We start from the raw sequence: 51,469 nt of genomic DNA, 5'->3' as shown, positions 1-51,469 counted from the left end.
ACCCAAAGCAGTCTTGAGCTGGCATCGTGAACATTACACAGCAAGCAGTTGAACAAACTGCACTACCGGAGGTAGCAAACCCGAAAGGGAATGTTACCTCCGGTTTCTTTCGTTTTCTGGTGTATAAGAGTCGAAGATTGCAGGTGCGTCGATTCAAACAGATTGTTCTAAGCTTGCACGCATGCCTTCTTCTGATATTCATGTCAGCGCTGTTGTAGTGAGAAATTCGCGGGGAGAAGTCCTTTGCGTGCGTAAGAAGGGCACTGCGCTATTTCAATTTCCGGGTGGCAAGCTCGAGTTTGCGGAGTCCTCGCTTGATGCGGTGATACGGGAAGTTAATGAAGAGCTGGGGATTTCGCTTGATGCTGCTCTCTTGGTTCCGATGGGAACATACCGTGCAGTTGCGGCTAACGAAGCCGGTAGCGATGTTGTTGCGGATCTTTTTTACTTTTCAGATTCGGTGGAGCCCGTGGCAGCTGCAGAAATTGCTGAGTGCGAATGGGTAAACCCGTCCGTGCCGAACGTTAAGTTGGCACCGCTTTTGAAAGATGAAGTGTTTCCGGAGTTGATTGCCAATCCTGTGCGTTCTGTAGCCGTATTTACAGGGGCGAGCAGTGGTCGCAACCATACCAATGCCTTTCTTGCTGATGCCCTAGGGGCGGGTCTAGCTGAGCAGGGCGTACGGATGATTTATGGTGGCGGCAAAGTCGGCCTTATGGGTGCTGCGGCGGATGCCTGTCTGGCCAACGGTGGCTGTGTAATCGGTGTGATTCCTCAGAATCTTGTCGATGGCGAAATTGCACATCCGGGTCTTTCGCACCTTGAGATTGTTGACACGATGTATCAGCGTAAGCAACGGATGAGTGACCTGGTCGATGCCTACGTGTGTTTGCCTGGCGGCGCTGGAACGTTAGACGAACTTTTTAATGCGTGGACAGCTCAACAGCTCGGGCTTCATCGCAAGCCCATTGCCCTTTTTGGTTCAAGTTTCTGGGCGCCTACGGTATCGATGCTCAAGCATATGGCAGACGAGGGATTTATTCGTCAAGATGATGTCGACACGCTTATTGTTGCCGACACCGTTGATGAACTTCTCGTCGCACTCAATTCTTGGGCTGCGCCGTGCCCCAAGTGGAATTAGTTTCTAAGTTGTATTGCAATAAGTACCGAGTAAAGCGATCTTTATTTGCATCTGCTGGGCTGAACGCTATACCGCAAACGGGTCGTGGTCCGGGTCGCTATTGAATTGAATCTCCAGGTCATGGGCGATCTTCTCCGCAAGCGAAGCGCCGAAGAAGTGGGAGACGAAGGCGACGGCCATATCTATCCCCGCTGCCACACCGGATGACGTCCAGCGATCACGGTCGTGCACCCACCGGGCAGAACTTTTCCAGTCGATGTTGTTGCCGAAAGAGGCGGCCCAATCAAACGCAAGTTTATTGCTGGTGGCGGCGTATCCCTCTAGCAAGCCAGCTGCGGCCAGAACCGCCGAACCTGTGCATATGGAACAGACAAGTGAGGCGCAACTCGCCATTTTGTAGATGCGGGCCAGGAAATCCGCATCTTTGACGAGAGCTCGCGTTCCCTGACCGCCCGGGATGATAACGGTGTCGCACACGAGGGAATCAAAGGTTGTGTCGGGGAGAATCTTCACACCTTGGGAGCTGGCTACCGGCGCCCCATCCGCGGATACAAACCTCACTTGAAGGTCAGGAACCTTAGCGAAGATTTCCGCGGGTCCAAAGACATCCAGCAGCTCAAACCCGTCGAACAGAATAAACGCTACGCGCTGTGGTCGTCCGTTATTCATGAGCCTGCCCCCGAACCTGCTGCATTTCTTCGTGCAATAAGAACTGATCGATCGCGATGGCAGTGGCCACGCCGGTGCCCATCGCCTGAGAAACCTGGTCGGGGGAGCTGGTGACGTTTCCTGCCGTCCACAGACCTGCGACGGACGTTTGGCCACGAGGTTGCCGTACTACCCAGCCGTTCTCGGATTCGCATCTGGCGGCTAGCAGCAGTTGATCATTGGGGTGAAAATCCGGTCCGGTAAAGCATGCCTCGAAGGCGCGGGTAGTGGAGGCGGAGCCGTCGGAAGAGGAGGGGTCGGAAGTGCTCACCAGAACTCCCGTGTCCGATGCTGGGTCGGGCTGTACGCCGGAGACGGGGGCGTCCATAAGAACAACACCACGCTTTTCAAACAGTGCGCGGTCGGCCTCGTCTAGGGAAAGCCCGTTGGTGAAGAACGTGACGCGGTCGGTCCATTTACGCATCAGGTGCACCATGTGCATCGTGAAGCCAGGGTTCTTTCCGCCAATGACGGCGAGGTCGCGTCCGCGCACCTCATAGCCGTGGCAGTAGGGGCAGTGGAAAACGCGGGATCCCCAGAGCTCAGTCAGGCCTGGTACGTCCGGCAGCTCGTCGGTGATGCCGGTTGCGACGAGAACCTGCCTGGCCAGAAGCTCCTGGCCGTCGGTGGTGGTGGCCTTCCAGGCGCTGTTCGCGCTCCCTACTTTGTCGAGCGCGGTGACTTCGCCGGGGATGACCTCGCCGCCGAAGGAAGCGAACTCGCTGCGACCTTGATCTAGCAGCTCCATGGGGTTAACCCCATCGCGACCCATGATCCCGTGCGCGTGGGCGCTGAAGCGGTTTCGGGGCTTGCCGCTGTCGACGATTGCTACGCGCCGTTGCGCGCGGGCTAGGGTGACGCCCGCCGCTGTGCCCGCGAACCCGCCGCCCACGATGAGTGCGTCGAGTGGTTTGGCCGTGTTGTTTTCCATGGTTCGAATCCTCTCTGGGGATTGCTGTACTTGGTCACCCAACCTACATGCTTGTTGTAGTGAGGGAAGGGGTTGTGGAAGTGATTCGCGACTGGAGAAAGATTGCGCGCCCGACCAGCGTCTAGCTGGTTCCGGGGAAACTTTATTGAAAACGTATTGACAACGCAGCAGGTGAGGGGCAGTATAGAAAGCGTCAAAGCAACCGACTGGCCCGCCCGACCAAGGGGAAGTGGCTCCATGGTTGCCCGGGATTAACAAGGAGTTCATCATGAGCTGCACCACTCACGCCGACCACGATCACAAGCACGGTTCGAACTGCGGCCACGTTGCCGTCCCGCACGGCGACCACGTCGATTATGTTCACGACGGTCACCTGCACCGCGAGCACCAGGGCCACTGGGACGAGTGCGAGACCGTCGAGCACCACGTCCACGAGGGTCACGAACACGAGCATGGCCCGAACTGCGGCCACGTTGCCGTCCCGCACGGCGACCACGTCGACTACATTCACGACGGTCACCGTCACGCGAAGCACGGCGACCATTGGGACGATCACTAAAGCTGCGGAGAAGAGTGACTTCCCAATAGTCACTCCGGTAACATAGGCCACCTGAAACGCCAGTGAAAGGAGCGTTGGGTGACGTACCCGCAAGGAAACGACGACCAGACTCGCATGTTCAACACTCAGGGCGGTGCTGGCAACGGTGGCTACGGTGGCTATGGCAACCAGGGCTACAACTCCGGCTACAACCAGCCACAGCAAGATTCCCGCGAAGGGCTGCTGGCCGGCCGATATGACGGCAAGAAGGTCGCGGTGAACCTCATCGTCCTCGCCGTCTTGGCTGCGGCCGTCACCTTCGCTGCGGTGTTCATCGCGGATCTCCTTGTGAGCTTCATCCCCGGTGAATCGTCCGCGGGCGTAGGACCCGCGGTGCTCACTGGCGTGGTAGCGGGCGTCATCGGTGTGCTTGCCGGACTGCTATACATCCCGGTCTCCGGTACGGGTAACGAGCACCTCTTCGGAATGGCGGTGATTGCCCTGGCGGCCGTCGCCGCGATCGCATGGGTCTTTGCAGGTGGGCTGCTGGACGGCGATTGGGGAACGCTCGTCACGCTCACGGGCATTGTCTGCACTGCCGCGATTGCGTATGTGGTGCCGTCCCGTATCGAATCGGCAGCCGTCTACGGCCCCCGCCGCTAAAATCTTTTTTCTCCAAACCTTCCAGCAGGGTAGTTACGACCCGGAAGTCTCAGATTAGTCCTTTTTGACGGAACTCCAGCGAAGGTTGGGGAATCGGGCGAAGCCTTGATCGTCGCTGATCAATGTTGCTTCCTCTGCGATCACCGTGGAAGCGATCCATGCGTCGGGGATATCGTTGCCACGGAGTTTATGCAGTTGAACCATCTCGTCAAAGATGTCCCACGATGCGTTTACCGGATGTAGAAGTACGGCGTTGGGGGAGGCGAGGATTGATTTGATTGCCTCCAAGGCCTGACCTGAGGTGAGGGGGGTTGAAAAGATCTTCGGGTTCGTCATGATTCGAATGAATCCGGTGGCAACGACGTCGAGGATTCCGACCGATTCACGCTGAGCAAGCGCGTTCTCGAGCCATTGTTTCGCCTCAGCGTGTCTAGGTGCAGTGAAGCTGAACGCGTTAATTAGTACGTTGACGTCAGGGACGATCATCGAGAACCTCCCATAGGGCATCTTTGTCGTCAATGTCTACGAGCATTGGGCCGCAATCAAATACTGGAAGTGTGACGGCAGTTGATTGGTGGGGGGTGCTGTCTACGTGCTCCAAAGCGGTTCGTATTACCTCTTCCACATAGGAGCTTAAAGTCAGGTCATTCAGCTTCGCTTGCCGCTTGGCGGCTTCGAGGAGTTTGGGGGGGAGGTTAATTGTGGTGCGCATAAACACAATAGTATCCGGCATCAAAGCATCAAACAAGAGGTGCATTGATGTAAATACCTGTTCAGGGCATGTGAATGTCAGATCTTGTGCTATTTGTTAGATGGCGGGCGGGGATAAGAAACCCCTGAAATTTCTTTATCAATGTGGAAATTCTCGTCGTTTTAGGCACTTTTCGGTTGACGCACCCCGGGGGTGGGTGCGTAAGTTTGCGGACTTACGAGCAATCGGCCGGCCACCCGGCTGGCCACGCGAAAGGAGTTTTCGTTTACATGAAGAAGTCCGTAAAGACCGCTTTTGCCCGTATTGGCATGGCTGCAGGCCTGGTTGCTGCCCCGGCGGCAGCCGCCACAGTCGCAGCCCCGGCCGCACAGGCTGCACCTGTTAGCGCCTGGGATCAGGTCGCACAGTGCGAGTCCGGCGGCAACTGGAAGATCAACACGGGCAACGGCTACTACGGCGGGCTGCAGTTCAGTGCTCAGACCTGGTCTGGCTTCGGTGGCACGAAGTACGCTCCGACGGCCAACCAGGCTACGAAGGCGCAGCAGATCGAAATCGCCGAGAAGGTCCTGGCCACCCAGGGCGCCGGTGCTTGGCCGAACTGCGGCAAGGTGCTGGGCTAGCTAGCTGGGATAACCAGCTGGGATAGCTTAAGCGTCCAGGTACTTTTCTGGAATATCCAGAGCCACCAGGTCCTCCCGGGACTTGGTGGATTTTTCTAGCGCGACTTTCACCACGTGGCGCATTTGGTCCTCGGGGTTGGGGATGCGGCGCTGCTCGGACATCAAAACAGTCAGGATCTCCGGCTGGTCCTTGAAGCAGTGCCACACCACCGCGTTGGCCAGCGATTCCAGCACCAGACCCCGCGGCTGCAGAGCCTGCTTCGGACGGTCGGCGCGCTTGCCGCCACCCCGCGGGCGCACGTGTAGATCCTGCTGGCCGATACCAACGACCGAACCATCCTTGTTGTAAATGATGGAGGTGTACGGCACGTTGCAGTAGCCGTCCTCGTCGACGGTGGTGGTGATCCAGTCGATCAGCTTGGGCGTGAGTTCCACGTCCATGTAGGCGCCACTGCGTCCGGGCGTGAGGAATTGGAAGGTGCCGGTGCGCGTCCAGGCCTCGTATTCAGTGCCGAGTCGGCGGGCAATGAGGGTGCCGAACAGCACATCCGTCATGGAAAACAGGGTGCCGCCGAAAGCTGCGCCGTGCATGTTTGCGTTCCACCAGCGCAGGTTCAGCACGATGCGTGCAAAGGCCCAGTCGTCCGAGACCTCGGTCATCTTAATGCCGGAAAACAGCAGTGGCGGCCAGAGGTTCATCATGCGTCGCATGCGGCTCGGCTTCTTAATCATTTTGTTCACGAAGCCGGGTACTGCCTTCATCTGTGCTTGGTAAATCTTCTTTAGAGGTTTCATGATGCGTTTATGGTATCGCGGACCGCCTACGGCAGGCAGGTATAAAAGTATTCTTTTCTTGTTGATGCCCCTACGCCCGCGCTGTACCGCACGGGTGTTCGAAACCTACCGTGGATTATCGCGGGAGGTTGCGGGGGTTGTCCGGCGGGGTTGCTAGCGTGATGGGCTATGAGCAAGAGGGTAAGTGGCCGTGTAGTCGGCGGCGCGCGTGTAGTCGGCGTGCGCGGTGTGGCAGCGCTGGTGCTGGGCGCAAGCCTGCTGCTCGGCGGGTGCGCCGAGGGTGCGGAGATTCTAGAGGGCGGAAGTTCGGCGTCCCAAAACTCGGAAGCGACAGTAGAACCGTCTACAGAAACAATTCCCGACCAGCCGGAACCACCGGCGGCGCCAGAACAGACAGAGCAGTCAGACCAACCGACTCAGCCCGCAGAGCAAGAAACGCCCGCAGTGCCGGAACGTTCACTGCACCAGCAGAACATGCTGGATCTGCTGGAGACGCTGGCGGTGAAGGGGCGCGCGCCGAAGACGGGATATAGCCGCAGTCAGTTCGGCCAGCGGTGGAAGGACATCGACCGCAACGGTTGCGACCAGCGCAATGATGTTCTGGCGCGCGACCTCACCAATGTCGAGGCGCCGAAGGGTTGCAAGGTGCTCAGTGGGGACCTGGATGACCCCTATACCGGCCGGCTGATCCATTTCGTTCGTGGGCAGAAGACCAGCCAGGCGGTGCAGATCGACCACGTGGTGGCGCTTGCTGATGCGTGGCAGAAGGGCGCGCAGCAGCTTACGCCGGAGCGGCGCGAGCAGTTCGCCAACGATCCGCTGAACCTCCTGGCTGTTGATGGACCTTCGAATATGCAGAAGGGCGCGGGCGATGCTGCGACGTGGCTGCCTGCGAATAAGTCCTTCCGCTGCACTTACGTCTCTATTCAGGTGCGGGTGAAGGCGGAGTATCAGTTGTGGGTGACACAGGCGGAGAAGGAAGCGATCCGGCGCGAGCTCGGCCGCTGTTAGAAGCGCAGATAGAGGGCCACTTCCACCGGTTGCACTTCCAAACTAGACTGCTTGGTCTATAATCGTTGAAACGATGCGCACCGGGCGGTGAATCCCCGGCGCACAAAAAGCACAAAGACGCGCTACCAAGCACTAGGTCGAAAGGGAGTTTCCATGGCCCACAACACAGACGCCATCCACGCAGGCTACGAGCCCGACGAGTTCATGGGCTCCATCAACGTACCGATCTACGCCTCCACCACGTTCGCACAGAACGCACCGAACGATCTGCGCGGCGGTTACGAGTACGGTCGGGTGGCGAACCCGACTGTCGATTCGCTGGCCCGCACGATTGCGGCGCTCGAGGGCGGCAAGCACGGCCGTATCTACTCTTCCGGTATGGCAGCGACCGACCACCTGCTGCGCGTGCTGTTGCGCCCCGGTGATCACCTGATCATGGGGCACGATGCTTACGGCGGCACGTATCGCCTGATCGCGACCGCTTTCAAGGATTGGAATGTGGACTTCACCGTCGTTGACACCACCGACGCAGAGGCCGTCCGTGCGGCGCTGACCCCGAAGACAAAGCTGGTGTGGCTCGAAACTCCGACGAACCCGCTGCTCGCTGTGTCCGACGTCGCCGCCATCGCCGAGGTGCTTGCCGATGAGTGTGGTAGTGACGCCCCTACGCGCCCGAAGTTGATCGTGGATAACACTTTCTGCAGCCCCTACCTGCAACGACCTCTGGATCAGGGCGCGGACGTGGTGCTGCACTCCACGACGAAGTACATCGGTGGACACTCCGATGTGGTCGGTGGTGCGATCGTCAGCAACGATGCGCAGCTGGATGAGGATCTGGACTTCCTGCTGGGCGGGGCAGGTCCGATTGCTTCGCCTTTTGATGCCTACCTCAACGCCCGTGGCTTGAAGACCCTGGGTGTGCGGATGGATCGCCACTGCTCGAACGCCCAAGCTATTGCGGAGTACCTGGACGGCCGCGACGAGGTCGCCACTGTCCTGTACCCCGGCCTGCCACAGCACCCGGGGCACGAGGTGGCTAAGCGCCAGTCCACCGGTAAGGGATTCGGCGGCATGATCTCCGTGCGTTTCCACTCCGAGGAGGCCGCGCTGAAGTTTTGCCAGTCCACCAAGCTGATCTGCTTGGCTGAATCCCTGGGCGGCGTGGAGTCTCTGCTGGAGCACCCGGCGACGATGACCCACCAGTCCGTGACCGGTTCTCAGTTGGAGGTTCCGCGCGACCTAGTGCGTATCTCCATCGGCATTGAGGATCTGGAGGATCTGCTCGCAGATGTCGCGCAGGCGCTGGAGCAGCTTTAAGATCTGGACTTATGAAGTCCTTTTCTTCTTCCAAGTCCTTGGCTGCACTGGCCACCGCAACTGCCCTGGTTGCCGACGCCGCGAGTGTAGCTCCGGCCCAGGCCGCAGCGTCGTCCGAGGGTAAGGGGTCCAGTACGGCTTCGATTACCCAGCCCGTCGACCCGGATGGCAATCCAAAGAATCCGCAGGCGAACAACGAGGGCTCGCTGGCTGGCAGCGTGGAATCCGCGAACCCGGGCGCGGAGTGGTTGTTGAAGGCCTTCCCGCTGGGCAGCACTGACCCTGCGGGTTCCCTGGGCAAAGATGCGCCGCCGATCGCAGGCATTCTGGCCTGGGTCGGCGGCATCGCGGGCGTATTCGCCCTGGGCGCTGCGGCGTTCGGTGCTTACCAGCACGCCGTTCAGCAGGGATGGATCAAGCCACTATAAATAGTGGCTTGTGCGCAGGGCGTTAGGCGGATTCGCCTTCGCCGCCCTTGTAACCCAACTGTTCGAGCAGCCCGTTCAGCTCCCCATCCTCCGCGTTGTAAATGTCGGCTTCGAGGATGATGCCCTTGTCCTTGTTGATGATGAAGAGCTTCTCGTGAGCCAGCTCTTTGAAGTGTCCGGCGTAGTTGTTCGGGTCGTTGCTTACGACAACCGGGTTCTGGCTATTGAATTCCTTTGACTTAGTGTCGACATACTCTTTGTCGTTGATGAGGTCGACTTGGTTGTATGCCCAACCGGTGCCCCGGACACCCGTGCAGCGAAGGCCGTCCATTTCGCGGGACGGGCGACTGCGGTCTCGGTAGCGGAGATTAAAGTGGCCGTTCTTGCAGCGGTTGACTAGATCGTTTAGCTTCGCGGGCATTGCGCCCTTGTAAGGCTCCTCGAGGGTGTTATCCGGGCCGCCGAAAGTGCCGGGCGCAGCAGGAGTGTCTGTAGCAGAGCTGGAGCTGCTGGAAGTGCTGCTAGACGAGCTAGTGTCCTCGCTAGACGGAGTGTCTTCGGTGCTTGTCTCCTCAGTGGTTTCCTCTGCACCCGTGGATTCCGTCGAGGAGCTGTCGGCGGTGTTCTTTGTTTCCTCGTCATCCTTCACGACAAAGAAGTAGCCACCGACTGCCAGCGCGACCACTACGACTAGGGCTGCGATGATGCCGATGATCTTGCCGGCACCGCCACCCGAATTCTGAGGCTGGCCGTAAGCTGTCGCCCCCGAGCCATACCCTGCTGCACCTGCGCCGTACCCACCCTGGTCGAAAGGGCTCTGGGGCTGCTGGCCGAAGCTGTTCTGCCCCGGCTCGCCATAACCGTCGAACTGGCTCGGCTGGCCAAAGCCGCCCTGCGGAGCCTGCTGGCCATAGCCACCCTGTTGGCCCGGTTGTGCGCCGGGGTATTGCGCGCCTTGCGGATTCTGGCCTGGGTTCTGCCCCTGCGCCGAATTCCACTGCGTGGTTTCGTCTGTCGGGTTGGAGCCGTTAAAAGGGTTGTCGCCCCCGTTGCTATCGCCCGGATTGGGAGTGTTTCCGTAAGGATTGTTGTTCGTCATGGTGGAGTGAAAGTCCTTCAAGTCTCAAGAAACGTCTTTGCTTTTTGCATGGCTCAGAAATTGTGAGCGCATTCGTGGGGTTGAATGCTGCCACGCGACTTGGTGTTCCGCTACGTGTTCAGTTGGGGTGATATAGGGGTGACAGATGGGGGGATGTGTCACCCCACTAAGGGGATTATTTTTCCGAGTAGCCCAGTTCGATGAGTGCCTGCTTCGCCTTTTCCTCATCGCCTAAGTGCAGGGTGGTTTCCATCAGGTAGCCCTTGGACTTGTTGAAGACGAACACGATCGGGGAGTACGTGTCCGGAATGTAGCCAGCGAAATTATCCGGGGCGTCGGACCAGATCTCGGCGTTGTGGTCCTTGGCGTACTTGATCTCGGTATCGGGAGCCTTGGAGTCCTTGATGAGCTTAATCTGCTTGTACTCCAGCGCTGTGTCCCAGACACCGGAGCACTGCATTCCCTGGACTCGTCGCTTATTTTCCCGGTTCAGCTCAAAGGTGCCGGACTTGCAGCCGTAGACCATATCCTTGAGCTTCGCCGGCATTGCGTCCGCGTATTCCTTGGTCAGCGAATCATCGGGGCCACCGATTCGACCGCGTTCCCGGGGCTGCTTCGAAGTAGAGGACTCGGAGGAAGAAGACTCGCTGCTGCTTTCCGAAGACTCCGAAGTCTCCTCGGAGGATTCACCCGACTTCTCCGCGCTGCTCGAGGAACCGGAGGCCTCGGTAGAGCCTCCCTCATCGTCCTTGTTCAGCAGGAAGTAACCACCGACGATAAGGCCAATCACCACGACAGCTGCAACGATGATGCCGACGATTGTTCCGGTGTTTCCGCCACCGCCGTTACCACCATTCATCGGCTGGCCATATGCGCCGTGAGGTTGCGAGTTGAAGGGGTTCTGGTCGAACCCTTGCTGGCCAAAACCTTGCTGGCCATAGCCTTGCTGACCGAGGCCCTGCTGGCCGTAGTTCTGCTGGCCGTACTTTTGCTGACCATAGCCTTGCTGGCCGTAGTTCTGTTGACCGTAGCCTTGCTGGCCGTAGTTCTGTTGACCGTAGCCTTGCTGGCCGTACTGCTGTCCCTGATTAGCGGCTCCGTCCGGGTCCTGACCTGGGGTCTGACCCGGGTTCTGACCCGGATTGAACGGGGAGCCACCATCACCGAAGTTGTTCGACATGTGAAATCCTTAGAGAAACGCCATAATCATTTATTAGGCCAAAGATTAATACATAGAATTGACCGCTGCAGTGCTCTAGGAATTTTTCGAAGCCAAGTCGGGAAGAACCTCCTTGTGGCGCCACCCCGGCCGCTACATTGGGACTCATGAGTACTAACGCTGCAGCAACCGAACCTTACCCATCGTCCGACTCCCGCGTAGCCGTTGTCACCGGCGCAAGTGCTGGCATTGGGGAAGCAACCGCCAAGCTCCTGGCCGCGGATGGCTGGCACGTCGTTGTGGCTGCTCGTCGTATGGAAAGGCTAGAGCAGGTCGCGCAAGAGATCGCCCAGGAGGGCGGTAAGGCTACGCCCCTTGCGCTCGATGTGACGGATGGGGCGTCAATAAATAGTTTCACCGCAGCCGTGGCCGAGCTGACGGGCTCCAAGGTGGATCTGCTGGTCAACAACGCAGGTGGCGCGCGTGGCCTCGACCTGGTGCTGGAAGCCGATCCGGAGGATTGGCGCTGGATGTTCGAAGCAAACGTGATGGGCACCCTGGAGGTCACCCGCGCGCTGTTCGATCAGCTACAGGTGGCGGAGGCGCCGCAGGTGATCAACGTGGTTTCCGTCGCAGGTCGCGGCGCTTACCGAGGGGGCGCCGGCTACAATGCGGCGAAGTTCGGGCAGACCGCACTGACCGATGTGATGCGCATGGAGTTCGCCGAATCTGGCGTGCGCGTCTGCCAGGTGGACCCGGGACGGGTGGCCACCGACTTCAGCCTCAATCGGTTCAAGGGCGATGCCGAGCGCGCGGCGGAGGTCTATGCAGACAAGCTAAGCCTGCAGGCCGAAGATATCGGTGAGACCATTCGTTGGGTCGCGGGGCGGCCACGCCACATGGACGTTGAGTCGATCATGATCCGCCCGCTCGACCAGGTGTAAGCCCGGCAACGCGCCGGGCACGAGCTGCTACTGGAAGGTGACGGCGGTGCCGGTCGCGCTGACCATCACCATGCCGCCCTGCCCCAGGGACTCGTAGTCGATGTCGACACCGACGATGCCGTGCGCGCCCATCTCCAGCGCGCGATCCACCATCTCCTTCAGAGCGGTCTCGCGAGCCTGCAGGATCTCGCCCTCGTATGCGGAGGAGCGGCCACCGGTGAGGTTACGGAAGCCCGCGCCGATGTCCTTGAACATGTTGATGCCCGCCACGGTCTCACCCGAAACGATGCGCAGGTACTGCGCGATGGTGTGGCCTTCGACGGAGTTAGTGGTAGTGACGATCATGGTGTTGCTGGCCTTTCTGCGATTTTTTCTTAATGACGCCCACAGTCCCAGCGTGCGCGCCTGTGCAACCGACTATAGAGGAACGCGCGGGGCTGGCGGCTGAAAAAAGGTCAGCTGGTGACGGGGTTGGTTGTGAAGTAGTTGTATAGACCTGGCGAAACGGGGTGCATGAGGTCCAGACGCATATTAACGATCGGCATTGGCTCTTTGGCTGTGGGAATGGTGGTCTCCACCGCATCGCGGGAACGTGCCTGGCCAAGGTAGTGGAAGTCGTGCCCTTCGGCGTCGTCCTTCTTTACAAACACTTCCAAGGTGTAATTCCCGGCAACAATTCGTTGCTCAATCTTGCTATCGAGGCGCCTGTTTGACTTCGTAAACCAGTTAATCACGGAGGGGCTGTCGAACTTGTCTTCGTACTTGGTGGAATCCGAAATGTCATCGGCCTTGTGATAAGTGATGAAGATTGGGCACGTCCCGGTTTCCTCGTTAGCTGCGTAGCCGTACATCGTGGAGTATTGGTTATTTTCCCAGTTCAGCATGCGGCACACATCCTTACGCGAATACTGCTTTCCAGGGAGCATGGAACCCTGCGATGCGTAGCGTTCGCGGTTGGTGCGCAGGCCAGTCTCGATGGCATCGTCAACATGGCGGGCGAAAAGGGGAGAGGAGTCGTAGGTCTTTCGCAACGTATCGCTGAGGGTGAAGATGTCGTTGCTAAAGGTGGCCAGGGGGAGATTGCCGTATTTCTTTTTCTCGTTAAGTGTGAAGAAGCTCAGATCCAGAATCCTGGAGACCGATTTCAAGGTCAGCGTGTCTAGCCCCTGTTCACTCCGTTGGGGAATGAAGCGATGTAGCAGTGAGCGGAAGTCTTCTACGGAAACCCGACTTTGCTCCAGCAATTGTTTAAGCAGCAGTAGCTCGTGAGGGCGCAGCCCGTTCAGCAATTCATTGTCGAGGAAAGTCAGGAATGCGCTTTCCTCCTTCGTTGGCACTTGAGTTTCCTTCTTCGACCGGACCAGAAAGTCCCAGTAGTTGGCTGTCCTGGACGTAGCAATGATTGGCGGCTGCACAGTGTCCTGGATCAGAAAATCGAGTCGCCAAGGCTGGCGCCCCAGTCGAAACTCCAAGTCGGCGAAAGACTTCTTCAGTTGGTGGAGCTTATCCAAACTGGCATTAGCCAGGCTTTCCAGAATCCGTTGTTCGGAGATCTTGTCAAAGCTGATGCTGCTAATCCCAGCGATTGACCCTGACTCGTCGGCATCCCGCAAACGCTTGCGAATGATGTCCTTGTTTAGTGAACTATCGCCAAAAAGAGCGATGGGCACGAGGAAGTTGTTTTTGTAGTTGCCAATGAAATCGATGACTCGCAAGTGATCCTTGCCTGCCGCCTTGCGCAGACCGCGGCCGAGCTGCTGGGTAAAAATGATGGCGGACTCGGTATTCCGCAGCATGACCACCTGGTTAACGGAGGGAATGTCAATGCCTTCGTTGAAAATATCGACGGTCAGTACATAGTCCAGCTCTCCGTCTTCCAGCTCCTTAATCACCGCATTGCGGGTCTGTGGCGAATCTTCACCGGTCAGCGCTTTGGTGCGCAGGCAATGGCCGAATACCGATTCTCCATTGAGCAATGCGGAAAGCTCTGTGGCCTCTTGCCGCGATGAGCAAAACATGAGCCCCGTGACCTTATCCGCCCGCCCGTAAGTCGTGAGCATGTCGAGTAGATGCTTTACCCGCTCGGTGGAGATCAGCTTGGATAGCGTGCTCGTTTCTTCAATAGTCCGCCCTTGGTCATCGATGTAATCCGTGACCCCGTAGTAGCTGAAAGGTGCGAGCATCTTCGACTCCAAGGCTTTTTGGAGCCGAATTTCGTAGGCCACGTTGTAATCGAAAAGTTCAAAGACGTTAAAGCCATCGGTACGCTCCGGCGTCGCCGTAAGCCCCAGAAGGAAAGCCGGCTGGAAGTGGTCCAGGGTGCGCAGATAGCTCTCTGCACCGGCTCGGTGGACCTCGTCGACAATGATGAAGTCAAAGGAATCGGGATCAAAGTCCCGCAGGTTATCCTCGCGCGAAAGGGACTGTACGCTGGCGAAAACATACTTGCGGTCCGGCTGTCGCGTGGAACCGACGAACTTGCCGAAGTCTTCCGGAGGAGCTTCCAGAACCCTTTGAAATTCCAGGATCGCCTTGTCCAGAATCTGTTCCCGGTGAACGATGAACAGCATTCTTTCCGGCTTGGCTTCCCGGACACTCAGCGCGGCGAGGATTGTCTTGCCCGTTCCCGTCGCGGAGATCACGACCGCGCGCCGGGCATTCGACTCGCGAATCTGTTTGATCTTTTCGAGGGCTTCCGACTGCATCGCGTTGGGCCTAATACGACCGACGGGGATGACCTCGTCTTTTTCCCCGAGTATCTCGTTCCTCTGCGGGATCGGTTTCCACGATTTCTCGTAGGCGTCGATCCATTCTGCGGTGAGTGGCTCGGAGCGTTCTTCCAATCGCGCGACGGCATTTCGAACTTGCAGGGCAATATCGCCATCCGGCATGGCCGAAAAGCGCACGTTCCATTCCGTGTTGCTAATTAGGGCGTTACGGGTCAGATTTGAGCTGCCAATGATCGCCGTTGTGCCATCGGCGTGCTCAAAGACGTAGCCCTTGCTGTGGAAAGCGTCGACCGAGTCTTTAAGTACCCTGACTTCGATGTTGGTGAGTTGTAGAAGCTCTTTAAACACTGCAGGTTCATTGAACTGCAGATATGTCGAGGTGACGATGCGACCCTGGCCCTGGAAATTCAGCAGGTCCTGCTTCAACAGTGCCAGTGCGGAGGAAGTGATGAAAGCAATCGAAAAATCAAAGCTCTTTGCGCGCTTTAGTTCGTGCTTGATGGCGCGCAGCATATCGTTGCTCTCGGTGTTAGCAATGAGCGCAGGATTGAAAACCTGGCCGGATTCAATACTTCGATCCAGATAGCCGAAGGCTGTATCCAGGCCTACCTTCGTATCGAAAACAGACACGATGCTTCCTCAAAAAGCTGGCTACTGGCCGAGCTCTCGGACAATTTTTTGGACCGCAGGAATGTCGGCGGGTGCCCAATCGAGCTCCGGAAGTTCGTTGACATCCATCCAGCGGATCTCTGCGTGTTCGGTGATCTGAGGGTCTGCTCCATTCAGGGTGCAGTAGAAGGTGCTGAGGACTACGGTTCCGAAGTCGTAGTTGTGCTCCGTCGTTTCGAGGTGGTCGCCCACAGTCGCGTCACACAGTAGCTCTTCTCGCAATTCCCGTCGGAGTGCTTCCACTGGGGTTTCACCCTGTTCGATCTTTCCGCCGGGGAATTCCCACGTCAGTGGAAGGGACATCGATTCGCTGCGTTGGGCTGCCAGGACCTTGCCATCGCGTACAAGCACGGCCCCGACTACGTTGATTCTCTTCATTTCGATACCTCCACAGCTTTGAATATTGTCGTAGCCTAGCAGGCATTCTTCTTTTCTGCCGCGCAGTCTTCCAGCTCCTCCAGAGGTCTAGCCTGTGGGCACAATCACCGTGGTCGCCAGCCCGCAATTCACCTCCGACGAACTCCCGTCGCCGACGTTGGAAGACCTGCCCCGTTAGTTCTGCGGGTTCGGGGGCGCGGGCTGATTCTTCTTGGGCATCAGCCCGACGTTCATCGGCGGGATCTTGTGGTTCGGATCGAACATCTGCGCCTCTAGCTCCGGAGCCAGAGTCTCCGCGAAGATGTTGTTGAAGTGGTGCGCATCGCGGTAGACCGCCATGTTGCCGATGATGGACGGGCACCAGTCCTCGCGGCACACCGCCGCGGTCAGATCCAGGAGGGTCACGTCCATGCCCTTGTAAGCATCGATAGAAGGATCCTCAGGCAGCAGGGAATCCCAAATGCTCTGGCCACACTCGGCGTTGATGGCCAGCACCTCATCGAAGTTCGGGCGACCGGGGTTAGCCAGGCCAGGGAAACCATCGTCTTCCGCAGCTTCGCCCTGCTTGCCTTCCATCATCTCCGCCACGCAGGTGCGCATGTCACGCGGTGCCCCGTTGGCGTTGGTCTGCCACGGGTTATCGCGCATCAGCCAGCTGTGGATGCCCTGGTCGGTAAAGCTCTGGACCAGATCCTTGTACTCCTGCGGCACCTGCTCCGGGCCCGCGCCACCGATTGTGGACGGTCGGGTGCCGGTCATGAAGATGCCCTCTGTCGGCGGGTGCTCCTTGATGTACTCCACGACCTTTTTCGACCAGCTGATGCAGGTGGGGTAGGGATCGCCGTTGACGCGCGGGATGTTGGCATTCACCGGGCAGCCCATCTTCAGGATCGGGATCATCTTCACGTGCCGGTTGCGGCCCACGATGTCCAGCGCCGGAATGTAGTGCTCGGAGTGCGAACCGCCGATGACGTACAGGGTCTTGTCAGAGTGGATGTCGCCGTAGGCGCATTCCTCGTCGGAACGGTTGTAGTTCTTCTTCAGAATCAGCGCATCGCTATCGAAGCCGATCTGGCAGCCATCCGGCTGGGTCTGGGGCAGCAGCGAATGGAAGTCCTCCAATGGTGGCACCAGCGGCATGTTCTCCGGCACGGGAGCGTTGTTTAGGAAGCTTGCCGCGCCGGGGTAGATTGACCGATCGGCCGCCAGATCCCACAGCTGTTCGCTGTTCACGTCCTCGCGGTGCTGGAGGTACTTCGGGGAAACCACCACTGCGCCGGCGATCACGATAACCAGCACGGCGTAAATGGCCTTCGGCCAGGCGGAGAGAGACTTTGCCCAGTAACGGGGGCTCAGCAGCACCCAGTTACGCTCCGGCTTCTTGCCCTGGCGCAGCGGGCGCTCGATCAGGATGTTGGACAGCCAAGCCAGCACCACGCTGCCCCCGATCACAGCTGCGCCCAGCGCCGGGGTGACCTTGGGGACGTTGAAGTAGTAGACGCACAGCACCAAGATGGGCCAGTGCCAGACATACAGCGCGTAGCTAATGCGGCCCAAGAACTGGAACGGACGGGTCAGTAGCATCCGGGTAACGCCGACGGGCTCGCCGGAGTGGCCGGCAACAACCACCAGCAGCGCGCCGACCAGCGGCACCAGCGTCCACGGGCCCGGGAACTGGGAAGAGCCATCCAGGAAGATGCCGGTACCGATGATCATGGCCAGACCCACGATGCCCATGATCGTGCGCGTCCAGCGGCCGAGGGGACGCAGCACAGGGTTGCCGTTGGCATCTCGGCGCAGCAGCAACATGCCCAGCAGACCACCCAGGCCGATCTCCCAGAAGCGGCTCAGGGTGGAGTAGTAGTTGATGGTCTGGTCTTCTATGTGGAAGTACGTGGCGTAGGCGAAGGAAAGTACCGTGGCGGCGGTAAGCACAACAAGCAGTACTTGGCGGGCGTACTTGCGGAAGATCAGGGCAATCAGAGTGATAACCAGTAGCGATCCGGCGTAAATCTGCAGCTGGGCGGACATGGACCACAGGTGTTGGAACGGGCTGACCGTGGTCTTCACGGACGTGTACTCGCGGCCGGTGTATGCCAACTGCCAGTTGATGTAGTAGCCCAGGGCGGCCACCGCATCCTTCGCCATCTGCACATGCACGAGGCGGTTCATCAACAGCAAGGAGGCCGCAAGCACGCTAGCAACCACCACTGCGAGCAGCGGGAAAAGGCGCCGGATGATGCGGAACAGGGACTGCGGGAACGTCAACCCCTTCGGGTTCTGCGCATTTCGCAGCTGGCTCCCAAAGAAGAAGATGCCGCCGAGCAGCAGGAACACGTCCACGCCCGAGCTGACCTTGCCGACGAAGACGTGGAAGACCACGACCAGGCCGATAGCCAGGCCGCGCAGCCCCTCAATGTCGTAGCGCATGCTGGAGGAGCGCACGCCGGACTTACCGGAAGAGCCAACCTTCTTGGCGGTGCTTTGCGCAGCGCCGGTGGATTCCGTTGATTGTTTCGCCGTTGATTGTTTCGCCTGAGTAGCGTCCGACTGCTCCGTTGTATGGTGCGAGTTCTCGTCCGCCGTAGAGTTTCCCTGTGCCATAACTTGAATCAGTCTATTGACCAGCGGGAAAAATATCGAAACGACTCACCCGTCAGTGCTCAAAGTGCATAGGTCTGCAACTTCTGGCACCGCCTGTTTGCGCCGTGGAACCACACCACCGAGCTACTCGAAATACACATCCTCCAAGGACAGTGCCTCCGCTGTGCTGGCCTGCTTACCGGCTGTTTCCACGTAACGCGCTGCATGGGCGATGAACCCCTGCCGCTCCTCCTCAGTCAGCTCGCGCCGTACCTTCGCGGGCAACCCGGCGGCCAAGCTGCCAGCCGGAATCTTCTGGCCTTCCAGCACCACCGCGCCCGCGGCGACGAGGCTACCGCCGCCGATCACGGACCCGGACAACAGCGCCGACTGCATACCGATCAACGTCCCCGCGCAGCACGCACCCGTAGAACACCGAGGAATCCGCCCCGATCTCTACATCTCCAATGATCGTCACGCCGGGGGAGATCATCGCGCTGCGGTGGATCCTCGGCGCCTTGCCCTGAAACGGAAGGATGAGCGGTGCTGCATTCATGTTCTCTATGCTAACTATTTTTGGACGCCCCCACGCCCCCTTTCCCCGGATAGTTCACGCAACATCGCAGGATCGGTAGCGTTGGCGTCATGAGTAAGAACACCACGAACGACGACCAGCCAGTAACGATCCTGGTCGTCCACCACAGCCCCACAGAAAAGGCCCAAAAGCTGGCGGACACAGTCCTCGCCGCAGCGCGCGCCGCAGCCGAGGAAGTGAATGCCGAAATGGGGGAGGCCGGGGAGGGCGGCGGCCAGCCAGCCGTGCAGGTCCTGGAGCGGCAGGCATTGGATCCCGATGTCGACGAGCTGCGCGGCGCCAGCGCGGTGATCCTGGGAACTACTGCCAACTTCGGCTACATTTCCGGCGCCCTCAAGCACTACTTCGACACGGTGTACGTGCCGGTCCTAGAGGACATGAAAAACACCCCGACCAGCTGGTGGATCCGGGGTGGATATGACACGACAGGTGCGGAGAAAGCCATGCGCTCCATCCTCACCGGGTTGGAATGGCAGACGGTCGCCGAACCCGTCGAGTTCACGGGAGATATTGAGCCCCACCTGGCGGAGCTAGAGGTGATGGCGCAGGCGGTAGTGGGCCAGGCTGTGGCGTCGATAATTTAAGGCGCTTTAGCGCTGGTCGGACAGCGCGTAAGCAGCACCGGCGACGGCCGCAGTGACCGAAAGAACCGCAGGCCAAGCACCAATCTTCTTAGCCAACGGGTGGGACAGGCCGAACGCCGCGATGTAGCCGGTGGTCAGCCCCGCAGCTACCCCGGCACCGGCCTTGGCATTCCAGGAACGGGCGGCATAGCCCCCGGCAGCAGCGAGGATAACGCCGCCGAGTGGCCGGATGCCGGTCTCCCGCGCAGTCAACCAACCACCGATAAGACCGGTGGAAACAACCGCGGCGGTGCTGACCTCCTTCGCAGGCTTCACAGTGGTGGTGGGCTTGAGCTGATCCAGCTTCGTTTTCTTAGACATGCCCCCACCCTACGCGCGCGACGAGACCTAGACTTCGTATAATCGACAAAACGATGACTAGGGTGGCAAGTAGTTCAAGGTACAACGATCATGAGGAGGAACATTCCATGGTTGATCGGATCGATACCCGGCTAACCGAGCTGTGGGGAATCGATAAGCCAATCATCGGCGCACCAATGGCCGGGCGCTCCGACGGCGAGCTGGCTGCAGCGGTGAGCCGCGCCGGTGGCCTGGGCATGTTCGGCGCCGGTGCGGGTACTGCGCCGGAGTGGATCCTCGAGAATGCGCGTATCGCGGCGGAAGCTGGCCCCTATGGCATTGGCCTGATGGTGTGGGCGCTGGAGGACAACCCCGCGCAGTTCGACGCAGTGCTGGAAGCCCGCCCCACCGTGGTGAGCTTGGGGTTCGGGGATCCCGCGCCCTATGTGGATCGGGCGCACGAGGCCGGAATTTCCGTTGTCGCGCCGATCAACACCATGGCTCAGCTGCGCCAAGCGCTGGCCGCGGGCGTGGACGCAGTGTGCGTGCAGGGAACCGATGCCGGCGGCCACACCGGTCGCATCGGCACCCTGCCGCTGCTGCAGATCGTGACGGAGTACATGCAGCTTCACGCGCCGGGCGTGCCGATCGCTGTCGCCGGAGGTATCGCTACGGGACGGGGCGTGGCCTCCGTGCTGGTAGCTGGTGCGGACGCCGCCTGGGTGGGCACTGCGCTGCTGGCTTCGCCTGAAGCTGCGGGGCCAGAGGAGCTCCGGCACGCCGCTATCAAGGCCACGGCCAGCAAGGCCGTGTTGACGGACATTTACGACCGCGCCGAGAAGCAAAAGTGGGATACCGAACAGTGGCCAACCCGCACTGTGCGCAACGCATTTGTGGATACGTACGGACCATTGTCCGACGCTGGTGAGGTAAGTGATGAGGAACTGATCGCCGCCCGCGCTGCGGGAGGCGACTTCGCCGACGAACTGAAGCTGCACGCGGGGCAAGGCGTTGAGCTGCTGCGGGCAGAGGTTCCGGCGGGGGATGTCGTGCAGAAGATGTACGACGAAGCGCTGTGTTGCCTACGGCGCTTCGCTTAGGTTTCCCCAGGTGTACTAGTCGCTAGCTGTTTGGGGCTAGCGACTCGAGGCTCGCGACTAGAGGCGCTGGCGGGACAGGAAGTTCCAGACTTCCTGGGAGGCATCCGGGACGCGGTTCCAGGTGTGGTTCTGCGGGTTCAGGATCAGCTGCAGTTCCTTGCGGGCGCACGGGTAGACGTGGCGCTCGCCGCCTGGGATGCGGGTGACGCGCGGCGGGAAGCCACAGCCATTGCGGCGTGCGTAGCTGTTCACCAGGTCGCGAACGGCCATGTAGTGGGCGCCGTTGTGGCGGTAGCCGCCACCGATCTTCATCATCGTGTCGCCACGACCGTGCATGATCAGGAAGGGGATCGCACGGTTCTTGCATCCGCGGTTCACCGGATCGTAGAACGCGCCACCGACAGCAGCGGCACCGGCGAAGACGTGGGGCAGGTGGCAGGCAACAACTGCCGTCATGCCACCACCGTTGGAGTGGCCGGTGGCGTAGATGCGGCCGCGGTCGATGTTGTAGGTGCGGTCGACCTCATCGATGATCTGCAGGATGAACTGCAGGTCGGTCCCGCCCTTTACTACTGCGTAGGGGGCGCCTTCCCAGCCGTGGTTGATGGACTCCGGGAAAACCTTGATGGCCTGCTGGCGTGCACCGGTTTCGTACAGGCGGGAGTAGCGGCGGAAGTTCTCCGGGGTGTCACGCCAGCCGTCGAAGCCGAAGATCACGGGAGCCGGGCGTGCCGGGTTGTAGTGGGTCGGCATCTCCAGGATGTAGCGACGGTTGTAGCCGCCAGAGCGGGTGTAGACGTTGATCTGTCGGCCGTTGCCGATGCGCGGAGCTGGCTTGGCAGTGTTCACGCGCTGCGGGCCCTGTTTCGCCGGAGCCGGCGGCTGGAGCATGCGCTGCAGGTCAGAAGAACCTGCAGGCAGCGGAGGCAGCTGCGGAAGCGGTGGCAGCGGAGGGAGCTGGGGCAGGGATCCCTGTGGGGCGGCGTTGGCGGCGGGAGCGTTGTGCGCAGCTACGCCAGCTGCGCCCAGCACGGTGGCCAGAACCAGGGAAAGGGTTACAACAATGCGCTGGAATGCAGCGAAGAAAGTGGTCAGAGGTTTTTTCACGGATGTGACTATACATAACCTGTGAGAAAGCTGCTAATTGTTTGAGTATGGAAGGGGTAAATCTTTATTTAGGCAGCGTCCATAGAACTCCCTGCGGGCTACAGGTAGCGTAGGTGACATGACTACAGAAATTCTTGCAGCAAACACTTTCCTTCTCGCGAGCGATTCTGCGGTGCCGCCACTCGGCATGCTTGGTTGGATCATTATCGGTGGCCTGGCTGGCTGGATCGGCTCGAAGATCATGGGCACCGACGAGCAGATGGGGCTAGTCCTCAATGTCGTCGTCGGTATCATCGGCGGCTTCATCGGTGGCTGGGTCTTGGGTCTGCTGGATATCGGAAGCGGCGGCAAGTTCTTTAGCTTCCTCACTTGCCTGCTGGGTGCATGTATCTTCCTGTTCCTCGTCGGCCTAGTTACCGGCAAGCGCGGCAAGAAGTAGCAACAAGCTACGGGGCGTTAACGCGCTCCCATGGTGGGCTGAGTGCTTACGCCGAGGCGCGCGCTTTCGGCTTCCAAGCCTTGGCCTAGCCACAGCACTAGCAGCAAGACGATCAGTCCGCAGATGATGAAAATCAGTGTTCCGATGAAGAAGTAGGAACGGAAAGGGTCACTTTTCGATTCTTCCCGAGTAGGCGCCTCGACCTCAGGTCGGGCGCTTTCTTCATTCCTGGAAACGGCTGGCTCGCCCGATTCGTTGAGGAATCCGCCGCGCTGAACAGATACGGCGCGAAATGTACCGGTATCGCGCTGCGGCGATATCGGCTGCGGAGCCACGGTGGGTTCCGCAGGGCCGACTGTGGGGCGACCTTCCATCGGGTTTCCTCCCGTCTATTACTTAAAGCGTTCCACGTTGTTTTCTGGCTGCGATACAACCGTGGGCTCGAGCAGTCGGGTCGGTGCTGCGAACCCTGAAAAGCAATCGCAGAGCCGAGCGAAGGCTCTGCGAGAGGCTGAAAAGTGAGGTAATAAAAACAGCCCTTGCTGTTGGGTTATTTTAAGCTTAGTCGCGACTTTCCGCTATGTAGAAGGCGACCCCTTTCGAGGGGCAGGCATCCTGGTGAGTGCCATTTTTCTACCCCCAAGTAGGGTTGTCCACAAGTCAGGGCTCTGTGGATAACTCCGCAGTAGGGGTGGGGTAAGAAGCTGCTCGCGCGGAGGTTGTCCGGCGTTTTTATTACGCTGTTGATTGCTACTAGCGCTTACACGCGGCAGCTAGGCTTTTCGCAGTTGAAAGGAAAGAAGAAACGCGATGGAAGGCACACGGCAGTTACTCACCACCAGCACCGGTCAACTCACCGACGAATCCGGGGTGGCCCGTCCACCGTGGGCCTATCGCAGCGAGGTCGAGCTGGACTACTACGACAACGAATGGGGTCGCCCCGTCATTACCGAGCACGGCCTTCTGGAACGCATCTCCCTAGAGGGCTTCCAATCGGGGTTGTCGTGGGCCACGATCCTGCGCAAGCGGCGGGATTTTCGTTCTGTGTTCTTTCTTTTTGACGCCCAACGCATCACCGAAATGAGTGAACCCCAAAGACGCGCTGCTCTGCAGGATGAGCGTTTGATTCGCAATGCCCGCAAACACGAGGCACTATACGAAAATGCCAAGGCGACGTTGGCGCTGCGACAGTTGGACGAGTATCAGGTCTTGCCGGAGGATTCACCGGCGCGCCAGGTGCTGGGTGGTGCGGCAAACAGGCTCGCTCCCGGACTGCCCGTGCTGGTGTGGTCTTTCACTCCGGCCGAGCACTCCCGGCCCGCTACGTTGGACGACGTGCCCTCGACCTCGCAGGAATCCCGCGCGTTGGCGCGGGAACTCAAGCGCCGTGGCTTCCAATTCGTTGGCCCCACCACCTGTTATGCGCTGATGCAGGCCATCGGCATGGTTGACGACCGGGTGGTGGAGCCTTAGAGGGATAGTGCGGCCGCTTAGATCTTGGCGGCCAGCTCGACGGCTTGGCGGATGGCGCGCTTGGCGTCCAGCTCCGCGGCGACGTCTGCACCGCCGATGATGTGAACGTTGCCGGAGTCCTTATTGTCGGCACTATCCTGTTCAGCGCCTGCCGGGCGGACGGACTCCTGGCCGGTGCACAGCACGACCGTGTCCACGTTCAGCACACGCTCTTCGCGGTTCTCCTTGGTTTCGCGCTCGATCTGCTCCAACAGTTCCTGCTTCTCTGCGCGATCCAGGGTTCGGCCTTCGAAGGTGCCGGACTTGATCTGCTTGATCTTCTTCAGGGTGACCTGCGGATCCTCCACCGGAACGGTGATGTGCAGGCCATCGGAATCGATCTTCTCGTAGGTCACGCCCACGATCTGCTCCGTGCCACCCATCGCAACTGTCGCACGGTGCACCCAGCCGGTCGTCTTGCCCAGCGAGCGGCCCATGCGGGTCGGCTTACGCTGCAGCATCACCACGCGACGCTGTGGGCGCTCCGGCTTCGGGGCGGAAAGGTTGCCGTGTACGTCGGAATCCTCGACCACGCCCCACTGGCTGTTCCAGGAGGTTAAGGACTGCGGCTCGCCCTGGCGATCCTCCAGCAGGAACTCCGCGACGTCGTAGCCGATGCCACCGGCGCCGATGACGGCCACGTATTCGCCCGGAGCCTTCTTGCCGGAGATCAGCTCGGCATAAGTGGCGACAGTCACGCCGTCGATTGTGCCCTCCAAGCCTTCGGCCACACCGGGGAACTCAGGAATGCGCGGGCGCACGCCCGTGGCCACCACGACCTCCTCGAATCCATCGGCCTGCAGCTCTTCGGGGGTCACGGCCTTGCCGGTGGAGATGTTCACCTTCAGACCCTCCAGGCGGTTAACCACCGCGTACAGAGCCTGCACGAACTCTTCCTTACCCGGCACACGCATCGCTAGGTTGAACTGTCCGCCCAGGGTGTCGGCGGCCTCAAAGACAGTGACGTCGTGGCCACGGAGTGCCAGCGCTTCAGCAGCGAAGAGTCCGGCTACACCGCCGCCGATCACGCCGATCTTCTTCGTACCCTGCGCGGGCAGCAACTCCAGTTCCGTCTCGTAAGCCGCCCGCGGGTTAACCAGGCAGGTTGCCCGCTGGTTGCCGAAGGTGTGATCCAAGCAGGCCTGGTTGCAGGCGATGCAGTGGTTGATCTCGGCATTCAGGCCCCGCGCTGCGCGGTTGACGAACTCCGGATCCGCCAGCAGCGGGCGGGCCATGGAGACCAGGTCGGCCTGGGGCTTGCCGGCGGGCTCGCCGCTGCCACCATCCCAGGTGCCGTCCAGCACGGCCTCGGCAACCTCTGGGGTGTTGATGCGGTTAGAAGCCACCACCGGGATGTTTACGTGTTCGCGCACCTTCTGCGTGGCCCAGGCGAAAGCGCCGCGGGGCACGGAGGTCACGATCGTCGGGACCTGTGCCTCATGCCAGCCCACGCCGGAGCTTAGCATGTCCGCTCCGGCCTCTTCGAGCTTCTTGGCCAGCTGCAGGATCTCCTCCTGGCTCTGGCCGCCCTCGACCAACTCCAGCACGGAGATGCGGTAGTCGATTACGAAGTCCTCCGGCACCTTGGCGCGGATGGCCTTCACAATCTCCACGGGGAAGCGCTGGCGGTTTTCCACCGAACCTCCCCACTTGTCAGTGCGCTGGTTCGTGCGCTCCGCGAGGAACTGGTTGATCAGATAACCCTCGGAGCCCATCACCTGTACGCCGTCGTAGCCTGCGTCGGCAGCGAGGGCGGCGGAGGCGGCGAAGGCGTCAACAAGCTTTTCTACCTCTTCTCCCGTCATCTCCCGGGCGGGGAAGGGGCTGATCGGCGACTGCGACGCAGAGGCGGACTGCACCATCGGGTGGTAGCCATAGCGACCCGCGTGCAGCAGCTGCAGCAGGATCTTCGCGCCACCGGCATGCACCGCATCGGTGATTTCGCGGTGCGCTTCGGCGATCTCCGGGGTGTTGAACGGGGTGCCGTAGGGGGTCAGGTTGCCCTCTAGAACCGGTGGGTAGCCGCCCGTGACCATCGCGGCCACGCCACCCTCGGCGCGGGCGGCGTAGAAGGCGGCGAGCTTTGGTACATCTTCGGTGTTGTCCTCCAGGCCGGTGTGCATGGAGCCCATGATCACGCGGTTGCGGAAGGTGGTCTTGCCGACCTGGATGGGGGAGAGGAGGGTCTTGTAAGCGGTGGCGGGATCCTCGGTCGGGGTGGCGGTGAGAGTGGCTGCGCCGGGTGCCGTAGTCAGCGGCAGCAGGGTGCGGACGGAAGAGTCGTTGGAAGGCTGGTTCGTCATGGGCGCAATTATTCCTAACTGCGCAAAAACTTGTGGGGCTTTTCGAGAAACCGAGAGCATTCAGCCCGACGCGGGTTAAAGTATGTATCAAAATGTGAGTAATGCATGACAATCATCGCTGTTCAGCGTGATTCCGATCACACGATAGGGTTAAGCTAGAAAGAGCAAGGCAAGCCTAATTTTGTCTGTTCGCGCCGGTCGGTGCAGTCTAGAGAACCCATGACGAAATGATGTGATCGGTGTGACAGCTAGATTTTGCTAGAGACGCAAGTCACCAGCAGAACCGCGACCCGATTGCAACTTTATTCGCATATGCAACTGCAGTACCTGTGACGAGAGTTAGGCCGTAAATCATGAAAAACTACCCTGCGCGCCAGGGTCTTTACGACCCCCAGTTTGAGCATGATGCGTGTGGTGTCGCCTTCGTGGCTGACATGCACGGCCGCGCGACACGCGACATTGTGGACAAGGGCATTCAGGCCCTGGTGAACCTGGATCACCGCGGAGCAGCTGGAGCGGAGAAGAACACCGGCGACGGCGCCGGCATCCTCATCCAAATCCCGGACCGTTTCTACCGAGAGGAAATGGCCAAGCAGGACATCACCCTGCCGCCGGCTGGACAGTACGCCACCGGCATCGCCTTCCTGCCCAACTCCCGCATGGCCGCGCTCGACGCTGTGCGCGCCGTCGAGGCCATTGTGGAGGAAGAGGGGCTGAACCTTATCGGCTGGCGCGACGTGCCGGTCGACGACTCGAGCCTGGGCGCCATCGCGCGCGACGCCGAGCCGCTGTTCCACCAGCTGTTTATCTCTGGTGAGGACGCCAACGGCTCCCCTCTAGAGGGCCTCGAGCTCGACCGTCGAGCCTTCTTCGTACGCAAGCGTGCAGAGCGCGAACTCGGCACCAAGGGTCCGGGCGAGGGCTCCGGTGGAGACACAGTGTACTTCCCCTCCCTGTCCGCCCGCACCATCGTGTACAAGGGCATGCTGACCACCCCGCAGTTGCGGGACTTCTACCTGGACCTGCAAGACGAGCGCATGGAGTCCGCACTGGCTATCGTGCACTCCCGCTTCTCCACCAACACCTTCCCGTCCTGGCCGCTGGCACACCCTTACCGCCTGGTTGCCCACAACGGTGAGATCAACACCGTCCGCGGCAACGAAAACTGGATGCGTGCCCGCGAATCCCAGCTGCGCTCCGAGGTACTGGGCGACCTGGATCGCGTGCTGCCGATCTGTGACCCGGAAGGCTCGGACACGGGCCGCTTCGACGAGGCCCTGGAGCTGCTGCACCTGGCCGGTCGCAGCCTGCCGCACGCCGTGCTGATGATGGTTCCACAGGCATGGGAGCGCAACCCGCATATCGACCCGCAGGTCCGCGCGTTCTACGAGTACCACTCCAGCTTCATGGAGGCCTGGGACGGCCCGGCCGCCATCACGTTCACCGACGGCACCCTTATCGGCGCCACCCTGGACCGCAATGGTCTGCGCCCGGGACGCATCTGGATTACCAAGGACGGCCTGGTCGTTATGGCTTCCGAGGCCGGCGTTCTGGACATCCCGGACAGCCAGATCGTCAAGCGCACCCGCGTGGAGCCGGGCAAGATGTTCCTGGTCGACACCTCCCGTGGCTGCGTAGTTGAGGACGAGGAGATCAAGCAGTCCCTGGCCGACCAGCCGTACCAGGAGTGGGTCGACGAGCACCTGGTGAAGGTATCCGATCTGCCGGCGGCCGAGCCGATCGGCATGAACCACGAGCGCATCGTCCTGCGCCAGCGCGTGTTCGGCTACACCGAGGAAGACCTCGAGACCCTGCTGCTGCCGATGGCTGCCAAGGGTGCCGAGGGCATCGGTTCGATGGGTACCGATACGCCCATCGCCGCCCTGTCCAACCGCCCGCGCCTGCTGTACGACTTCTTCGCACAGCGTTTCGCCCAGGTCACCAACCCGCCGCTGGATAGCTACCGCGAGAAGATGGTCACCAGCATGTTTACCCAGTTGGGTGCGCAGGCGGATGTTCTAAATCCTGGTCCGGACGCCGCCCACCGGATCCACCTGGACACTCCGATTCTGGGTAACCAGACGCTGGCCAACCTGGCGAGTGCCGCGGAAAACGCGGAGGCTTCCGGCTCTGGCGCAGACCTCAGTGCCTTCAAGGCCGTGCGCATCCCAGGCTTGTACAACGTGGCACACGGCGGCAAGGGCTTGCGCGAGGCCATCAAGCGCGTCCGTCGCCAGGTCACGGAGGCCATCGAGGATGGCGCAACCATCCTGATCCTCTCTGACCGCGAGTCCGATGAGCGCTACGCTCCGATCCCGTCGTTGCTGCTGACCAGCGCCGTGCACCACCACATGGTGCAGGAGAAGACGCGCACCCGCGCATCGCTGGTGATCGAGTCCGGCGGAGCCCGCGAGGTGCACCACCTGGCCATGCTCATCAACTTCGGCGCGGATGCCATCAACCCGTACATGGCCCTCGAGACCGTCAATGAAATGGTCAACGACGGACGAGTGGGCGTCACCACAGAAGAGGCCGAGGAAAACTACATCAAGGCCGCGACCACCGGCATCCAGAAGGTCATGTCCAAGATGGGCATCGCGACGGTGGCGAGCTACCGCGGCTCGCAGCTGGCCGACGTTGTGGGCCTGCACCAGAACCTGCTCGACGAGTACTTCGTCGGCGCATTCAGCCCGATCTCCGGCATCGGCCTGGACGAGATCGCCGATGATGTGGCCAAGCGCCACCGCGCGGCATTCCTGCCCCGCCCCGAGGAGCAGGCACACCGCGAGCTGGAAATCGGCGGCGAGTACAAGTGGCGCCGCGAGGGCGAATACCACCTGTTCAACCCCGAGACCGTGTTCAAGCTGCAGCACGCGACCCGCACCGGGCAGTACCGAATCTTCAAGGAGTACACCGAGAAGGTCGACAAGCAGTCCGAACGGCTGGCTACCCTGCGTGGCCTGTTCAAGTTCAAGTCCAACCGCCCGTCGATCCCGATCGAGGAGGTCGAGCCGGTCAGCGAGATCGTGAAGCGCTTCGCCACCGGTGCGATGTCCTATGGTTCCATCTCCGCCGAGGCACACGAGACCCTGGCGATCGCGATGAACCGACTGAAGGGCATGTCCAACTCCGGTGAGGGCGGCGAGGATCCGGCCCGCTTCGAGCCGGAGGCGAACGGCGACTGGAAGCGTTCCGCCATCAAGCAGGTGGCCTCCGGCCGCTTCGGCGTGACCAGCCACTACCTGAACAACTGCACGGACATCCAGATCAAGATGGCGCAGGGCGCCAAGCCGGGCGAAGGCGGCCAGCTGCCGCCACACAAGGTGTACCCCTGGATCGCCGAGGTGCGTGTGACCACCCCGGGCGTGGGCCTGATCTCCCCGCCACCGCACCACGACATTTACTCCATCGAGGACCTGGCGCAGCTGATCCACGACCTGAAGAACGCCAACCCGGATGCGCGCATCCACGTCAAGCTCGTCGCCGAGCAGGGCGTGGGCACGGTCGCCGCCGGTGTGTCCAAGGCGCACGCGGACGTGGTGCTGATCTCCGGCCACGACGGCGGCACGGGTGCCTCCCCGCTGACCTCGCTGAAGCACGCGGGTGGTCCGTGGGAGCTCGGCCTGGCCGAGACCCAGCAAACCCTGCTGATGAACGGCCTGCGCGACCGCATCACTGTCCAGTGTGACGGTCAGCTGAAGACCGGCCGCGACGTGATGGTCGCAGCCCTGTTGGGCGCCGAGGAGTTCGGCTTCGCGACGGCTCCGCTGGTGGTCTCCGGCTGCATCATGATGCGCGTCTGCCACCTGGATACCTGCCCGGTGGGCGTGGCAACCCAGAACCCGGAGCTGCGCAAGCGCTACACCGGCCAGGCCGAGCACGTGGTGAACTTCTTCAAGTTCATCGCCGAAGAGGTCCGCGAATACCTCGCAGAGCTGGGCTTCCGCACCCTGGAAGAGGCCGTGGGCCACTCCGAATGCCTCACCGGCGGCGAGATGGAAGTCGAGCACAAAACCGCGGGCAAGCTGAACCTGGAGCCGATCTTCGCCCAGCCGGACAGCCCCTTCATGCACCAGGATCTGCACTGCACCAAGGAGCAGGATCACTCGCTGGACAAGGCGCTGGACAACCAGATCCGCAAGGACGCGGAAGACACGATCCGCCGCGCCGCTGCGGGCGAGGACGTATCGATCGAGCTCAGCTACCCGATCACCAACGTCAACCGCACGGTCGGCACCATGACTGGCTCGCTGATCTCCCGCGTGGCTGGCCGCGACGGCCTGCCGCAGGACACGGTGAACCTGCAGTTCACGGGTTCCGCCGGTAACTCTTTCGGTGCCTTTGCCACCCACGGCATGACGCTCACTCTTAACGGTGACGCCAACGACTACGTGGGCAAGGGCCTGTCCGGCGGCCGCATTGTCATCCGCCCGACGGCGGACGACGCGGCTGAGGACTTCACCAGCGACGTCATCGCCGGCAACGTGTTGGGCTTCGGCGGCGTACAGGGCGCAATGTTCATTCGCGGCACCGTGGGCGAGCGCTTCTGTGTACGTAACTCCGGCCTCACCGCCGTCGTTGAAGGCGTGGGCAACCATGGCTGCGAGTACATGACCGGCGGCCGGGTCATCGTCCTGGGCAAGATCGGCAACAACTTCGCAGCCGGCATGTCCGGTGGCATTGCCTACCTGGTGGATGACGGTAGTGGCGTCACAAACAGAATCAACACCGAGCTCGTAGACATCGAAAAGATCACCGACGAGGAAGAACTGCGATGGGTCGAGCAGACGATCCAGACCCACCGCGACCTGACCGGATCTACCGTGGAGGTCAACGCCGCGGACCTGATCAAGGTCATGCCCCGCGACTACGCCCGTGTGCTCAAGACGATCGCGCGCGCCGAAGCTGAGGGGCTCGACAAGGACGGCATCGCCGCCGCAATCATGGAGGAAGTGAAGTAAATGGCTGATCCACGCGGATTCCTGAAGCACCGCCGCGAGTCGGCGGCACACCGACCCGTCCCGCTGCGCCTGCTGGATTGGAACGAGGTCTACGAGGACTTCTCCGATGACAAGGTGCAGACCCAGGCCAGCCGCTGCATGGACTGTGGCATCCCGTTTTGCCACGATGGCTGCCCGCTGGGCAACATCATCCCCGAGTGGAACGACCTGGTACGCAAGGGCAACTGGCGCGAGGCCTACGACCGCCTGCACGCCACCAACAACTTCCCGGAGTTCACCGGCCGCCTGTGCCCCGCACCCTGCGAAGGCGCCTGTGTGCTGGGCATCGGCGATGATCCGGTGAACATCAAGACCGTCGAGTACACCATCGTCGAGCACGCCTGGAAGGAAGGCTGGATCCAGCCGATCAAGCCGAGCTTCAAGACCGGCCAGCGCGTAGCTGTCGTCGGCTCCGGCCCGGCCGGCCTGGCCGCCGCGCAGCAGCTGACCCGCGCAGGCCACGACGTCACCGTCTTCGAGCGCGCCGACCGCATCGGCGGCCTGATGCGCTACGGAGTGCCCGAGTACAAGATGGAAAAGAAGTGGATCGACCGCCGTCTGGAGCAGATGGAGGCCGAGGGCACAAAGTTCGTCGTCAACACCTCTCCCACCGGCGAGCAGCTGAAGGAGTTCGACGGCGTGATCGTCGCCATCGGCTCCACCGTTGGCCGCGACCTGCCCGTGGCGGGCCGCGACCTGAAGGGCGTGTACCAGGCGATGGAGTACCTGCCGGAGGCCAACAAGGTCTGCGAAGGCGACCGCGAGGAATCCACCATCAACGCCAAGGGCAAGCGCGTGGTCATCATCGGCGGTGGCGATACCGGCACCGACTGCTTCGGCACCGCGCTGCGCCAGGGCGCCATTGAGGTTTCCCAGTTCGACATCACCCCGAAGCCACCGAAGACCCGTGGTGCCTCCACCCCGTGGCCGACCTACCCGCGCATCTGGCGCGTGGCGTCCGCCCACGAGGAGGGCGAGTACCGCGTGACCGGCAACGAGTCCGCCGACGAGATCGCCGCCCTGGGCCTGGCCGAGCGCCAGCAGGGCGACGAGCTGGGCATCCGCCGTTACTCCATCAACACCGTGGAGATCACCGGCGACGGCGAGAAGGTCACCGGCCTGAAGGGCGCCGAGTGCCGCTTCGGCGAAAACGGCTTGGAAAACATCCCGGAGTCCGACTTCGAGATGGATGCCGACCTGGTGCTGCTGGCGATGGGATTTGTCTCCGTTGAGGAGACCCCGGTGGTGCGAGACCTGGGTCTGAAGATCGGCGAGCGCGGCCGCCTGGAGCGCGACGAGACCTTCCGCGCCCAGCCCACCAACGCCGAGTTCGCGGACATTCCGGTGTTCGTCGCCGGCGACGCGGGCCGCGGCCAGTCCCTGATCGTGTGGGGCATCTCGGAGGGCCGTTCCGCCGCTGCGGAGCTGGACCGCGAGCTGATGGGCGAGACCGCCCTGCCGCGCCCGATCAACCCGACTGATGTGGCGATGCAGGCTTGAGCCTAGCCGCTTACCTAGGGCTGCTCGGTGCCTGGGTGCTGGCCATTGCGGTGCCAGGCCCGGACACCGTGCAGCTCATTCGTTTGGGTGCACGGTCGCGCCGCTCGGCCGTGTTCGCCGCGCTGGGCATCTGCACGGGCAATGTGCTGTGGCCGGTGGTCACGATGCTGGGCCTGGCCGCGTTGATAGCGGCTTTCCCGTGGATCCTTACCGCGTTGTACCTGTTCGGCGGCTGTTTCCTGATCTACATGGGCCAAGGCGCGTTCCGTTCCGGTTATGCGGATTGGCGCGCGCGGGCGGTCTTGCCCGCTGTTTCTTTTAATGACGCCACCCGCGCCCCAGTCACCGACGGCGGATCGCGGGGTTCCGCGGCTGCACCGCTGGGGGACTTCGCCTCCTGGCGCCTGGGGCTTGCGACCAACCTGTCGAACCCCAAGGCGCTGCTGTTCTTTGGTTCGGTGTTTGCGCAGTTCATCCCGGTAGAGACTTCCTTGCTGGACCGGCTGCTGGTGCTGATTCTGATGACCATCGTGGGTGTGGCGTGGTTCTGCGGCTTCGCCATGGCGGTGGCCGCGGGGGCGGAGAAGATCCAGCGCATCAATCCCTTTATCGAGATGGTGGCCGGGGTGCTATTCGTCGTGCTGGGCGCGTTCCTGGCCTTCGAGGGTGTGCGCCTGCTGGTGGGTAGCTAAAGGCAGCTAGACTGAGGCTCATGGGATTTCCAGAGGTCAGCATTCGCGATTCCGACATCAAACTGGGGCAGTTCATCAAACTGGCGAACCTGGTAGAGACCGGCGGGGAGGCCAAAGAGGCCATCGCCGCCGGAGCCGTGCAGGTCAACGGTGAAGTAGATACCCGCCGTGGCAAGACGCTGCGCCCGGGCGACGAGGTGACCCTGGTGGATGCGGAAACTGGCGATGTGTTGGCCGGAGCCGTGGTGGTTAGCACCGCGGGCGCAGCTGCTACGACCAGCTCGGAAGATGCCGACGACGACCTCGGCGAGTTCTTTGACGAAGCCACCGCAGACGATGACTTCGACCCGGAAAAGTGGCGCAACGTCAGCCTGGAAGATGTTCGCGAGGACAACGCGATCTAGCGTTATCCGATCGCCTGCCCGGTGGGGGCCGGGTTGGCGTCAATAGAAAACAACAGTTAGCCCCCAACAAGAACACAAAAAAGCAGTGGAGGAAACATGCCCGCGATGATCGCCCAGCCCGGAATGCCCGTATGGCTGGATCTGGCCAGTACCGATGCGGTGAAGTCGGAGAAGTTCTACGGCGAGCTGCTGGGCTGGGAGTTCGAGTCCCTGGCCGACGGCTACTCTGTGGCGAAGAAGCAGGGCATGCCGGTGGCGGGCATCGCGCAGATTCCGGAGGGGAACCAGTCCGTGTGGGGAGTACTGCTGTACACCCCGGACGTGAAGAAGGCGCACGACAAAGCCGTGCAGGCGGGGGCGAAGTCCGTGCTGGAGCCGCAGGATCTGGGGGAGCGGGGCGACATGGCCGTGCTCATCGACCCGTCGGGCGCGACGATTGGCCTGCGCAACCCGGCGGACGAGCATGCTCTGATCGCCGCGGGCGAGCCCGGAACCCCGGTGTGGTTTGAGCTGATGGTGGCTCAGAACTGGGAAACGACCCTGGAGTTCTACCACGAGCTGGCGGGTTGGGATATCAAAGCTGCGGGGACCGATGACTTCCGCTATGCTACCGGCGAGTTCGACGGCGCGGCGGTGGTCGGCCTGTGGGATACCTCCGCGTTGGAGGTGCCGGGGATGTGGACCGTGTACCTGGGCGTGGCCAATGTGGACGATGCGGTCGCTAATACGCCCGAGCTGGGCGGGAAGGTGGTTCGCCCGGCCTGGGAGTCCGAGTTCGGCCGCATGGCGACCATCGAGGACCCGACGGGTGCGCTGGTGAACCTTTGCGAGATCGAGGAGTTCGTCCCCGATGAGGATGCGCACGAGCCGGATCTGCTGGCCCCGGAGAACTTCCAGGCGTTTTAGCGCGCCGGGTTAGCGCGAGCCCCAGCAGGCGCCCGGCTAGCGTGAGCCCCAGCAGGCGCCGGGCTAGTGCATTACCAGATGCAGACGCGCTCGTCCTCCGCCAGCCACATGCCGTCGCCCTCGCGGACGTCGAAGGCCTCGTAGAACTCCGCGATGTTGCTGGAGACAACGTTGCAGCGGAACTCCGCTGGCGAGTGCGGGTCGATGGACGCGTACTGCGCCGCCATCTGCGGGCGGATCGCGGTCTGCCAGATCCGCGCCCAGCGCAGGAACACGCGCTGCAGGGCGGTGTACTCGGTGGTGTCCGGGTTGCCATCGGCATCCACCAGACCCTCGACCGGCAGCTTCTCCGCCGTCTCGAAGGTCTGCCCCTGGTCGGCCAGGTAGCGCCGCAGCGCCACGATGGCGATGCCCAATCCGCCCAGATCACCGATGTTTTCACCCAAGGTGAAGCTGCCGTTGACGGTGTGCTCCGTGATGCCACGCTGGCGTAGCCCCGTCGGCACCAGGCCGTCGTACTGCGCGACCAGCTTGTCGGTCAGAGCGGTGAAAGCTTCGCGATCCTCCTCGGTCCACCAGGAGTTCAGATTGCCGTCGCCGTCGTACTTCGAGCCCTGGTCGTCGAAACCGTGTCCGATTTCGTGGCCGATGACCGCGCCGATGGCGCCGAAGTTGCCGGCCATATCCGCCTCCGGGTCGAAGAACGGCGGGCGCAGGATTGCGGCGGGGAAGGTGATGTCGTTCTTCACCGGGTTGTAGAACGCATTCACTGTCTGTGGGGTGGCGAACCAGGTTTCGTTGTCGCTGGGCTTGCCCAACTTCGATACCTCGTACTTGTGGTTGAAGCGGCTCGCCGCCCACACGTTGGTCAAAAGGTCCGCGCCGGTCGAGCCGAACTCTAGGCCGTCGAAGTCGCGCCACTTATCCGGGTAGCCGATCTTCGCCTGGAACTTATCCAGCTTCGCCAGCGCCTTCTCGCGTGTCGCGGGGGTCATCCAGGCCAGCTCGCTAATGCGCTCGCGGTAGGCGGCGATCAGGTAATCCACCAGCTCCAGCATCTTCTTCTTGTGCTCCGGCGGGAAGTGCTCGGCGACGAACTTCTTGCCCACCTCTTCGCCCACGGCGCCCTCGACCAGTGCGACGCCACGCTTCCACCGCGCCCGCTGCTCCGTGGCACCGGACAGGGTGCGGCCGTAGAACTCCCAGTTCCGCAGGTTCACCTCTGTCGGCAGGTAGGCCGCGTTGCCCAGGATCACCCGCCAGTACGCCCACAGCTTCCACTCGTCCAGGTCGCTGACCTGTGGCTTATCGCCCTCACTGGATGCCGCGCCCTCACCGGTTGCCATCGCTGCGACGTGCTCCAAGTAGCTGGGCTGGCACACCACGACGGTGGCCCCGCCAGCGCTTTCCGTATCCACACCAGTGGCTGCCAGCCACTCGCGGAAGGGGAAGCTCGTCGGCAGATCCTCCACCTTCGTCGGGTTGTAGGTTTTCTCTGCATCGCGGCTGGCCACGTTGTCCCAGTGCCCGCGCGCCAGCTCGGTCTCGAAGGCACAGATCGCATCCGCCGCCGCAGCTGCGCCCGCATCCGCGTACTTCCCGGGCAGTTCCAGCTCGCTGACCAGGCCCAACATGTCCTCTACGAACTTGCGGTACGCCTCGCGCGTCGCTGCGTGTTGTTCCTCCCGGTAGTACGCCTCGTCCGGCAGCCCCAGCCCCGTCTGTACCAGGTAGGCACGCTGAATGTCTTCGCTGGAGTCCTTCTCGATCCAGTACCCCACAACACCGCCAGTGCCTTCCACATCTAGCCTGCCGAGTACCTTGGCCAGGTCGCTGACCGAGGCGGCGTCATTAATAAGCCCCAAAGGCTCCCGCAGACCCGCCAGACCCGCGGCGGCGATGCCTTGCACGTCCATAAAAGACGCGTACAAAGCGCCCACGCGACCGTCCGGCTCGTCGGTGGCGGCGGCCTCTACAATCTCACGAACCTCCTGCTCAGACAGGTCGCGTAGCTGGTGGAAAGTGCCGTCGACGGGGCGGTCGCTCGGGATCTTGTGGGTGGCCAGCCATGCGCCGTTGACGTGACGGTACAGGTCCTGCGCCGGCGAGGGCTGGGTTGCCTCGCCCGCCTGGTTCTGGGCCGGAGCCTCGGAGACATCGTCCGGGATCGTCGCGGCCGGAGTGTATTCTTGCGCATTATTTTCAGTCATGTCCACCACCTTAGACACCATCCCGGACAGGGTGTCCGAGGTAGTCGTTAGGCTGGGACGTATGTTTCCGCATCCCGTGGCGCCGGCCACTCCTCGCCCCGCGCCGACGACCTATCGCCCCGCGCCGACCAGCCCACAACGGCGCGGTCTGTACTCGGCGTGGCTCTTTTCTGCCCTGTTGTTTCTAGTTGGAGGTGCCTTTCTTCTGGACGCCACCCTGGATGACAGCTCTAAGGCTCTAACAGTCAAGGACGGGATGGCGGACTCGATCCTCACTTATTCCGAGTGGCCACTGCGCTTTGCGGCTTTGGAAGACTGCCACGATTCCCCTGGCCTGGGGCGCCCGGGAATCATGCAGCTGGACTGTGACGGCGAGGACGTTCGCATGATCGGTATGTCGCACGTGGACGTCAAGTCGGAGGAAGCCGTCAAGCGCGCCATGAACCGTGGCCTGCGCGCATTGATCTTCCAGGATGGCTTGGAACTGGATTCGACGGACGTGAAGAGCGGTTTGTCGGAGGAAGACAAGTCCCGGCTGGACAAAGCCAAAGTCGACCAGCTGCGCGTGTCCCAGAGCTACCGCCGTGGAGACGAGCGGTTTATCTCGGTGGCCTTCGTACAGGACAAGGCCGCAGCGATGGTTGTGATGCAGATTCCGGTGAAGTCGGCGTCATTCGAAAGAAAGCTAGAAGAGATCAACGAGTTAGTGCGCGGCGTCAGTCTAGATAGTAAATACAAAGAAAGAGCAGGTGAGGCCAATGTTTAAGGCGCGCAACTACCGTGTGTTCGAAGTGCCGCGCGAATTTCACCTGCAGCACCCGCCGCAGGCCCGGCCGAAGCTGCGGCTGTTCCGCGACGGGTGGATGGTGGCGTATTGGCTGCTTCTGATTCCGAGCCTGGTGATGTCGGGGTTTCTGCTGATCGGCAACAACCCCTCGAAGGTGAGCTCCACCCTAGGGCTGGTGCTGCTGATCGGCGCGGCACATCTGGCGGGCGTGCTGGTGTGCATCAGGTTGCTGCCTATATATAAAGGAACGCCTCGGCGGCTGGTCGCGTTGGCGGTGCTGTGGGGCGGGGCAGCCTCGGTGGTGCTGGCGGCGGCCGTGATTCAGCCGCCCGTGGTCCACGCCGTGGATAAGCTGGGTTGGCACAGGATGACCGCCAGCTTCGCCGGGGCGTACCCAGAGGAGATTGCGAAAGGGCTGGGCATCTGGCTGCTGCTGTGGATGGGACGGGCGTGGTGGAACCGCCCGTGGCACGGGATCATCGCCGGGCTGCTGGTCGGACTGGGCTTCGAGGTGTTCGAGAACATGATGTACGCCATGATGCTGGCCGTGATGGATCCGGTGTCCGATGTGCGGGGTGCGATGTCGACGTACCTTTTGCGAATGGTCGCAGGGCCGGCGAAGCACATGATGTTCAGCGCGTTGGTTGGATATGGCATCGGACTGGCGCTGTTCGTGGGTGCGAAGGCGGGGAAGCCGCGCACTGTCGCTTGGCGGCTGGGGGCGGTCGTGTTGTGGGGTGGTCTGGGCTTCTTGACGCATTTCGCGTGGAATGTGCGCTGGATAGGAGGGTCGTCGGCGTTTCAGTTGCTGTGGTTGGCATGTGTGTGGGTCGGGCTGGCGGCCTTGGTGATATGGCTGATTGTGCGGACGAGTCGGGAGTTTTTGCGCTGGAAGAGGCAGGGTGTTTGCCCAGCTGTGGCGATATATCAGCGTGTGTGATGAAAATCACATAGGGGGTTGAACTGGGGTTTTCGGTTGAAAGGTTTCCTGTAGCGAAGAGTGTTGTCGATGAGGCTAGTGTGAATGGTGTGAAAGGTGTGACTTTTGGGTATGGTGTGATTCATGATTTCACTGCCATGGCGCCGTACCACGCGCAAGTCCGTCCCCGCACGCCTCACCGCAACGGCACTAGCTGGCACCGCCTTCACGGTGGCAGCCCTCGTTGCCACCGACATTGTCCCCGTACCCTCCTGGGCGCTCGAGGGCGTTGACGTGGCCTCCCACCAGCACCCGGGCGGTGCTGCTATCGACTGGACCGCAGTAAAGCAGTCCGGCCAGTCCTTCGCCTTTGTTAAGGCGACCGAGGGCAACTACTACACCAACCCCAACTTCTCTACCGACTCCATTAAGGCCCAGCAGGCCGGCGTGGTGCCGGGTAGCTACCACTACGCCCGCCCGGGTAACCGCGACCCGCGTGGCGAGGCACGCCTGTACGCCACGACCCTGGCCACCGGTGCGCAGCCTTCGCTGCCCCCGACGCTGGATCTGGAGGAAGACGGTGGCCTGAACCCGACCGAACTGCAGAACTGGGTGCGCGAATGGGTCGACGAGATCAAGACCCTGACCGGCCGTGATCCGATCATCTACACCTACTACTACTTCTGGAAGAACAAGATGGCTAACACCACCGAGTTCTCCGAGTACCCACTGTGGCTGGCCTACTACCGCGACACTCTGCCGGCGGATATCCCGGGTGGCTGGGATCACGTGACGTTCTGGCAGTACTCCGACTCCGGCAATGTCGACGGCATTAAGGCCAAGGTGGACCTGAACAAGTACTACGGCGACGATGCTGCCCTGAATGCTCTGGCATCTGGCATGTCGGCGAACACCGCTGCTGGCCAGGCTTCCCAAGCTCTGGACGTGCTGCGTCCGGCAGCTAATGGCGAGGCTGCGGTCGCTAACAAGATCGAGCACGCCACCGGCGTGAACGTTCCGCTGGCTACCGACTTCCTGATGCAGGTGCTGGGCGTTATCGGTGGCCGCGTATCCCCGGACGTTTTGCTGACTCAGGGTAAGGCGCAGATTCAGGGGATGGATCCGGCGCAGGTCGCAGGTTCCGCTGGCGCTGCTGGCAACGGTGGCAACGTATCCGGTTCCATGAAGACCGCCCAGGAAGTTCTGACGGCCTACACCGCACTGTCCGGTGCGCTGAAGGAGTTCAACGCTGGTGGCAAGAAGCTGCCGGTCGAGGCAATCCTGAAGCTGCTCCAGGGTGTCGCGCCGGGCGCTGGTGCAGGTGCTGGTGCTGGTAAGGGTGGCGCTGTGAACATCGGCCAGATCCTGACCCTGCTGCAGCAGTTCGGTGGCATCTCCAACTGGAATGCCAAGCTGGAGAACGGTCAGGTCAAGCCCGATGCTAACGCTTTCGCTGACCTCGCGGATGCCGCGAAGTCCGCCACTGCCGATAGCTCCGCCCCGGCAGGTCAGGCTCCGGCTGGCGCCCCGGCACCGGCTGGTCAGGCACCGGCTCCCGCCCCAGCTCCGACCCCGGCCCCTGCCCCGGCTGGTCAGGCTCCCGCTCCGGCCCCTGCTAGCTAGGCACCGGCTCCGGCTCCCGCCCCAGCCCCTGCTAGCTAGGCACCGGCACCGGCTCCCGCCCCAGCCCCTGCTAACTAAACGCTGGCTTGGCCCCGGCAAGCATTCCAGCTTCGACTGCTGACGCTGCTGCGGCCAACCAACCGCCGTCCTCACTGGGCGGCGGTTTTCCTATGTTGCGCTGCTTGCGTACTGGCCTATTCGGGATCTGCACCCACTCGCTAGAGCTATTCCAGCCTCCGCGCTCACTCACTTAGGTCGATCGCGCGGGCCGATGTCCCAAATCTTCCACTTTCGCCGGGTGGCTGGTCTGCAGCAAAAATTCTTAAGCCTCTGACCTGCATAAACGGAAAGCTATAAAAACAGAGTGGAAGATTTGGGACATTCCTCTCCTCGCCAGGCCTCCGAGAGGTCCGCTTTTGAGCAATCTCCGAATAAGCGGCCCAGTTTCGCGCCCCTATTCAGGTATCGCCCGACCCCGTTTAGGCCGTCTATGGCGCTTACAGAGCTTTGACCCCGAACCAACCCCCACCGCAATCGCGTAATTGGTCTCGATTTAGGGTGACTATGCATGCTCACTCCCACCGATCCGGAGGGGTATTGTCCTAAATCTTCGAGTTATTGGAAGTAGCGGGTCTGCAGTAAAAAATCGCAGGCCTCTGACCTGCGCAAACAGAATAGTTATATTCTAAGACGTGGAATTTGGGACATTCCTCTCAGAGACTGCCCGCACCCGATGCTCCGGCGGTTCAGTGGCGGGTAAGTGGCGCGTCAGTGGCGTGTCAGTGGCGATTCAGCCACATGCGACCCCCAGCACCAGGCCGCGCCCAGCGCCAGAGCACCAGGCCGCGCCCAGCACCAGATCACCAGGCCGCCACCCCCGAGCCAGGCCCCCGCCGCTGGCCACTAGTCCGAGAACTTCATCGGCCCGTTGTACCAGAGCCCGGAGCGCTTGTGCGTCTCCGTCTCCAGCTTCACCGGCTTCGGCGCATCGCCGGAAGCGTTCGGGAAAGGAGTCAGCTTGTCCAGCACACCCCAGTCCCGCTGCCAGTCGTCCTTCAGGTAGGTCGGAATTTCCTCCGCCTGCGAGGTCATCTGCACCAGGCCGTAGGATCCACCACCGGAGTAGTCCATCACCGGCGTGTGGTTGCTGCGCACGTCGTGGTCTGGCGAAATGCGGAACTTAGCCGGTTCCGCCACGCCTGCCCAGTGGTCGTACTGCTTCTGGCACGGGAACTGGAATGCAATCGTCCAGTCCAGCAGCGTCGGCGCCTCGGAGCCCACGTAGTCGTTCAGCGACTCCATCTTCGGCACGCGCGGTGGCGTGATGGCAATCCACTGTGCAGGCGTCAGGTTCGGGTCGTTCGCAACGATGCGCACCGAGTCCGCGTCCTCCGGCACCTGGTTCATCGGAATGCGCAGGTTGCGCCACTCGGGCGCGTAGCCCGGATCCAGCGGAATCTGCTCGCCCAGCACCTTAAAGTCCTCGGCCTTCTTGGAGCCGCCGGACTTGCCGAATTGCACCTTGATCTCCTGGCCGTACTTGAAGATCCCGTCCATGTCGAAGTGTCCGACCCGTCCGGCCACGCTGAACACCAGCAGTGGCAGTCCGTCGCGGTTCTTCGGCAGGCTGTACCAGCTGGTCATGGTGTTCGCTGGCGTCTGCAGCCCCTCTGTGAACGAGCCCACCACCGGCACCCTGTTCGTGTCGATCCCGAACGGCAGCACTGCGTAGGAACCGTTCACGCCCTTGGTGGCGCGCAGGCCACCGGTGGTTCCGGAGGCGTCGTTGCTATCGCTGCTGCTGCCCTTCTCAGCGTCGGAATCGTTTGTTGCCTTATCTTGGGACGCCGCAGCCTGCGCCCCACCACGGTCAGCGGAAGTGCGCGAATCATTGGAGCTAGAGTCCGTGCTGGAATCGCTGCTGGATTCCTCCTTGCGGAACTGGTCGGCGGAGCCCACGGTGGATTGCGATTCTCCGCTGGACTTCGCATCGATCTTGGCGGGGATGTTGTTCGGCTCGAAGCCGCGACCTCCGCCGGCGGTCAGTGAGTCCTTCAGCGAGGTGCCGTCGGCGGGCTTAAGGAAGGACTCGTTGGTGTTGGTTTCCACCAGCACGTCCGCGGCCTGGTTGCAGCTTTGACCCGTCAGGGCCATCACGTTGCCCTTGCCCACGGAGTAGGCGGGCCACTGGCTGACCATGCCCTTCGTCATGGAAGCAAGGGTGAACACGACCGTGATGGTCGTGAGGATGCCGATCGGCGCGGCCGTCAGGCCGCGGAAGCGGTCGAGCTTATTGCGCTCGGCCCGCTTCAGATCGGCCACTTCCGATTCGGTGGTGGCACGGGCGTGTTTGGCGTCCGCAAGAAAACCAACGATAGCGCCCCACACCAGAACAACGATTGAGATGGCGAGTACCACCGAGCTGGCGGTAATACCGGAGATCTGCACCGGCTTGTCCCACCACGGCACGCCGTAGGAGGACAGGTACCACCAGCCGTTCGGGCCTGCGAGGGTGAAGGCGAACAGCATCAGGGTGGAGCCCAAGAACAGGATCCGGTTGCGGCGGGTCTGCAGGGCGAAGCGGGAGGCTCCGACTGCTGCCAGGGCCGTCAGCGCGGCGCCGATGCCAGCGAACACGCCGAAGTGGTGGGTCCATTTGGTGGGCGTGAACGTCATGAAGAACAGGGTGCCCAGGATGACCAGCAGCAGGCGCATGGACGGCCCCTTGGCGGCGCCGGTGATGCGTCCATTGCGCAGCATGGCGGCGATGACGATGCCGATGCAGAAGAACAGCATGACCATCGTGAAGCGGCGCGGGAAGCTACCGTCGACGGTTTGTTCCATGAGGGCTTCGTAGCGGCGGAACTCGTCGTACCAGTGCATCGACGGGCCGATGGCGCCGCGCAGCTTGATTGCCTCTGCGACTGTGCGCAGCGTCTGGTCGGCGAACACGGCCGTGAGGATCGCGGTGCCGGCCGCGAGGAACGGGGCGATCTGCGCCAGGATGGCGGCGATGACCGTCTTCTTCGGGGCACCCTTCGGAGCGCCCAGCAGCGGCAGTCGGCGGGTGAGGATGCGGATCAGTGCACCGAGGGAAGCCAGCAGGGCGGAGACCGCCATCAGGCCCGTCGGACCGGCGCCCAGCGCCAGGGTGGCGATGATCGTAGCGACTGCGGCGGGCAGCAGGCGGTGCGTGGCGATCGCGCGCTCGAAGGAAACCCAGGCCAGCAGGGAAAGCACGGCGATGATCGGCTCTGGGCGCGTGCCGTTGTTGAAGGTCATCCAGAACAGCAGGAACGTCGCCGCCATGGTCCAGTGCGCTACCCGGCGCTGGTTGATCTTGGCGCCGAGGCGCGGCATCACTTCGCGGGAAAGTACCAGCCAGGTCACAAGTCCTGCGATGAGGGACGGCAGGCGCATCCAGATGGAGGCGGTGGTGACGTGTGTCATCAGCGCCAGCAGGTCGTAGAACGGCGAGCCGAACGGGGATTCCGGCACGCCGAACCAGCGGTAGTAGTTGGCCATGTAGCCGGACTCGTGGGAGACCTTGGCCATGGTCAGCAGGTAGCCATCGTCCGAGGTGTTCGCGCCGACAAAGTACCAGGCCAGCAGTACGAAACCGACTACGCCGTCCAGGGGGCGGGGCTTCCACCACTTGCGGTGGAACAGTCGGCGGGAGGTGGTGCGCTTATCCAGAATGTCGATGCGGTGCAGGCAGTACAGGGAGATCGCGGTGGCGATGATGCCCACGAAGATCGCCAGGTACTTGATAGCCGAGGGGGAAGAGGTGAAGCGCGAGTCGACGGTGACGTGTGCCTGGAAGCCAGCGTCGATGGTGTTGTTCGAGTTCTTCTCGGTGTTCTTGATGTCCGTGTAGATGCCGGTGAGGGCAGGTCGGACATCGTCGTCGATAGTGGAATCCAGTGCGTAGCCCAGGGACTTTTCTGCGTCCGGAACCCAGGAGCGAGTGGATTCGTAGTTAGAGGTGATGCGCAGCTTCGCATCGTCCGGCAGCTTCGCCAGGGCATCCTTCTGGATGGTCAGTGGCACGACGTTGCGCACGACCACGTCCAGGCTGTCGTCGGTAGAGCGGACGAACAGGCCACGCAGGGTGGCCTCCGTGGATTCCTGCGGGAGGGTGGACAGAATATTGGTCGCACCGTTGTCCAGGTTGCGGACTTCCTTGATGGGCACGGTGATGTCCACGTCCTGGGGGACGTAGGAGATCAGCGGTGCTTGGACGGAGGTGAGGTCGTCGTCCTGGGGCCAGTTAAAGGAGGACTGAACCTGGTTGACCGGCAGGAAGGGCAAAGACAGGAACATCACCATGCCGATGAGGCCGGAGATGATGGACGCTAACTTTAGTTTTCCTGTTGGCTGCTGAACTTTAGACACAACAGGTAATTGTAGGACACGAGACGGCTAACTCGGAACTCAAATAGCCTGTTTCTTGTGATTCTTGCGCATTAATGTGACGAATGTTGTTTTTGGGGTGCTCTTATTCTTCTTATTGACGCCCCTTGTCACCGGGCTAGCGCTGCCGCACCGCAACCACGAACGGGCCGACCTGGTGCAGGTTCCAGCCCTTGGCGAATGCGGTGGCTTCGAAGCTGATCGGACGGAAGCGGACATTCGGCTGGCTGGGGTAGAGGTCGTCGGCCACCAGGTAGGTAAACGTGCCGTTGCCTGGCCCCTTGACCTTCGGGAGGGGCTTCTCGGTGCGCTTCTGGGCTGGAGTCTTGTCGCCTGGCTCGTTGGCGGAGCCCGTCTTGCGCTTCTCCATCTCCTTCTCCAGGTCGAGCTGCCCGCGCAGCAGCAGCGCATCCGGCGCCTTCCACCCGTTCGTCTTCTCCGCATCATCCATGGCCGCCAGCAGTTCTTCGGGCTTGGTGATGTCGCCCCAACGCTCGATGACCTCATTGCGGCGGGCGAATTCGCCGAGCGGATTGGCGTAGTGCGCGGTGAAGGCCTGGTAGGCGTTGTAGGGATAGTAGGCCATGAAAGTTTTCTCGTCCGTCAGCAGCACCTTGCCTGACCGACCTCCGAGCTCTTCGTGCAGTACCTGATCCACCTGGGCGTAGTAGACGGCGGAATTGCCGGGGAGCTGGTCGCCACGTTTGCCGTCGCCGTCAGTGTCGGTGTAGGCGGTATCGATGTGGTCTTCGTGGACGAAGGGGATCTGCGAGGCATAGTGAATGCCACAGATCGCCAGCACGATGGCCATGACACGACTGACTAGCACCCCAAAGCCCGGCTTCCGGCGTTCCAGCGAAGACATGCGCGGAGCATAAACCAGTCGCCAGTCGGCGATTGCCAGCACACCGGCGACGGCGAGGATGATGCTGATCGGGACCGCCACACGGAAGCCCAGCAGAGTGGTGCCGAGAACCGTCATGAGCAGCGACAGTATTACCCAGGCGTAGCAGACAATGAGCCCGTAGGTTAGGGCGCGCACATCGCCGTCCTTGCGCCGGAAAACCATCCAGATCAGGGCGGCCAGGGACAAGAAGGCGATGGCTGTCGACTCGAAGAAGGGGGTGGGGATATGCGTTGCGGCCTCGGGGAGGTAGTGCTGGGCGGTGCCCGTCGGGCCGTGCGGCTGGGTCAGTAGCGCCCAGACGTATGGTCCCCAGCCGACTAGCGCCAGGGCGATGGACCCCACACCGATGATTACGAGCTTGATGAGTGGCTGGATGCTGCGCACCGTGATTGCCCCGGCAACGGCGAGAGTCACCACAGTCAGTGCGGACACGGCGGTGTACAGCGTGTAGAGGTTCGCCGATAGTCCGAGGTAGATGATGGATCCGATCAGCGCAGTCCGGCCTCCGTGCAGTGCTCGCCGCGCGACCACTAGCGCCGGTGCCATGCCCATTGCGACGATCGCCGCGTAGGGCTCATCGCCGCCGACGGTTAGGGTGACTGCGACTGTCACGAGCGCCAGGGCGCTGGCGACCGGAAGGGAGCCGCAGATGCGCTGCCATACCGGCACCAGCATGCTGCCTGCCATCGCCATGGTGATCAGTGCCCACGGCTGCATAGCTACCCAGCCGGACAGTCCGAAGATGCGGGCGAACAGTCCTCCGGTGAAGAACCATAGGCCGGGGTAGAAGGATGGCTCATCGACGTATGCCATGTCTGCCCACCCGAGGGAATCCGTCATGCGCGTGAGGAACTGGGTGCGGAAAGCCTGATCCACGCTGATGCCGCCGAGGTAAAGCTGTGTCGCGGCCAGCGGAATACCTAGCGCGGCCAGCACCAGTACAGCGGGGGCGAGGTACATCACCAGCTGCAGCACGATGGAGACCCAGGGCCGTAGAGTTTCCCGTCGGGCGCTCCGTCCCGCGCGGCTATCCGCACGGCCATCCGCTCGGCCATTGTCCGCACGGGAACCCTTGCGGGCGTTCTTGTTTAGCCATCGCGGCGGGTAGATCCACCAGTAACTCGCCAGGCCAGTGAGGACGACCAGGATGGCGATGCTCGCCGTAGTGAGGCCGCGCAGCACGAAGCTGTTGGTGAAGGCCGGGAAGTTCGTGTGCGACATGATGTACCACCCTGCGGTGGTTCCGGCGAACGCAATCGCACCGGTCAGCGCCAGGCGAATAAGGGTCTGGCGCACCGTCAGCGCGTCTTTGCTGAAGGGAACCGTCGGGTCGACCTTCGCGGCGGGGCTTGAGCTCATTGCTTCATTGTTACATATGCCCCGGACGGCCTTGGTTTCTCTGGTGCGTTAGCGCAGCATAATGCCCCTAATCCCAGAGTGAAATCCGTCACGCAGGCCCACGCGCTGCCCCTCGGAGAGCGTGTACTCGTGCAGTGTTTCGCAGGCGAACTGCAGCAGCGGCCGGTCGATCTCTGGGGGTAGTCCACCGCCGGAGAGCAGGTGCGCGTTGTCGCGTTGCTCCTCGGTGGCGATGTTGTCGTACCACCAGACCGCGTATTGCTGGCCGATATCGGAGGGGCTCTGTTCGCCCGCTGTAGCCCAGACCTCGTTGGGTAGCGGCACGTACCGGCTGCGCAACTTGCGGTGGCGCGCCATCATGCCGGGGTTCGGACGCGGCTTCGGCTTGGGTGCCTCTTCTGCTTCGGGTGCTGTTTCCTCTGGTTGTCTTGCTGGTTGTTCTTCTGGTGGTGACGCCACCGCCTCCGGCTTGGCCGTGGCTTCAGGTGCTGTTTGAGCGACGTCCGCGGGGCTTGGTACCTGCGGGGCAGTGGTGCGCTCGGGAGTTGCCAGCAATGCAGGAGACGGCGCAGCGGGGGACGGCGCAGCGGGGGACGGTTCAGCAGGAGCTGTTTCGTCAGTGGCTGAACCGGTGGCGTCGATAGTGCCGGAAGTGCTGGCAGTGCCGGAAGCAGTGTCGGTGTCGGCAGCATCGCCGGATACACCACCGGGCACGTCCGACGCTGTGACCACGCACGGGCTGGGATCCGCGGGCTCTTCCGCGTCTCCCAGTGGCTTGTCCTCAGGCTGTTCGGGCTGCTCGCCAGCCGGCAGCGGACCTTCCAGGATCTGCAGGCGCATGGTGTCGCGGAAGTCCTCGCGCGGATCCAGGATTGTGGTTGTGTCGCAGGCGAAGCGCAGGGCGGAGGACATGGAATCCCAGCCGAATCCGTAGAGGTGCACACGGATGCCTGCCGCGACGGCCTCTTCTACGCCGGGCAGCATGTCGGCGTCACCAGAAACCAGCACGATGTCCGATACCTGGCGGTTCATCGCGGCGATAACGATGTCCGCGACCAGTCGAGTATCCACTGCTTTTTGGGTGCGCCGCTCGCCCCACTCGATCAGCTGGCCGGCGCGCAGCTGCACACCCGGTTCGCTGCGTAGGGAACGCTGGTAGCGGTGGGGGCCGGAATCAGGGATTCCGTCGTACCAAAACTGCCGGTGGACGGGTTGCTTTAGTTGGTCTTGAATCATCTGGCCGAGGACGGCCACGACCTCCGGTAGGTCGATTTCTAACTGTGCGCGGGCGCCGGTATCCCAGGAGTTATAAAAGCTGGCTAGCAGGTAAGACGTGTCGACATAGACCTGTGTTCTTTCCAACATTGTTCATTGCTCATTTCATTTCGCTCGTTGTTAGCTCTTGTCCCTCTAGCATGCCTGAAAACTTTGTTGTATGGTTAGTTACACAAGTAACCAACCAGCTAACTAAAAGCGCCGAAACGCAGAGCGCGCTGGGAGCTTGTTAAGTAGTGCTTTGAAGGAGGTGCCGCGTGGACGAATCGGCAACACCGCTTTTCCAGCAGGTCGCGGACCTGATAGCGGACGCGATCGTGGACGGGTCGCTTCCTGAAGGCGAACGTGCCCCCTCGACAAACGAACTCGCAGAATTCCACAGCATCAACCCCGCCACCGCCAGGAAGGGGTTGGCGTTGCTGGTCGATCAGGGCGTATTGGCCAAGCGGCGCGGCGTGGGAATGTTCGTCGAACAAGGCGCGCGGGAGCTCATTCTGACCTTGCGTAAAGAAGCCTTCGCAGCCAGTTATTTGGTCCCCCTCGTCGACGAGGCCGCCAAGTTGGGCATGAACCGCACGCAGCTGAAAAACCTCATGGATAAAGTCGCAGAAAGTAGAGGACTGTACGAATGAACGCCACAACATCTCCCGGCGCCGCCTCTGGCGTCGCCCCCAGCATCGAGCTGCGCGACGTCCGTCGCAAGCTCGGTTCTACCCATGCCCTCGACGGCGCGACTGCTCACCTCCCAGGTGGCCGCGTTTATGGCCTTATCGGACGCAACGGCGCGGGCAAGACCACCCTGCTGCGCACCATTGCGGGTCAGCTGCGCGCCAAGGGCGAGGTCCTCATCGGCGGTCAGCCTGTCTTCGACAACACCGCAGTCCTTAACGGCCTGATCCTCTCTGGTCCCGATGTTCCCTGGCCTGCGGATATCAAGGTCAAGCAGCTGCTCAATGTGGCTGCCGCCCGTTGGGAGACCTGGGATCACCGCTACGCGGACCACCTCTGCGAGGTCTTTGAGATCGATACGCGCAAGCCTCTTTCCAAGCTCTCGCGCGGACAAAAGTCCCTGGTCTCGATTGTTATTGGCCTGGCCGCGCAGTGCCCCGTCACCCTCCTTGACGAGCCCTACCTGGGGCTCGACGTGCAGAATCGCGAGCTGTTCTACAAGCTCTTGCTGCAGGATGTCGAGCGCAACCCACGCACCTTCATCCTCTCGACCCATCACGTCGACGACGCTGCCCGCATCCTCGATTCGGTCGTCCTCCTCGATAAAGGCCGCATCACGGGAGTCGGCACCCTCGACTCCATCACCGAGCGCATTGCGATCCTCTCCGGTTCCGCCGCGGCCGTCGACGCCACGCTCGGCGAGGTTGGGGCCGCTGGTTCTGTTCTTAACGACGCCACCTCTTCCGGCCTACGTCGCCTAGTGCTAGACACTCACAGGTTGGGTGTCGGCAGCGTCCAAGATCTCGCTGCCCGTATTGAGGGCAGTGGCGTACGCGTGACCAGGGCAGATCTGGAGCAGGCGGTACTGGCGCTGACCGGAAGGGAGTTCTGACGTGACGAATGTCTACCCGCCCATGCCGTGGGGGACCCACTGGAAGCTGGCTATGCGCCAGCTGCAGTCTAAAGCCTGGAACTCTGGAATAAGCATCGTGTTCATTCTTCTCGTCCTCTTCTTTGCAATGGGTGGGGAAGAAATCCACGGGTTCAAGCTAGGGGCATACCTACTATTTGGTCTTTCGCTGGGGCTGCAGCCGATCACCGCAGTGTGGGACAAGGCGCAGCTTCGTGCTCTGGGGATGAGCGTGGCGGATATCCGCCGAAACTTCCTGATAGTCATGCCTATTGCATCGACAGTCGTCTGCGGATCCATGCTATTGGGCTACATCCTCGCGCAAACATTCAATTGGCACATCCCGGCATTCTGGCTTGTCTTGGCAGTAGTTTTCGTCGTGCACGTGGCCAGCATTATTGGTGCACTCGCTCGGGTGGAAGATAACAATGAGGTCATCAAATCCACCAAGGAAGACAAGGCTGCAGCGGTAGAGGAAGGGGCCGATCCCGCTGGGGAAACCACCGATGGCGCTTTCGGCTTGTTCGCTGGGGTGTTGAATACGGAGACGAGGTGGCGTCAACAAGAACAAAAGGGCGCCAACCCCTCGGCGCTGGATTACCTCACCGCGTGGCGGATCGACAGGTACATGGCACGGGTATTCCTTATTGGGCTCGCCGCAGTGAGCATCGGAACAATTGGCTGGTTTGTCACAGGGGTGACGACCAGTGGTGCGATGTGGCTCTACCCGGCATCAATGTTCCTGCTGATGGCAGCGTTCTACTTCGGTGAAGCGCTCAACATGAGTCTGGGCAATTGGCTGGTGTTCTCGGGTGATCGCCGCCAGTGGTATGCGAAAGCTATGGGGCGGGTGGCGCTGTGGCTGCCAAGCATTGCGCTTTTGATGCTGTTAGGGATCGCAGAGTTCCTGCTGCTGCATGCCATCTTCCCGAGCGTAGGAAACCTAGAGGTGCGTGCAGATGCGAAAAGCTTGGTGATAACCCTGCTGGTCGCAGCGTCAGTGGCCGCAACTTTCGGCCTGGTTGGGATAGTCGGCTTCTGGGTGAGTAACCGGTTCACCGGATGGCTGAAATGGGTGGTCATCATCCTGTCCATCATGGTGCTTTCAGCTGCACTGGCTGCAGCTATCGTCACCGTTCAGGAGGTCATCGAGGCCGACGGGAATGTGCTGAGGTTCGTGCTAGGAATAGCCGCTGGGCTAGCACTAGTGCTGGCCCTTGCGTTTGGTGTGTTGAGCAGAGGCATTCAGCGCTTCGATACGACCAATGAGTCGGTGAGCGAAAACCTGGGCTTGGCTACGGAAGCTTAAGGCAGACCCTTAGGCGTGGAAGCCGGGTTAGAAGAAACACCGACGCAGGGGAATGCGAGAAAGTGGCGTGCATTAGACACCCTAAAAAGCATGCTTGACCAGTAAGTTTGTGTTTGTTGTGGGGTGTGTGTACATTAATTCGAGTCAGCGCGACACGGCGCCGGGAGTTACAGACTCACAGC

General features: G+C 61.6%; 41 protein-coding genes and 1 pseudogene. 23 read left to right on the top strand and 19 right to left on the bottom strand.

Annotated features, from left to right (window positions below; genetic code table 11):
- Positions 1-181 precede the first annotated feature (181 nt).
- Complete coding sequence (locus L8U58_RS09085; protein WP_034974108.1) at positions 182-1,141, top strand: TIGR00730 family Rossman fold protein; 960 nt, start codon at positions 182-184, stop codon at positions 1,139-1,141.
- 66 nt (positions 1,142-1,207) lie between these two features.
- Here the strand turns inward: L8U58_RS09085 and L8U58_RS09080 are convergent, their stop codons facing one another.
- The gene (locus L8U58_RS09080) at positions 1,208-1,810 is read right to left on the bottom strand and encodes a DJ-1/PfpI family protein (protein WP_269955180.1); all 603 of its coding nucleotides are present in this window, start codon (positions 1,808-1,810) and stop codon (positions 1,208-1,210) included.
- Positions 1,803-2,780 (bottom strand): NAD(P)/FAD-dependent oxidoreductase, encoded by a 978-nt coding sequence (locus L8U58_RS09075; protein WP_269955179.1) that lies wholly within the window; start codon positions 2,778-2,780, stop codon positions 1,803-1,805. The genes L8U58_RS09080 and L8U58_RS09075 overlap by 8 nt, the downstream gene beginning before the upstream one ends.
- A 268-nt stretch (positions 2,781-3,048) precedes the next feature.
- Here L8U58_RS09075 and L8U58_RS09070 point away from each other — a divergent pair, with 268 nt between their 5' ends.
- Both L8U58_RS09070 and L8U58_RS09065 read left to right on the top strand, forming a co-directional pair.
- A complete protein-coding gene (locus tag L8U58_RS09070) occupies positions 3,049-3,339 on the top strand; it encodes a hypothetical protein (protein ID WP_080716908.1) in 291 nt (96 codons plus the stop codon).
- A 78-nt stretch (positions 3,340-3,417) separates the two neighbouring features.
- Positions 3,418-3,981: a hypothetical protein gene (locus L8U58_RS09065; protein ID WP_269955178.1), complete on the top strand. Its 564-nt coding sequence runs from the start codon at positions 3,418-3,420 to the stop codon at positions 3,979-3,981.
- 54 nt (positions 3,982-4,035) lie between these two features.
- On the opposite strand, the gene L8U58_RS09060 is transcribed toward L8U58_RS09065, so the two are convergent.
- Positions 4,036-4,467 (bottom strand): TA system VapC family ribonuclease toxin, encoded by a 432-nt coding sequence (locus L8U58_RS09060; RefSeq protein WP_269955177.1) that lies wholly within the window; start codon positions 4,465-4,467, stop codon positions 4,036-4,038.
- 534 nt (positions 4,468-5,001) lie between these two features.
- Here L8U58_RS09060 and L8U58_RS09055 point away from each other — a divergent pair.
- Positions 5,002-5,313 carry a transglycosylase family protein gene (locus L8U58_RS09055; RefSeq protein ID WP_230580579.1) on the top strand — a complete coding sequence of 104 codons (312 nt, stop codon included), beginning with the start codon at positions 5,002-5,004 and terminating at the stop codon, positions 5,311-5,313.
- A 27-nt stretch (positions 5,314-5,340) separates the two neighbouring features.
- On the opposite strand, the gene L8U58_RS09050 is transcribed toward L8U58_RS09055, so the two are convergent.
- Positions 5,341-6,108: a PaaI family thioesterase gene (locus tag L8U58_RS09050; RefSeq protein ID WP_043012297.1), complete on the bottom strand. Its 768-nt coding sequence runs from the start codon at positions 6,106-6,108 to the stop codon at positions 5,341-5,343.
- A gap of 168 nt (positions 6,109-6,276) precedes the next feature.
- On the opposite strand from L8U58_RS09050, the gene L8U58_RS09045 reads away from it, so the two are divergent.
- The 3 genes from L8U58_RS09045 to L8U58_RS09035 all read left to right on the top strand — a co-directional run bounded on the left by L8U58_RS09045 (position 6,277) and on the right by L8U58_RS09035 (position 8,864).
- Positions 6,277-7,119, top strand: coding sequence for an HNH endonuclease family protein (locus L8U58_RS09045; protein WP_269955176.1), 843 nt, complete (start codon positions 6,277-6,279; stop codon positions 7,117-7,119).
- A gap of 153 nt (positions 7,120-7,272) precedes the next feature.
- The gene (locus L8U58_RS09040) at positions 7,273-8,436 is read left to right on the top strand and encodes a cystathionine gamma-synthase (RefSeq protein WP_269955175.1); all 1,164 of its coding nucleotides are present in this window, start codon (positions 7,273-7,275) and stop codon (positions 8,434-8,436) included.
- 11 nt (positions 8,437-8,447) lie between these two features.
- Positions 8,448-8,864: a hypothetical protein gene (locus L8U58_RS09035; RefSeq protein ID WP_269955174.1), complete on the top strand. Its 417-nt coding sequence runs from the start codon at positions 8,448-8,450 to the stop codon at positions 8,862-8,864.
- 22 nt (positions 8,865-8,886) lie between these two features.
- Here the strand turns inward: L8U58_RS09035 and L8U58_RS09030 are convergent, their stop codons facing one another.
- Both L8U58_RS09030 and L8U58_RS09025 read right to left on the bottom strand, forming a co-directional pair.
- A complete protein-coding gene (locus L8U58_RS09030) occupies positions 8,887-9,963 on the bottom strand; it encodes a hypothetical protein (RefSeq protein WP_034966494.1) in 1,077 nt (358 codons plus the stop codon).
- Between the two features lie 175 nt (positions 9,964-10,138).
- Positions 10,139-11,143 (bottom strand): hypothetical protein, encoded by a 1,005-nt coding sequence (locus L8U58_RS09025; RefSeq protein ID WP_269955173.1) that lies wholly within the window; start codon positions 11,141-11,143, stop codon positions 10,139-10,141.
- Positions 11,144-11,289: 146 nt separating this feature from the next.
- On the opposite strand from L8U58_RS09025, the gene L8U58_RS09020 reads away from it, so the two are divergent.
- Entirely contained in the window at positions 11,290-12,066 is a 777-nt protein-coding gene (locus tag L8U58_RS09020; RefSeq protein ID WP_035007697.1) for an SDR family oxidoreductase, read from the top strand.
- A 27-nt stretch (positions 12,067-12,093) separates the two neighbouring features.
- Here the strand turns inward: L8U58_RS09020 and L8U58_RS09015 are convergent, their stop codons facing one another.
- From L8U58_RS09015 to L8U58_RS08995, 5 genes and pseudogenes are all read right to left on the bottom strand, one after another.
- The gene (locus L8U58_RS09015; RefSeq protein ID WP_034976938.1) at positions 12,094-12,411 is read right to left on the bottom strand and encodes a YbjQ family protein; all 318 of its coding nucleotides are present in this window, start codon (positions 12,409-12,411) and stop codon (positions 12,094-12,096) included.
- A gap of 110 nt (positions 12,412-12,521) precedes the next feature.
- Positions 12,522-15,425, bottom strand: a complete 2,904-nt coding sequence (locus tag L8U58_RS09010) for a DEAD/DEAH box helicase (protein WP_035002001.1) — start codon at positions 15,423-15,425, stop codon at positions 12,522-12,524.
- 21 nt (positions 15,426-15,446) lie between these two features.
- On the bottom strand, positions 15,447-15,842 hold the full coding sequence (locus tag L8U58_RS09005) for a (deoxy)nucleoside triphosphate pyrophosphohydrolase (RefSeq protein WP_034976942.1): 396 nt from the start codon (positions 15,840-15,842) through the stop codon (positions 15,447-15,449).
- A 174-nt stretch (positions 15,843-16,016) separates the two neighbouring features.
- Positions 16,017-18,446 carry an acyltransferase family protein gene (locus L8U58_RS09000; RefSeq protein WP_269955172.1) on the bottom strand — a complete coding sequence of 810 codons (2,430 nt, stop codon included), beginning with the start codon at positions 18,444-18,446 and terminating at the stop codon, positions 16,017-16,019.
- Positions 18,447-18,569: 123 nt separating this feature from the next.
- Positions 18,570-18,981, bottom strand: a pseudogene (locus tag L8U58_RS08995) (gamma carbonic anhydrase family protein).
- Positions 18,982-19,070: 89 nt separating this feature from the next.
- Here L8U58_RS08995 and L8U58_RS08990 point away from each other — a divergent pair.
- Positions 19,071-19,604, top strand: coding sequence for a flavodoxin family protein (locus L8U58_RS08990; RefSeq protein ID WP_034966479.1), 534 nt, complete (start codon positions 19,071-19,073; stop codon positions 19,602-19,604).
- A gap of 6 nt (positions 19,605-19,610) precedes the next feature.
- On the opposite strand, the gene L8U58_RS08985 is transcribed toward L8U58_RS08990, so the two are convergent.
- Positions 19,611-19,964, bottom strand: coding sequence for a hypothetical protein (locus tag L8U58_RS08985; RefSeq protein WP_051873869.1), 354 nt, complete (start codon positions 19,962-19,964; stop codon positions 19,611-19,613).
- 107 nt (positions 19,965-20,071) lie between these two features.
- Here L8U58_RS08985 and L8U58_RS08980 point away from each other — a divergent pair, with 107 nt between their 5' ends.
- A complete protein-coding gene (locus L8U58_RS08980) occupies positions 20,072-21,043 on the top strand; it encodes an NAD(P)H-dependent flavin oxidoreductase (protein WP_034976946.1) in 972 nt (323 codons plus the stop codon).
- A gap of 57 nt (positions 21,044-21,100) precedes the next feature.
- Here the strand turns inward: L8U58_RS08980 and L8U58_RS08975 are convergent, their stop codons facing one another.
- Positions 21,101-22,150: an alpha/beta hydrolase-fold protein gene (locus L8U58_RS08975; protein WP_051894026.1), complete on the bottom strand. Its 1,050-nt coding sequence runs from the start codon at positions 22,148-22,150 to the stop codon at positions 21,101-21,103.
- 118 nt (positions 22,151-22,268) lie between these two features.
- On the opposite strand from L8U58_RS08975, the gene L8U58_RS08970 reads away from it, so the two are divergent.
- Positions 22,269-22,589, top strand: coding sequence for a GlsB/YeaQ/YmgE family stress response membrane protein (locus L8U58_RS08970; RefSeq protein ID WP_080716064.1), 321 nt, complete (start codon positions 22,269-22,271; stop codon positions 22,587-22,589).
- A gap of 17 nt (positions 22,590-22,606) precedes the next feature.
- Here the strand turns inward: L8U58_RS08970 and L8U58_RS08965 are convergent, their stop codons facing one another.
- Positions 22,607-22,963: a hypothetical protein gene (locus L8U58_RS08965; protein WP_034966474.1), complete on the bottom strand. Its 357-nt coding sequence runs from the start codon at positions 22,961-22,963 to the stop codon at positions 22,607-22,609.
- A 436-nt stretch (positions 22,964-23,399) separates the two neighbouring features.
- Between L8U58_RS08965 and L8U58_RS08960 the strand changes: the two genes are divergently transcribed.
- Entirely contained in the window at positions 23,400-24,062 is a 663-nt protein-coding gene (locus L8U58_RS08960; RefSeq protein WP_034966472.1) for a DNA-3-methyladenine glycosylase I, read from the top strand.
- Between the two features lie 17 nt (positions 24,063-24,079).
- Here the strand turns inward: L8U58_RS08960 and L8U58_RS08955 are convergent, their stop codons facing one another.
- Entirely contained in the window at positions 24,080-26,404 is a 2,325-nt protein-coding gene (locus L8U58_RS08955; protein WP_269955171.1) for an NADPH-dependent 2,4-dienoyl-CoA reductase, read from the bottom strand.
- A gap of 353 nt (positions 26,405-26,757) precedes the next feature.
- Here L8U58_RS08955 and gltB point away from each other — a divergent pair, with 353 nt between their 5' ends.
- The 5 genes from gltB (at position 26,758) to L8U58_RS08930 (ending at position 34,906) form a co-directional block, all read left to right on the top strand.
- Positions 26,758-31,365, top strand: a complete 4,608-nt coding sequence (gene gltB / locus L8U58_RS08950; protein ID WP_269955170.1) for a glutamate synthase large subunit — start codon at positions 26,758-26,760, stop codon at positions 31,363-31,365.
- The gene (locus L8U58_RS08945) at positions 31,366-32,904 is read left to right on the top strand and encodes a glutamate synthase subunit beta (RefSeq protein WP_269955169.1); all 1,539 of its coding nucleotides are present in this window, start codon (positions 31,366-31,368) and stop codon (positions 32,902-32,904) included.
- A complete protein-coding gene (locus L8U58_RS08940; protein WP_269955168.1) occupies positions 32,901-33,596 on the top strand; it encodes a LysE family translocator in 696 nt (231 codons plus the stop codon). Before L8U58_RS08945 ends, L8U58_RS08940 begins: the two co-directional genes overlap by 4 nt.
- Positions 33,597-33,616: 20 nt before the next feature.
- The gene (locus L8U58_RS08935; RefSeq protein WP_034974149.1) at positions 33,617-34,000 is read left to right on the top strand and encodes an RNA-binding S4 domain-containing protein; all 384 of its coding nucleotides are present in this window, start codon (positions 33,617-33,619) and stop codon (positions 33,998-34,000) included.
- Between the two features lie 96 nt (positions 34,001-34,096).
- On the top strand, positions 34,097-34,906 hold the full coding sequence (locus L8U58_RS08930; protein WP_269955167.1) for a VOC family protein: 810 nt from the start codon (positions 34,097-34,099) through the stop codon (positions 34,904-34,906).
- A gap of 71 nt (positions 34,907-34,977) precedes the next feature.
- Here the strand turns inward: L8U58_RS08930 and L8U58_RS08925 are convergent, their stop codons facing one another.
- Entirely contained in the window at positions 34,978-37,116 is a 2,139-nt protein-coding gene (locus L8U58_RS08925) for a M13 family metallopeptidase (RefSeq protein WP_269955166.1), read from the bottom strand.
- A gap of 61 nt (positions 37,117-37,177) precedes the next feature.
- On the opposite strand from L8U58_RS08925, the gene L8U58_RS08920 reads away from it, so the two are divergent.
- From L8U58_RS08920 to L8U58_RS08910, 3 genes are all read left to right on the top strand, one after another.
- A complete protein-coding gene (locus L8U58_RS08920; protein WP_269955165.1) occupies positions 37,178-37,882 on the top strand; it encodes a hypothetical protein in 705 nt (234 codons plus the stop codon).
- A complete protein-coding gene (locus L8U58_RS08915) occupies positions 37,875-38,843 on the top strand; it encodes a PrsW family intramembrane metalloprotease (protein ID WP_034979947.1) in 969 nt (322 codons plus the stop codon). The genes L8U58_RS08920 and L8U58_RS08915 overlap by 8 nt, the downstream gene beginning before the upstream one ends.
- A 123-nt stretch (positions 38,844-38,966) precedes the next feature.
- Positions 38,967-40,445, top strand: a complete 1,479-nt coding sequence (locus tag L8U58_RS08910) for a glycoside hydrolase family 25 protein (protein ID WP_269955164.1) — start codon at positions 38,967-38,969, stop codon at positions 40,443-40,445.
- A 903-nt stretch (positions 40,446-41,348) separates the two neighbouring features.
- Here the strand turns inward: L8U58_RS08910 and L8U58_RS08905 are convergent.
- The 3 genes from L8U58_RS08905 to L8U58_RS08895 all read right to left on the bottom strand — a co-directional run bounded on the left by L8U58_RS08905 (position 41,349) and on the right by L8U58_RS08895 (position 48,489).
- Positions 41,349-44,840 carry an arabinosyltransferase domain-containing protein gene (locus L8U58_RS08905; RefSeq protein ID WP_269955163.1) on the bottom strand — a complete coding sequence of 1,164 codons (3,492 nt, stop codon included), beginning with the start codon at positions 44,838-44,840 and terminating at the stop codon, positions 41,349-41,351.
- A gap of 136 nt (positions 44,841-44,976) precedes the next feature.
- A complete protein-coding gene (locus tag L8U58_RS08900) occupies positions 44,977-47,124 on the bottom strand; it encodes a galactan 5-O-arabinofuranosyltransferase (protein WP_269955162.1) in 2,148 nt (715 codons plus the stop codon).
- A gap of 48 nt (positions 47,125-47,172) precedes the next feature.
- Entirely contained in the window at positions 47,173-48,489 is a 1,317-nt protein-coding gene (locus L8U58_RS08895; RefSeq protein WP_034966449.1) for an NYN domain-containing protein, read from the bottom strand.
- Between the two features lie 167 nt (positions 48,490-48,656).
- Here L8U58_RS08895 and L8U58_RS08890 point away from each other — a divergent pair, with 167 nt between their 5' ends.
- The 3 genes from L8U58_RS08890 to L8U58_RS08880 are packed head-to-tail and all read left to right on the top strand — an operon-like array spanning position 48,657 to position 51,287.
- Positions 48,657-49,031 (top strand): GntR family transcriptional regulator, encoded by a 375-nt coding sequence (locus L8U58_RS08890; protein ID WP_034966447.1) that lies wholly within the window; start codon positions 48,657-48,659, stop codon positions 49,029-49,031.
- Positions 49,028-49,960, top strand: coding sequence for an ATP-binding cassette domain-containing protein (locus L8U58_RS08885; protein WP_269955161.1), 933 nt, complete (start codon positions 49,028-49,030; stop codon positions 49,958-49,960). Before L8U58_RS08890 ends, L8U58_RS08885 begins: the two co-directional genes overlap by 4 nt.
- A 52-nt stretch (positions 49,961-50,012) precedes the next feature.
- Positions 50,013-51,287, top strand: coding sequence for a hypothetical protein (locus L8U58_RS08880; RefSeq protein WP_034992399.1), 1,275 nt, complete (start codon positions 50,013-50,015; stop codon positions 51,285-51,287).
- Positions 51,288-51,469: the final 182 nt, after the last annotated feature.

The sequence above is a fragment of the Corynebacterium macclintockiae genome (assembly GCF_027570165.1).
GTDB lineage: Bacteria > Actinomycetota > Actinomycetes > Mycobacteriales > Mycobacteriaceae > Corynebacterium > Corynebacterium macclintockiae.
Note: the sequence above shows the minus strand (reverse complement) of the source record. Positions and strands in the feature narration are given on the sequence as shown.

Excerpts from the sequence above, each read along its gene's own strand:
- L8U58_RS08955 (WP_269955171.1), bottom strand. The coding sequence starts at position 26,404 with ATGACGAACCAGCCTTCCAACGACTCTTCCGTCCGCACCCTGCTGCCG.
- L8U58_RS09055 (WP_230580579.1), top strand. The coding sequence starts at position 5,002 with ATGGCTGCAGGCCTGGTTGCTGCCCCGGCGGCAGCCGCCACAGTCGCA.
- L8U58_RS08970 (WP_080716064.1), top strand. The coding sequence starts at position 22,269 with ATGACTACAGAAATTCTTGCAGCAAACACTTTCCTTCTCGCGAGCGAT.
- L8U58_RS09005 (WP_034976942.1), bottom strand. The coding sequence starts at position 15,842 with ATGAAGAGAATCAACGTAGTCGGGGCCGTGCTTGTACGCGATGGCAAG.
- L8U58_RS09070 (WP_080716908.1), top strand. The coding sequence starts at position 3,049 with ATGAGCTGCACCACTCACGCCGACCACGATCACAAGCACGGTTCGAAC.
- gltB (WP_269955170.1), top strand. The coding sequence starts at position 26,758 with ATGAAAAACTACCCTGCGCGCCAGGGTCTTTACGACCCCCAGTTTGAG.
- L8U58_RS08945 (WP_269955169.1), top strand. The coding sequence starts at position 31,366 with ATGGCTGATCCACGCGGATTCCTGAAGCACCGCCGCGAGTCGGCGGCA.
- L8U58_RS08990 (WP_034966479.1), top strand. The coding sequence starts at position 19,071 with ATGAGTAAGAACACCACGAACGACGACCAGCCAGTAACGATCCTGGTC.
- L8U58_RS09030 (WP_034966494.1), bottom strand. The coding sequence starts at position 9,963 with ATGACGAACAACAATCCTTACGGAAACACTCCCAATCCGGGCGATAGC.
- L8U58_RS08915 (WP_034979947.1), top strand. The coding sequence starts at position 37,875 with ATGTTTAAGGCGCGCAACTACCGTGTGTTCGAAGTGCCGCGCGAATTT.
- L8U58_RS09025 (WP_269955173.1), bottom strand. The coding sequence starts at position 11,143 with ATGTCGAACAACTTCGGTGATGGTGGCTCCCCGTTCAATCCGGGTCAG.
- L8U58_RS08960 (WP_034966472.1), top strand. The coding sequence starts at position 23,400 with ATGGAAGGCACACGGCAGTTACTCACCACCAGCACCGGTCAACTCACC.
- L8U58_RS08930 (WP_269955167.1), top strand. The coding sequence starts at position 34,097 with ATGCCCGCGATGATCGCCCAGCCCGGAATGCCCGTATGGCTGGATCTG.
- L8U58_RS08885 (WP_269955161.1), top strand. The coding sequence starts at position 49,028 with ATGAACGCCACAACATCTCCCGGCGCCGCCTCTGGCGTCGCCCCCAGC.
- L8U58_RS09085 (WP_034974108.1), top strand. The coding sequence starts at position 182 with ATGCCTTCTTCTGATATTCATGTCAGCGCTGTTGTAGTGAGAAATTCG.
- L8U58_RS09015 (WP_034976938.1), bottom strand. The coding sequence starts at position 12,411 with ATGATCGTCACTACCACTAACTCCGTCGAAGGCCACACCATCGCGCAG.
- L8U58_RS08965 (WP_034966474.1), bottom strand. The coding sequence starts at position 22,963 with ATGGAAGGTCGCCCCACAGTCGGCCCTGCGGAACCCACCGTGGCTCCG.
- L8U58_RS09020 (WP_035007697.1), top strand. The coding sequence starts at position 11,290 with ATGAGTACTAACGCTGCAGCAACCGAACCTTACCCATCGTCCGACTCC.
- L8U58_RS08935 (WP_034974149.1), top strand. The coding sequence starts at position 33,617 with ATGGGATTTCCAGAGGTCAGCATTCGCGATTCCGACATCAAACTGGGG.
- L8U58_RS09045 (WP_269955176.1), top strand. The coding sequence starts at position 6,277 with ATGAGCAAGAGGGTAAGTGGCCGTGTAGTCGGCGGCGCGCGTGTAGTC.
- L8U58_RS09060 (WP_269955177.1), bottom strand. The coding sequence starts at position 4,467 with ATGATCGTCCCTGACGTCAACGTACTAATTAACGCGTTCAGCTTCACT.
- L8U58_RS09050 (WP_043012297.1), bottom strand. The coding sequence starts at position 6,108 with ATGAAACCTCTAAAGAAGATTTACCAAGCACAGATGAAGGCAGTACCC.
- L8U58_RS09035 (WP_269955174.1), top strand. The coding sequence starts at position 8,448 with ATGAAGTCCTTTTCTTCTTCCAAGTCCTTGGCTGCACTGGCCACCGCA.
- L8U58_RS08925 (WP_269955166.1), bottom strand. The coding sequence starts at position 37,116 with ATGACTGAAAATAATGCGCAAGAATACACTCCGGCCGCGACGATCCCG.
- L8U58_RS09075 (WP_269955179.1), bottom strand. The coding sequence starts at position 2,780 with ATGGAAAACAACACGGCCAAACCACTCGACGCACTCATCGTGGGCGGC.
- L8U58_RS08900 (WP_269955162.1), bottom strand. The coding sequence starts at position 47,124 with ATGAGCTCAAGCCCCGCCGCGAAGGTCGACCCGACGGTTCCCTTCAGC.
- L8U58_RS09080 (WP_269955180.1), bottom strand. The coding sequence starts at position 1,810 with ATGAATAACGGACGACCACAGCGCGTAGCGTTTATTCTGTTCGACGGG.
- L8U58_RS08985 (WP_051873869.1), bottom strand. The coding sequence starts at position 19,964 with ATGTCTAAGAAAACGAAGCTGGATCAGCTCAAGCCCACCACCACTGTG.
- L8U58_RS09000 (WP_269955172.1), bottom strand. The coding sequence starts at position 18,446 with ATGGCACAGGGAAACTCTACGGCGGACGAGAACTCGCACCATACAACG.
- L8U58_RS08920 (WP_269955165.1), top strand. The coding sequence starts at position 37,178 with ATGTTTCCGCATCCCGTGGCGCCGGCCACTCCTCGCCCCGCGCCGACG.
- L8U58_RS08980 (WP_034976946.1), top strand. The coding sequence starts at position 20,072 with ATGGTTGATCGGATCGATACCCGGCTAACCGAGCTGTGGGGAATCGAT.
- L8U58_RS08880 (WP_034992399.1), top strand. The coding sequence starts at position 50,013 with ATGCGCCAGCTGCAGTCTAAAGCCTGGAACTCTGGAATAAGCATCGTG.
- L8U58_RS09040 (WP_269955175.1), top strand. The coding sequence starts at position 7,273 with ATGGCCCACAACACAGACGCCATCCACGCAGGCTACGAGCCCGACGAG.
- L8U58_RS08895 (WP_034966449.1), bottom strand. The coding sequence starts at position 48,489 with ATGTTGGAAAGAACACAGGTCTATGTCGACACGTCTTACCTGCTAGCC.
- L8U58_RS08910 (WP_269955164.1), top strand. The coding sequence starts at position 38,967 with ATGATTTCACTGCCATGGCGCCGTACCACGCGCAAGTCCGTCCCCGCA.